Source organism: Leifsonia sp. Root227, assembly GCF_001428745.1.
In the GTDB taxonomy this organism is placed as follows: domain Bacteria; phylum Actinomycetota; class Actinomycetes; order Actinomycetales; family Microbacteriaceae; genus Leifsonia.
Map to the genome: position 1 here is coordinate 1 of NZ_LMIO01000001.1, position 56,624 is coordinate 56,624.

The 56,624-nt window shown below is 69.1% G+C and carries 52 protein-coding genes (1 of these 52 running past the window's edge); 33 read left to right on the forward strand and 19 right to left on the reverse strand.

The genetic code is table 11. The annotated features are described in order from the left end of the window. Nucleotides 1-378 precede the first annotated feature (378 nt). Genes ASE16_RS00005 through ASE16_RS00015 form a run of 3 tightly spaced genes read left to right on the forward strand, consistent with a single transcriptional unit; the run spans nt 379 to nt 3,327 of the window. The gene (locus ASE16_RS00005) at nt 379-1,428 is read left to right on the forward strand and encodes a hypothetical protein (protein WP_157479945.1); all 1,050 of its coding nucleotides are present in this window, start codon (nt 379-381) and stop codon (nt 1,426-1,428) included. Then, a complete protein-coding gene (locus ASE16_RS00010; protein ID WP_055888941.1) occupies nt 1,326-2,330 on the forward strand; it encodes a hypothetical protein in 1,005 nt (334 codons plus the stop codon). Before ASE16_RS00005 ends, ASE16_RS00010 begins: the two co-directional genes overlap by 103 nt. After that, nucleotides 2,305-3,327 carry an HAD-IIA family hydrolase gene (locus ASE16_RS00015; RefSeq protein ID WP_055888944.1) on the forward strand — a complete coding sequence of 341 codons (1,023 nt, stop codon included), beginning with the start codon at nt 2,305-2,307 and terminating at the stop codon, nt 3,325-3,327. Before ASE16_RS00010 ends, ASE16_RS00015 begins: the two co-directional genes overlap by 26 nt. 4 nt (nt 3,328-3,331) lie before the next feature. Here ASE16_RS00015 and ASE16_RS00020 read toward each other — a convergent pair whose 3' ends face one another. Further along, nucleotides 3,332-4,324, reverse strand: a complete 993-nt coding sequence (locus ASE16_RS00020; RefSeq protein WP_055888947.1) for an o-succinylbenzoate synthase — start codon at nt 4,322-4,324, stop codon at nt 3,332-3,334. A gap of 56 nt (nt 4,325-4,380) precedes the next feature. On the opposite strand from ASE16_RS00020, the gene ASE16_RS00025 reads away from it, so the two are divergent. From ASE16_RS00025 to ASE16_RS00035, 3 genes are all read left to right on the forward strand, one after another. After that, nucleotides 4,381-5,292, forward strand: a complete 912-nt coding sequence (locus ASE16_RS00025; protein ID WP_055888951.1) for a 1,4-dihydroxy-2-naphthoyl-CoA synthase — start codon at nt 4,381-4,383, stop codon at nt 5,290-5,292. 134 nt (nt 5,293-5,426) lie between these two features. Continuing rightward, nucleotides 5,427-6,602 carry an AMP-binding protein gene (locus tag ASE16_RS00030; protein ID WP_414843021.1) on the forward strand — a complete coding sequence of 392 codons (1,176 nt, stop codon included), beginning with the start codon at nt 5,427-5,429 and terminating at the stop codon, nt 6,600-6,602. A 26-nt stretch (nt 6,603-6,628) separates the two neighbouring features. Further along, the gene (locus ASE16_RS00035; protein ID WP_055888955.1) at nt 6,629-7,606 is read left to right on the forward strand and encodes a 1,4-dihydroxy-2-naphthoate polyprenyltransferase; all 978 of its coding nucleotides are present in this window, start codon (nt 6,629-6,631) and stop codon (nt 7,604-7,606) included. Between the two features lie 57 nt (nt 7,607-7,663). Here ASE16_RS00035 and ASE16_RS00040 read toward each other — a convergent pair whose 3' ends face one another. Then, a complete protein-coding gene (locus ASE16_RS00040) occupies nt 7,664-8,002 on the reverse strand; it encodes a DUF4229 domain-containing protein (protein ID WP_235500073.1) in 339 nt (112 codons plus the stop codon). 42 nt (nt 8,003-8,044) lie between these two features. Here ASE16_RS00040 and ASE16_RS00045 point away from each other — a divergent pair, with 42 nt between their 5' ends. From ASE16_RS00045 to ASE16_RS00060, 4 genes are all read left to right on the forward strand, one after another. Next, complete coding sequence (locus ASE16_RS00045; protein WP_055888961.1) at nt 8,045-8,401, forward strand: PLD nuclease N-terminal domain-containing protein; 357 nt, start codon at nt 8,045-8,047, stop codon at nt 8,399-8,401. Further along, nucleotides 8,394-10,154, forward strand: coding sequence for a 2-succinyl-5-enolpyruvyl-6-hydroxy-3-cyclohexene-1-carboxylic-acid synthase (gene menD / locus ASE16_RS00050; protein WP_055888964.1), 1,761 nt, complete (start codon nt 8,394-8,396; stop codon nt 10,152-10,154). The genes ASE16_RS00045 and menD overlap by 8 nt, the downstream gene beginning before the upstream one ends. Nucleotides 10,155-10,279: 125 nt before the next feature. After that, nucleotides 10,280-12,250, forward strand: coding sequence for a potassium transporter Kup (locus ASE16_RS00055; protein ID WP_055888968.1), 1,971 nt, complete (start codon nt 10,280-10,282; stop codon nt 12,248-12,250). A gap of 158 nt (nt 12,251-12,408) precedes the next feature. Beyond that, a complete protein-coding gene (locus ASE16_RS00060; protein WP_082581097.1) occupies nt 12,409-12,954 on the forward strand; it encodes a thioesterase family protein in 546 nt (181 codons plus the stop codon). Between the two features lie 81 nt (nt 12,955-13,035). Here the strand turns inward: ASE16_RS00060 and ASE16_RS00065 are convergent, their stop codons facing one another. Further along, complete coding sequence (locus tag ASE16_RS00065) at nt 13,036-14,418, reverse strand: FAD-binding oxidoreductase (protein WP_055888976.1); 1,383 nt, start codon at nt 14,416-14,418, stop codon at nt 13,036-13,038. Nucleotides 14,419-14,497: 79 nt separating this feature from the next. Between ASE16_RS00065 and ASE16_RS00070 the strand changes: the two genes are divergently transcribed. Then, nucleotides 14,498-15,466, forward strand: a complete 969-nt coding sequence (locus ASE16_RS00070) for a DNA-3-methyladenine glycosylase family protein (RefSeq protein WP_055888981.1) — start codon at nt 14,498-14,500, stop codon at nt 15,464-15,466. Between the two features lie 36 nt (nt 15,467-15,502). On the opposite strand, the gene ASE16_RS00075 is transcribed toward ASE16_RS00070, so the two are convergent. The 3 genes from ASE16_RS00075 to ASE16_RS00085 all read right to left on the reverse strand — a co-directional run bounded on the left by ASE16_RS00075 (nt 15,503) and on the right by ASE16_RS00085 (nt 18,786). Then, a complete protein-coding gene (locus tag ASE16_RS00075) occupies nt 15,503-16,069 on the reverse strand; it encodes an SRPBCC domain-containing protein (RefSeq protein ID WP_055888984.1) in 567 nt (188 codons plus the stop codon). Nucleotides 16,070-16,158: 89 nt separating this feature from the next. Next, nucleotides 16,159-17,820 (reverse strand): phytoene desaturase family protein, encoded by a 1,662-nt coding sequence (locus ASE16_RS00080; protein WP_055888988.1) that lies wholly within the window; start codon nt 17,818-17,820, stop codon nt 16,159-16,161. A gap of 72 nt (nt 17,821-17,892) precedes the next feature. Then, nucleotides 17,893-18,786: a LysR family transcriptional regulator gene (locus ASE16_RS00085; protein ID WP_055888991.1), complete on the reverse strand. Its 894-nt coding sequence runs from the start codon at nt 18,784-18,786 to the stop codon at nt 17,893-17,895. 157 nt (nt 18,787-18,943) lie between these two features. Here ASE16_RS00085 and ASE16_RS00090 point away from each other — a divergent pair, with 157 nt between their 5' ends. Next, nucleotides 18,944-22,585, forward strand: a complete 3,642-nt coding sequence (locus tag ASE16_RS00090) for a proline dehydrogenase family protein (RefSeq protein ID WP_055891306.1) — start codon at nt 18,944-18,946, stop codon at nt 22,583-22,585. 29 nt (nt 22,586-22,614) lie between these two features. Then, entirely contained in the window at nt 22,615-23,442 is an 828-nt protein-coding gene (locus ASE16_RS00095) for an aldo/keto reductase (protein WP_055888995.1), read from the forward strand. A 14-nt stretch (nt 23,443-23,456) separates the two neighbouring features. On the opposite strand, the gene ASE16_RS00100 is transcribed toward ASE16_RS00095, so the two are convergent. The 5 genes from ASE16_RS00100 to ASE16_RS00120 all read right to left on the reverse strand — a co-directional run bounded on the left by ASE16_RS00100 (nt 23,457) and on the right by ASE16_RS00120 (nt 27,243). Then, nucleotides 23,457-23,849 (reverse strand): GntR family transcriptional regulator, encoded by a 393-nt coding sequence (locus tag ASE16_RS00100; RefSeq protein ID WP_082581098.1) that lies wholly within the window; start codon nt 23,847-23,849, stop codon nt 23,457-23,459. Continuing rightward, nucleotides 23,846-25,462 (reverse strand): sensor histidine kinase, encoded by a 1,617-nt coding sequence (locus tag ASE16_RS00105; protein ID WP_055888999.1) that lies wholly within the window; start codon nt 25,460-25,462, stop codon nt 23,846-23,848. The genes ASE16_RS00100 and ASE16_RS00105 overlap by 4 nt, the downstream gene beginning before the upstream one ends. 66 nt (nt 25,463-25,528) lie before the next feature. Further along, the gene (locus tag ASE16_RS00110; RefSeq protein WP_055889002.1) at nt 25,529-26,221 is read right to left on the reverse strand and encodes a response regulator transcription factor; all 693 of its coding nucleotides are present in this window, start codon (nt 26,219-26,221) and stop codon (nt 25,529-25,531) included. A 95-nt stretch (nt 26,222-26,316) separates the two neighbouring features. Then, complete coding sequence (locus tag ASE16_RS00115; RefSeq protein WP_055889004.1) at nt 26,317-26,739, reverse strand: SRPBCC family protein; 423 nt, start codon at nt 26,737-26,739, stop codon at nt 26,317-26,319. Between the two features lie 66 nt (nt 26,740-26,805). Then, the gene (locus ASE16_RS00120; protein ID WP_055891313.1) at nt 26,806-27,243 is read right to left on the reverse strand and encodes an Lrp/AsnC family transcriptional regulator; all 438 of its coding nucleotides are present in this window, start codon (nt 27,241-27,243) and stop codon (nt 26,806-26,808) included. Between the two features lie 186 nt (nt 27,244-27,429). Here ASE16_RS00120 and ddaH point away from each other — a divergent pair, with 186 nt between their 5' ends. From ddaH to ASE16_RS00145, 5 genes are all read left to right on the forward strand, one after another. Next, nucleotides 27,430-28,290, forward strand: coding sequence for a dimethylargininase (gene ddaH, locus ASE16_RS00125; RefSeq protein ID WP_055889008.1), 861 nt, complete (start codon nt 27,430-27,432; stop codon nt 28,288-28,290). 11 nt (nt 28,291-28,301) lie between these two features. Next, the gene (rocD, locus tag ASE16_RS00130) at nt 28,302-29,597 is read left to right on the forward strand and encodes an ornithine--oxo-acid transaminase (RefSeq protein WP_082581099.1); all 1,296 of its coding nucleotides are present in this window, start codon (nt 28,302-28,304) and stop codon (nt 29,595-29,597) included. Between the two features lie 91 nt (nt 29,598-29,688). Further along, the gene (locus ASE16_RS00135) at nt 29,689-31,176 is read left to right on the forward strand and encodes a peptide MFS transporter (protein ID WP_414843019.1); all 1,488 of its coding nucleotides are present in this window, start codon (nt 29,689-29,691) and stop codon (nt 31,174-31,176) included. A 70-nt stretch (nt 31,177-31,246) separates the two neighbouring features. Then, on the forward strand, nt 31,247-31,894 hold the full coding sequence (locus ASE16_RS00140) for an MOSC domain-containing protein (RefSeq protein WP_055889014.1): 648 nt from the start codon (nt 31,247-31,249) through the stop codon (nt 31,892-31,894). 17 nt (nt 31,895-31,911) lie between these two features. Continuing rightward, nucleotides 31,912-32,163, forward strand: coding sequence for a hypothetical protein (locus ASE16_RS00145; RefSeq protein ID WP_157479949.1), 252 nt, complete (start codon nt 31,912-31,914; stop codon nt 32,161-32,163). Nucleotides 32,164-32,189: 26 nt separating this feature from the next. Here ASE16_RS00145 and ASE16_RS00150 read toward each other — a convergent pair whose 3' ends face one another. Continuing rightward, nucleotides 32,190-32,726: a GNAT family N-acetyltransferase gene (locus tag ASE16_RS00150; RefSeq protein ID WP_055889022.1), complete on the reverse strand. Its 537-nt coding sequence runs from the start codon at nt 32,724-32,726 to the stop codon at nt 32,190-32,192. Between the two features lie 98 nt (nt 32,727-32,824). Between ASE16_RS00150 and ASE16_RS00155 the strand changes: the two genes are divergently transcribed. Continuing rightward, on the forward strand, nt 32,825-33,706 hold the full coding sequence (locus ASE16_RS00155) for a LysR family transcriptional regulator (RefSeq protein ID WP_055889027.1): 882 nt from the start codon (nt 32,825-32,827) through the stop codon (nt 33,704-33,706). A 122-nt stretch (nt 33,707-33,828) separates the two neighbouring features. Beyond that, complete coding sequence (locus ASE16_RS00160) at nt 33,829-35,457, forward strand: beta-N-acetylhexosaminidase (RefSeq protein WP_200949514.1); 1,629 nt, start codon at nt 33,829-33,831, stop codon at nt 35,455-35,457. Nucleotides 35,458-35,537: 80 nt separating this feature from the next. Here ASE16_RS00160 and ASE16_RS00165 read toward each other — a convergent pair whose 3' ends face one another. Both ASE16_RS00165 and ASE16_RS00170 read right to left on the reverse strand, forming a co-directional pair. Next, nucleotides 35,538-36,398, reverse strand: coding sequence for an aldo/keto reductase (locus tag ASE16_RS00165; RefSeq protein WP_055889031.1), 861 nt, complete (start codon nt 36,396-36,398; stop codon nt 35,538-35,540). After that, complete coding sequence (locus tag ASE16_RS00170) at nt 36,395-37,366, reverse strand: aldo/keto reductase (RefSeq protein ID WP_055889034.1); 972 nt, start codon at nt 37,364-37,366, stop codon at nt 36,395-36,397. Before ASE16_RS00170 ends, ASE16_RS00165 begins: the two co-directional genes overlap by 4 nt. A 114-nt stretch (nt 37,367-37,480) precedes the next feature. On the opposite strand from ASE16_RS00170, the gene ASE16_RS00175 reads away from it, so the two are divergent. Beyond that, on the forward strand, nt 37,481-38,110 hold the full coding sequence (locus tag ASE16_RS00175) for an MBL fold metallo-hydrolase (protein ID WP_055889038.1): 630 nt from the start codon (nt 37,481-37,483) through the stop codon (nt 38,108-38,110). Between the two features lie 71 nt (nt 38,111-38,181). Here the strand turns inward: ASE16_RS00175 and ASE16_RS00180 are convergent, their stop codons facing one another. The 3 genes from ASE16_RS00180 to ASE16_RS00190 are packed head-to-tail and all read right to left on the reverse strand — an operon-like array spanning nt 38,182 to nt 40,174. Further along, on the reverse strand, nt 38,182-38,436 hold the full coding sequence (locus tag ASE16_RS00180; protein ID WP_055889041.1) for a glutaredoxin family protein: 255 nt from the start codon (nt 38,434-38,436) through the stop codon (nt 38,182-38,184). Next, on the reverse strand, nt 38,433-39,113 hold the full coding sequence (locus ASE16_RS00185; protein ID WP_235500085.1) for a nucleoside/nucleotide kinase family protein: 681 nt from the start codon (nt 39,111-39,113) through the stop codon (nt 38,433-38,435). The genes ASE16_RS00180 and ASE16_RS00185 overlap by 4 nt, the downstream gene beginning before the upstream one ends. A gap of 47 nt (nt 39,114-39,160) precedes the next feature. Further along, nucleotides 39,161-40,174 (reverse strand): LacI family DNA-binding transcriptional regulator, encoded by a 1,014-nt coding sequence (locus ASE16_RS00190; RefSeq protein ID WP_055889047.1) that lies wholly within the window; start codon nt 40,172-40,174, stop codon nt 39,161-39,163. A gap of 264 nt (nt 40,175-40,438) precedes the next feature. On the opposite strand from ASE16_RS00190, the gene ASE16_RS00195 reads away from it, so the two are divergent. Genes ASE16_RS00195 through ASE16_RS00230 form a run of 8 tightly spaced genes read left to right on the forward strand, consistent with a single transcriptional unit; the run spans nt 40,439 to nt 50,281 of the window. Beyond that, entirely contained in the window at nt 40,439-41,965 is a 1,527-nt protein-coding gene (locus ASE16_RS00195; RefSeq protein ID WP_055889050.1) for a sugar ABC transporter ATP-binding protein, read from the forward strand. Next, the gene (locus tag ASE16_RS00200; RefSeq protein WP_055889055.1) at nt 41,962-42,996 is read left to right on the forward strand and encodes an ABC transporter permease; all 1,035 of its coding nucleotides are present in this window, start codon (nt 41,962-41,964) and stop codon (nt 42,994-42,996) included. The genes ASE16_RS00195 and ASE16_RS00200 overlap by 4 nt, the downstream gene beginning before the upstream one ends. 5 nt (nt 42,997-43,001) lie before the next feature. Then, the gene (locus tag ASE16_RS00205; RefSeq protein ID WP_055891318.1) at nt 43,002-44,072 is read left to right on the forward strand and encodes an ABC transporter permease; all 1,071 of its coding nucleotides are present in this window, start codon (nt 43,002-43,004) and stop codon (nt 44,070-44,072) included. 11 nt (nt 44,073-44,083) lie between these two features. After that, nucleotides 44,084-45,130 (forward strand): rhamnose ABC transporter substrate-binding protein, encoded by a 1,047-nt coding sequence (rhaS, locus tag ASE16_RS00210; RefSeq protein WP_055889058.1) that lies wholly within the window; start codon nt 44,084-44,086, stop codon nt 45,128-45,130. A gap of 60 nt (nt 45,131-45,190) precedes the next feature. Beyond that, entirely contained in the window at nt 45,191-45,565 is a 375-nt protein-coding gene (locus ASE16_RS00215; protein ID WP_055889062.1) for an L-rhamnose mutarotase, read from the forward strand. A gap of 11 nt (nt 45,566-45,576) precedes the next feature. Continuing rightward, nucleotides 45,577-46,740, forward strand: coding sequence for an L-rhamnose isomerase (gene rhaI / locus ASE16_RS00220; protein WP_055889066.1), 1,164 nt, complete (start codon nt 45,577-45,579; stop codon nt 46,738-46,740). Next, the gene (locus ASE16_RS00225) at nt 46,740-48,776 is read left to right on the forward strand and encodes a bifunctional aldolase/short-chain dehydrogenase (protein ID WP_200949515.1); all 2,037 of its coding nucleotides are present in this window, start codon (nt 46,740-46,742) and stop codon (nt 48,774-48,776) included. The genes rhaI and ASE16_RS00225 overlap by 1 nt, the downstream gene beginning before the upstream one ends. Beyond that, complete coding sequence (locus ASE16_RS00230; protein WP_055889072.1) at nt 48,773-50,281, forward strand: rhamnulokinase; 1,509 nt, start codon at nt 48,773-48,775, stop codon at nt 50,279-50,281. Before ASE16_RS00225 ends, ASE16_RS00230 begins: the two co-directional genes overlap by 4 nt. Before the next feature lie 81 nt (nt 50,282-50,362). Here the strand turns inward: ASE16_RS00230 and ASE16_RS00235 are convergent, their stop codons facing one another. Both ASE16_RS00235 and ASE16_RS00240 read right to left on the reverse strand, forming a co-directional pair. Continuing rightward, nucleotides 50,363-51,661 carry an MFS transporter gene (locus ASE16_RS00235; protein WP_055891320.1) on the reverse strand — a complete coding sequence of 433 codons (1,299 nt, stop codon included), beginning with the start codon at nt 51,659-51,661 and terminating at the stop codon, nt 50,363-50,365. A 5-nt stretch (nt 51,662-51,666) separates the two neighbouring features. After that, the gene (locus tag ASE16_RS00240) at nt 51,667-52,098 is read right to left on the reverse strand and encodes a MarR family winged helix-turn-helix transcriptional regulator (RefSeq protein ID WP_055889075.1); all 432 of its coding nucleotides are present in this window, start codon (nt 52,096-52,098) and stop codon (nt 51,667-51,669) included. Nucleotides 52,099-52,170: 72 nt separating this feature from the next. Between ASE16_RS00240 and ASE16_RS00245 the strand changes: the two genes are divergently transcribed. From ASE16_RS00245 to ASE16_RS00260, 4 genes are all read left to right on the forward strand, one after another. Next, a complete protein-coding gene (locus ASE16_RS00245) occupies nt 52,171-53,019 on the forward strand; it encodes an alpha/beta fold hydrolase (protein ID WP_055889078.1) in 849 nt (282 codons plus the stop codon). Nucleotides 53,020-53,061: 42 nt separating this feature from the next. Beyond that, on the forward strand, nt 53,062-54,111 hold the full coding sequence (locus tag ASE16_RS00250; RefSeq protein WP_055889080.1) for a biotin/lipoate A/B protein ligase family protein: 1,050 nt from the start codon (nt 53,062-53,064) through the stop codon (nt 54,109-54,111). Between the two features lie 197 nt (nt 54,112-54,308). Beyond that, the gene (locus ASE16_RS00255; RefSeq protein WP_055889083.1) at nt 54,309-56,528 is read left to right on the forward strand and encodes an HtaA domain-containing protein; all 2,220 of its coding nucleotides are present in this window, start codon (nt 54,309-54,311) and stop codon (nt 56,526-56,528) included. Next, a protein-coding gene (locus ASE16_RS00260) for a heme/hemin ABC transporter substrate-binding protein (RefSeq protein WP_235500102.1) crosses the window boundary here: on the forward strand, nt 56,525-56,624 show its 5' end (the start). 1,064 nt of this gene lie beyond the right edge of the window; the window shows 100 of its 1,164 coding nt (coding positions 1-100); its start codon is at nt 56,525-56,527; its stop codon lies beyond the right edge, outside the window. The genes ASE16_RS00255 and ASE16_RS00260 overlap by 4 nt, the downstream gene beginning before the upstream one ends.

The window sequence follows — 56,624 nt, forward strand, 5'->3', positions numbered from 1 at the left end:
CGGCAGGATGCCGCGCGAGACCTCAATCTAGCTAAGACTCTCTGCGCCGATGGTACTGCAGGGGGGACCCTGTGGGAGAGTAGGACACCGCCGGACTTCTTTTCACGAAATGGCCACCCACCGGGTGGCCATTTCGCATTTAACAACCAACATCACAACACAACAGGGCGTCGGGAACGACGTAGGCTGGGCAACGTTCCCGCCACCCAACAGGAGAAGTCGTGAGCGATACACCGGCAGACGACCAGCGAGACGCGCGCAGCGCCGACGATCGAGGCGGCGCTTCCGGTGCACGCTCCGGTGGGTCGCGAGGCGACGGACCGCGCCGATCGGACAACGGGAGCGGGCGTCCGAATCAGGGCGGCCGCGGAGGCTCCGATGGTTACCGCGGTTCCAGTTCGCGGGACGGACAGCGATCGAGCGGCGGATACCGCAGCGACCGCGCACCGCGTGACGGTGGCCGAGACGGTGAGCGTTCTGGTGGGTACCGTGGCCGAGACGGTGAGCGCTCTGGTGGGTACCGTGGCAACGGGGCTCCGCGCGACGGGGCACAGCGCGATGGGTATCGGGGCAACCGCGACTCTGCGCCGCGCGACGGATTTCGCGGTCGGGACGGCGGCTCCAGCGGTGCTGACCGCGGCGGCAGGGATGCCGGTCCGCGTGATGGGTACCGGGGTGACCGGGCTTCGCGTGATGGCGCTCCGCGTGATGGGTATCGGGGCGATCGGGCTTCGCGTGATGGCGCTCCGCGTGATGGGTATCGGGGTGACCGTGCTCCTCGTGATGGCGGCTCGCGTGATGGCTATCGTGGTGATCGTGCTCCGCGTGATGGTGCGCCGCGTGACGGGTACCGCGGTGAGCGCGCACCCCGTGACGGCGAACGTTCCGGAGGTTACCGCGGCAACGGTGGTACCGGGGCTCCCCGCACTGGTGGTTCTCGCGACGGTTACCGTGGTGATCGTGCTCCGCGTGATGGTGCGCCGCGCGACGGTTACCGTGGTGATCGTGCTCCGCGTGATGGTGCTCCGCGTGACGGGTACCGCGGTGATCGTGCTCCGCGTGATGGTGCTCCGCGCGATGGCTACCGGGGCGCGAGCTCGCGGGACGGGCAGCGCAGTGGCGCGCCGTCGGGTGGTCGTGGGGGCGCATCCCGTGGCTATGACAGGGACGGTGGCGGACGCGGCGCCGGACGTGACGGACGCGATGGACGTGACGGAGGACGCGATGGGGGCCGCGGCGACAAGCTGTGGACCAGGGACGGGCGTCCGGCGCGCGGCGACCGCGACGCCAGGGACTACGAGCGCGAGCTCACCGAAGAAGAGCGCATGGCGCGAGAGCTGCGGTCGGTTCGTCCACGGCACGACGACCCGGAGATCCCCGAGAGCGTGCAGGCGCGCGACCTCGACAAGGGGGCTCGTGTCGAGCTGAAGACGCTCAGCAAGGACAACGCCGACTGGGTGGCACGTCACCTGGTGATGGCAGCTCAGCTAATCGAGGAAGACCCGGAGCTCGCCCACAAGCACGCGCTCTCCGCCGCCCGTAGGGCAGGGCGCATCGCGGTCGTTCGCGAGACGCTCGCGATCACCGCGTACGGTACAGGCGACTTCGCCCTCGCTCTGCGGGAACTGCGCACCTATCGGCGCATCTCCGGTTCCAACGACCAGCTTCCGCTGATGGTGGACAGCGAGCGCGGGGTCGGCCGTCCGGATCGGGCGCTCGAACTCGGGCGGAGCGTCGACCGGTCGACGCTGCCGAACGACGTGCAGGTGTCGCTGGCCATCGCGATGTCCGGAGCGCGTCTCGACCTCGAGCAGCCGGAAGCGGCCCTGGCCGAGCTCGAGATTCCCCAGCTCGACCCGAACAGGGCGTTCAGCTGGAGTCCCGACCTGTTCCACGCGTACGCGGATGTGCTCGGCGAACTCGGGCGCACGGAAGACTCCGAGGCGTGGCGCGAGCGCGCCACCCGTGCGGAGGAAGCGATCGGCGACGCACTGTCGATGGATGAGCACGAGACCGTCGACGTCGTCGAGGAAGAGTACGAGTTCGACATCGACGGGGAGGACAGCATCGCGATCGGCGACGCTGGTTCCGTGGATGAGGATGCGGACATCGTGCTCGAGCTCGAAGACGACGTGGAGCTCGACGACGCCGAGGCTGACGAGGTCGCTGATGCCGGCGACGACGTTGACGACGCTGACGACGCTGACGACGACTCTGATGACGACGGCGACGCTGACGACGCCGAGGCCCTCGACGACCAGCACAAGGACACCGACCAGGACGACGTGGAGGAAGACGCGACCGATGGCCCTGTTTCGCCGGAGCGCTAAGGCCGTGACCCCCCTCGACGGAGTCGATCTGGTGCTGGCCGACCTCGACGGAGTCGTGTACAAAGGCCCTGACGCGATTCCCCACGCCGTAGACAGCCTCAACCTGGCCGCTGAAACCGTGCGAGTCGGTTACATCACCAACAACGCATCCCGCACAGACGCATCCGTCGCCGGGCACCTCACCGATCTCGGCTTGCACGTGCAGCCGGCGGATGTGGTGACCTCGCCGCAGGCGGCCGTGCGGCTGCTCGCCCAGCACGTGCCGCCCGGGGCGACCATCCTGGTCATCGGCGGCGACGGCCTGGTCGACGAGGTGCAGAAGGGCGGGTTCGCCGTCACGCGTTCCGCCGACGACGATCCGGCCGCCGTGATCCAGGGCTTCGCACCCGAAGTCGGCTGGACGCAACTCGCCGAGGCGGCGTTCGCGCTGCAGGGCAGGTCGGACGAGGAGCGGCCGTGGGTCGCTACGAACACCGACTGGACCATTCCGGTCGCTCGCGGGATCGCACCGGGCAACGGCACGCTCGTCTCCGCCGTGCACACGGCAGCCGGACGCCTCCCGATCGTGGCGGGCAAGCCGGAGGTCGCCATCTTCGAAGAGGCGGTCACGCGCTTCGGTGCGTCCAAAGCATTGTTCATCGGAGACCGGCTCGACACCGACATCCTCGGCGCCAACCGCGCCGGGATCGACTCTGTGCTCGTGCTGACGGGGGTCGACCGCGCCAAGCAGCTGATCGCGGCGGACGCGAACTCGCGACCGACGTACATCCTCGGCGACCTGCGCGGACTGAGCGAGCCGTACCCGGCCACCGGCTTCAGCAAGGACGGACGCACCGCCACCGTGGGGGACGCATCCGTGTCGATCGACGGCAACGACGTGCGCATCCTGAGTGAGGGCGACGACGAGCTGAACCTGCTGCGCGCTGCGTGCGCAGTCATCTGGGGCTCCGGTCGTGCGATCTACGGGCTCGAGGTTCCGGAGCGACTGTACAGCTGAGCCGTCAGAGCGCCGTCGCCCGCTCCACGAGGCGGTAGCAGCGGCGGATGCGGTCGAGCCACCAGTCGCGACGGTCGCCGTCGGCCGCGAGCGCGTCGAGACGCGCGGAGGAGACGGACGGGCGCAGCACGGGGATGCTCCCGTCGACCGGGCGGAGCGGTTCGTCGGTGACGTCGTTGACGAACATTGCGGCAGTGCCCAGCCCGCAGTCGAAGTCGAGCCGGGGGACAGCGGCCGCAAGGTGCGCGCCCATCGCGATGCCGACGGAGGTGTCGATCGCGCTGGAGACGACGACAGGGAGGCCGGCCTCCGCGACGATGCGCAGAGCCGAGTGGATGCCGCCGAGCGGTTGCGCCTTGACGATCAGCAGGTCGGCAGCGTCCGCGCGGGCGACGGCGAGAGGATCGCTGGCCTTGCGCACGCTCTCGTCTGCGGCGATCGGAACATCCATGTATGCGGTGCGGCGGCGGATCTCGGCCAACTCCTCGATGGAGGCGCACGGCTGCTCCACATACTCGAGATCGAAGGGTGCGAGAGCGTGGATGGCGTGCTCGGCCTCATCGACGTTCCAGAACGTGTTCGCGTCGATGCGGATGCGTCCCTCCGGGCCGAGGTGGTCGCGGACGGCGCGCACGCGTGCGATGTCGTCAGCGAGCGTCTGCCCCGGCTCGGCGACCTTCACCTTTGCCGTGCGCGCGCCGGGGTAGCGGTCGAGGATCGCCGCGACCGCGTCTGCTGCGACGGCGGGAACGGTCGCGTTGACCGGGATGCGGTCGCGGAGCGGGGTGGGGACGGCGCGCCAGCCGAAGTCGATGGCGGCGTGCAGCCAGCGGGCGGATTCCGCGTCGTCGTACTCGACGAACGGGGAGAACTCGGTCCAGCCCTCCTGGCCCTCGAACAGCACCGCCTCGCGGACCGTGATGCCGCGGAATTTCGAGGTCATCGGCAGCGCGACGACACGGGCGGTTTTCAACAGGTCGGCGAGCTCGGGCAACATTCCACAAGTGTCGCACGACCGGTCCGCGCCGCGACCGTGAACCGTAGGCTGGTGGCATGGCAAAAGCAGTCTCAGAGATCTTCGACACGAGCGCGTGGAGCGAGGTCGCCGGCTTCGAGGAGCTGACCGACATCACGTACCACCACGATGTCGCCAGGCGCGTGGCGCGCGTGGCGTTCAACAGGCCGGAGGTGCGCAACGCGTTCCGGCCGCACACGGTCGACGAACTCTATGCGGCGCTGGAGGATGCACGCACCAACCCGCGGATCGGCGTCGTGCTGCTGACGGGCAATGGTCCGAGCCCGAAAGACGGCGGGTGGGCGTTCTGTTCGGGAGGCGACCAGCGCATCCGGGGACGCGACGGGTACAAGTACGCGGAGGGTGAGACGGCGTCAGGCATCGACGCTGCGCGCAGCGGGCGACTGCACATCCTCGAGGTGCAACGACTCATCCGGTTCATGCCGAAGGTCGTGATCGCGGTCGTCCCCGGCTGGGCGGCCGGCGGCGGCCACTCCCTGCACGTGGTCTGCGACCTGAGCATCGCGAGTGCTGAGCACGGGCGGTTCAAGCAGACCGATGCGGACGTCGGCTCGTTCGACGCCGGGTACGGCAGCGCATACTTCGCCAGGCAGATCGGGCAGAAGAACGCTCGGGAGGTGTTCTTCCTGGCCAGGGAGTACTCGGCACAGCGAGCATACGAAATGGGCGCGGTGAACGCAGTCGTGCCGCATGCCGAGCTGGAGACCACGGCGCTGGAATGGGCGAACGAGATCCTGACCAAGTCGCCGACAGCCATTCGGATGCTGAAATTCGCGTTCAACGCGGTGGACGACGGGCTGGTCGGGCAGCAGGTGTTCGCCGGAGAGGCGACGCGACTGGCGTACGGCACGGACGAAGCGGTCGAGGGGCGCGACTCGTTCCTGGAGAAGCGGGAGCCGGACTGGTCGCCGTTCCCCTGGCAGTTCTGAGCGGGCGTGGCGCGGATGACGACGGCTATCGGGAGGAAGCGGTGACGCGGGCGCTGCGGGTGGTGGATTCCGGGCGCCCGGCGGAGGTGTATGAAGCGCTGCGGGAAGCGCTCGGCGGTGGCGGTGGCGCTGTAGTGCCGCGCGACGGTGGCACGGGGCCCGGTGTCGGCGCTGGCGTCGATGTCGCGTCTGGCGTCGATGTTGCGTCTGGCGTCGATGTCGCGTCTGGCGTCGATGTCGCGTCTGGCGTCGATGTGGCGTCTGGGGCGTGGCCGGGTCAGGACGAGCGGGTGGCGCAGAACGTCGCGCTGGTGATCGAGACGTCGGGATCGACGGGAGTGCCGAAACGCGTGGCGTTGTCGGCGGACGCCCTGCTTGCGAGTGCCGCCGCGTCGGCGGGGGCAATGGGCGGACAGGGACAGTGGATGCTCGCGCTGCCCGCCCACTATGTGGCGGGGGCGCAGGTGCTTGTGCGGTCGATCGCCGCGGAGACGGAGCCGGTGTACTACGGCGACGGGCACTTCGATCCGACGCGGTTCGCGGAGGCGGCCGGCCGGCTGGAGCACGACCTGCGGTTCGTCTCCGTGGTTCCGGTGCAGCTGGCGAGGCTGGTCGCGGCGTCCGAGTCCGGTGACAGGGCGGTGGGCGACGCGCTGCGACGGTTCGACGGCATCCTCGTCGGTGGGCAGGCGCTCACGCCTGAACTGCGGGAGCGTGCGCTGGCGGCGGGCGCGCGCATCCTGAGCACATACGGGTCGAGCGAGACGGCGGGCGGGTGCGTGTACGACGGGCGACCGATCGGGACGACGAACGTTCGGGCGGTCGACGGACTGCTCGAGATCGCCGGGCCGGTGCTCGCGGAGGGCTACTTGGGCGATCAGGAGCGGACAGCGGCGATGTTCCACGAGGCGGACGGACAGCGATGGTATCGCACGGGCGACCTCGGGCGCGTGGACAGCGAAGGCACGGTGAGCGTGCTCGGCCGGGCCGACAACGTCATCATCTCGGGCGGGGAGAAGGTGCTGCTCGACGCGGTCGAGGGCGCGGTGCGGGCGCTGGACGGATTCGGCGGGGCGGTGGTGGTGGCCGTGGACGATGAGGAATGGGGCCAGGTGCCCGTCGTGGTCGTCGAACGCAATAGTTCCGCGTCGTCGACCACGCTCGCCGCGGTGCGCGCGCATGTCGCCGAGAGGGCAGGCCGGGCGGCAGCCCCCGCCGCCATCGTGCAGGTGGATGCGCTGCCGCACCTCAGCAGCGGCAAGCCGGACCGGGTGGCGGCGCGGCAGGTCGCGGCGGACGAAACGGCATAGCCGTTGTTGTTACGATTCGCACTGTGATGAGTCAGAACAAGCCACGAATGCAACGGATGACGCCCGCTCAGCGCCGCAACGGCGGCAGGCCTGGACGTCCCGGGGCAGCGAAGGTCAAGGTCAAGCCGGCAACCGCATCCGACTGGATCGCCGGCGCACGACTGCGCACCCTGCCGCTGGCGATCGCTCCGGTCATCATCGGCGTCGGCGCTGCCAAGGTGGCGGACGGAGCCGGGATCTGGCACCCGGTGCGCGCGCTGCTGTGCCTCGCCGTGGCGGTTTTCCTGCAGATCGGCGTCAACTACGCGAACGACTACTCAGACGGAATCCGCGGGACGGACCAGTTCCGGGTCGGGCCGAGCAGGCTGACCGGGTCCGGCAGGGCCGCGCCGAAGCGGGTCCTCACCGTCGCGCTCGTGTTCTTCGCGCTCGGCGCGGTCGCCGGGCTGGTGCTCGTGCTGCTCACCCAGCATTGGTGGGTGCTCATCGTCGGGGCCGCGGCCATCGTCGCCGCCTGGTTCTACACGGGAGGCAAGCGGCCGTACGGGTACTTCGGGCTCGGCGAAGTGTTCGTGTTCCTGTTCTTCGGGCTGGTCGCCACGGCCGGGACCACATACATGCTGGCGGGCATCGTCAACCAGGAGGCCTGGTTCGGCGCCGTCATCGCAGGGCTCATCGCGTGCGCGGTGCTGATGGTGAACAACATCCGTGACATCGGGCCGGACAAGCAGGCGGGCAAGCGGACGCTCGCCGTGCTGCTCGGGAACGTCGCATCCCGGATCGTCTTCTGCGTGCTGCTCCTGGTGCCGTTCGGCATCCTGGCCGTTCTGGCCCTGCTCTACCCGTTCGCCTGGTTCGGGATGTTCGCGCTGCTGGCCGCTCTGCCCGCCTGCGTCATCACGCTGTTCGCCAAGACGCCGCGCGAACTGGTCACTGCGCTGCAGCTGACCAGCTTCACCGGGCTGCTGGTGGCGCTGGCGCTCGGTGCCGCATACGCGTTCTGATCGGAGAACGGATCAGCGGCGTAACGAATAGCCGGAGACGCTGAGGCCTGAGCCGACTCAGGAGGCTTTGTCGGTGTGCTCGGTGTGCACCGGGTGCTCGGCGTGCTCTGGGTGCTCGGTGTGCTCCGGGCGCTCGGCGGCGTCGACGACCGCATCTTCCGCGTCGTCGTCGACGGTCGTGGCCGGCTTGTCGCGGTGGCGGGCGGCGTACAGGTCCGTCGACACGGCGTTGCGCGGCTTGCTGAGGAAGATGTAGGAAAGGCAGAGCCCGATGAGCGCCGCCGCGATGACCGCGATCCACCAGTCGATGCGCAACACCAGCAGGATCGCGAGCGGGATCGCGAACAACAGGAGGCGGAGCACAGAATAAGTGACCCAGGAGGGAATGCGTTTCACCCTCCCAGCTTAGAGACACTCTCTGAGAGTTACGATTGACGCATGGTTCGCCTCTGGATAGTCCTCGGCGTCGCTGCCGCGGTTTTTTACATCTATTCCGTGGCAGACTGCGCCTTCTTCGACCGTTCCAGGGTGCGCGGCCTTCCCAAGCCCGTGTGGCTTCTCGTCATCATCCTGTTCCCGGTCATCGGCGGGGTGCTCTGGTTCCTCATCGGACGCGGTCGACGCAAGAACGGCATCGGCCGGCGCACAGTCGCCCCGGACGACGACCCCGAATTCCTGAAGCGCCTCCGCGTCGACCACGACCAGGAAGAGCGCATCCGGCAACTGGAGAAGGAACTCGCCGAACTCGATGACAACGGACCAGACAACGACCAAACCGGCCGCCGGGATGGGTGAACAAGCCGCACAGCCCGCTCCTACGGGAAACCCAGCCACCGACTACTCCATCGCACTCCTCACCGCGCTCGTGCGCGCGGGGGTGCACGACCTGATCGTCAGCCCTGGCTCGCGCTCGCAGGCACTCGCCCTCGTCGCCGCCGAGCTGGAACGCTCCGGCTCGGCCCGGCTCCACGTGCGCATCGACGAGCGGGTCTCCGGATTCCTCGCGCTCGGCCTCGCACGCGAAGGTGGCGCGCCCGCCGTGGTCATCACCACCAGCGGCACGGCCACCGCCAACCTGCACCCCGCCGTGCTCGAAGCGCACGAGTCCGGCATCCCGATGATCGTCCTCACCGCCGACCGCCCGGATGAGCTCCGCGGCATCCGCGCCAATCAGACCACCCACCAGGACGGCCTCTACGGCGTCGCCGTGCGTTCCACTCGCGATGTCGCGGCGCCGACCGGCGCAGACGGCGAACAGAGTGAGGCGACGGCGCTCGCGCTCGCCGCCGTGCGCGCGGCCGTCGGAGCGGACACAGGGGACCCTGGCCCCGTCCACCTCAACATCGCTTTCCGCGAGCCGCTGTCCGTCGCCGTCCCGGAGCTCGGACGCATCGAGGCAGGCGAACGGCCGGCGACAGCGGGTCCGGAAGCACTCGGACGGGAGACGATCGAACTCGCAGACGGCAAGCGCACCGTGGTGATCGCGGGAGCGGACGCCGGACCGGAGGCTGAGGAGTTCGCCCGCGCATCCGGAGCACCGTTGCTGGCTGAGGTGTCGAGCGGGTCCCGGTTCGGGCCGAACCTGGTCGTCGCATACCGGGAGCTGCTGCACGAGGACGACTTCGGCGGACGTGTCGAGCGTGCCATCGTCTTCGGACACCCGACGCTCAGCCGGGAGGTGCCCGTCCTGCTCACCAGGGAGGACGTGGAGGTCGTCGTCGTCGCGCCCAGAGGCGCGCAGGCGTACAACCCCGGGCACCGGGCGCGGATCGTCGGAGGGGTGCTCCCGCCCGCATCCATCGACCTGCGGTCCCCGGACGTGCGCGCGTGGGTGGGCAGCTGGGTGTTCGGCAGCCGCCGCCTCATCGAGCAGGCGGAACTCGCGGCAGACCCTGCAGCCACGGCCCCGGACGTCGACAAGGCTCGTTCGTACGACCCGGCCGATGCTCTCGCCTTCGCCAGGGCGGAGCTCGCCGCCGTGCGCGCCCCGATCACGCGACCGTTGCTCGCCGAGGCGCTGTGGCGGTACACCTGGCCGCACGACCGTCTGCTGTTCGGCGCCTCCCGGCTGGTGCGGGATGCGGACAGGATCGTGTCAGGGAAGAAGCTCAGGGTGCACGCGAACCGCGGCCTCGCCGGAATCGACGGCACGATCGCCACGGCCATCGGCATCGCACTGGAGAGTCAGGCCGCCGCGGAGGCGGCAGGTGCGCCGACCGGCGTGACGCGGCTGCTGCTCGGAGACATCGCGATGCTGCACGACGTCGGTTCGCTGCTGTTCGGCGAAGGGGAGCGTCGGCCGCACCTGCAGGTGATCGTCGGAAACGACGGAGGGGGAACGATCTTCGACGGGCTGGAGGTGGCGACGAGCGCGCCTGCCAGCGCGTTCGACCGGGTGCTTTACACGCCGCAGAGGGTCGAGCTCGCGGTGCTCGCGCAGGCATACGGATGGGCGCACCGCGTCGTTCGCACGAAGGGCGAACTCGACCAGGCGCTGTCCGCTCCACCTGCGGGCGTGAGCATCGTCGAGGTTCCGCTCGGGCGCTGACCGGCGCTGCATCCCGCCAACTCGCCGTGTAGTTGCGCGGGTCGGGCCGCGCCGTGCCCGCAGAGGGGTAACGTGACGAAAATGCAAGGTAGCTGGTTTCGGCGCTCACGGCGTCGTGGAGCCGAATGACTCGGTCAGTCACGCCTCGGCAGGGTAAAGCCGCCGCCGGACGCGCGAATCGACCTGCTCCGGCCCGTGCCCACGGTCACCACCGGGGGCCGCTGGTCGCGGTCGCGGTCGCCGCCCTTGGGGTCGTCTTCGGTGACATCGGGACGAGCCCGCTCTACGCGCTGAAGACGGTGTTCCTCCTCGACGGCGGCGCCGTGCGCGCCAACGAGAGCGACGTCTTCGGCGTCATCTCGCTGATGTTCTGGAGCATCACGATCGTGGTCTCGATCAAGTACCTCGGCATCCTGATGCGCGCCGACAACGACGGCGAGGGCGGCGTGATGGCGCTGGCAGCACTCGCGCAGCGCCTCTACGCGAAGCGCGCGGGCAAGGCCGGGATTCTGCTGGTGATCGGCATCGTCGGCGTCTCGCTGTTCTACGGAGACTCGATCATCACGCCCGCGATCAGCGTCCTGTCGGCCGTCGAAGGCCTGCACGTCACGATCCCGGCGATCTCGCACCTCGTCATCCCGATCGCGGCCGTGATCCTGGTCGGCCTGTTCGTCGTGCAGCGTTTCGGAACGGGGAAGGTCGGCGTGCTGTTCGGCCCGATCATGGTGCTCTGGTTCGTCGTGCTCGCCGTGGCAGGACTCGGAATGGTGATCCAGTATCCGTCCGTGCTGCTCGGGCTGTCGCCCAGCTACGCGGTGGTCTTCATCATCGCGCATCCCTCGATCTCGTTCATCGCGCTTGGCGCGGTGGTCCTCGTGATCACCGGCGCTGAGGCTCTGTACGCCGACATGGGGCACTTCGGCCGCTCGCCGATCCGCCGGGCCTGGTTCTTTCTGGTGTTCCCAGCGCTCACGATCAACTATCTCGGTCAGGCCGCGCTGATCCTGCACCACCCGGCGGCGAAGGCCAACCCGTTCTTCCTGCTGATCCCGGACTGGGGGCGGCTCCCCGTCGTCATCCTGGCGACGGCGGCGACCGTGATCGCCAGCCAGGCGGTCATCTCCGGAGCGTTCTCGCTCTCCAGGCAGGCCGTGCAACTGGGCTTGCTGCCGCCGCTCACCGTGCGCCAGACCTCGAAACGCGAGGGCGGCCAGATCTACATGCCCGCCATCAACGCTCTCCTGTTCGTCGGCGTGATGGCCGTGATGCTCTCCTTCGGCTCCTCCGATCGGCTGTCCACCGCATACGGGATCTCTGTCACAGGGGCGCTGGTCGTCGACACCCTCCTGCTCGTACTGGTCGCCCGCCCGCTCTGGGGCTGGGGGCCGTGGAAGATGGCTGCGGCCGCCATCGTCTTCGGCGGCCTCGAACTGGCCTTCCTCGCAGGAAACCTCTCCAAGATCGTGAACGGCGGCTGGGTTCCCCTGCTCATCGCTGCGGCCGTCATCCTCGTCATGACCACGTGGCGCCGTGGACGACTGCTGGTGAAGGAGGACAGGCAGGTCAAGGAGGGCTCTCTCGCCGAGTTCATCGAGGACGTGCGCAAGAAGAACCTCCCGCGCGTTCCAGGGATCGCGATCTTCCCGCACCCGAACAAGGACAGCACTCCGCTCGCCTTGCGGGCGAATGTGGAGCACAACCACGTGCTGCACGAGAACGTGATCATCGTGTCGGTGAGCACGGCGCAGGTTCCGCACGTGCCGCGCATGGAGGCGTTCTCGTATGACGAACTCGGCTACACCGACGACGGCATCGAGCACCTGACCATCCGCTTCGGCTTCTCGGACGAACCGGACATCCCGCGGGCGTTGCGTGCCGCGTGCTACGCGGGAGTGCTGCCGCTCCACGCGCGCGACTTCAAAGACGCCTCGTACTTCATCTCCCGCGGGGCGATCCGGACCACCCGGACGACGAAGATGGTCAGGTGGCGCCGGTCGCTGTTCATCGCGCTCGCCCATAATGCCGCTGATCCCGCCGCGCGCTTCGGTCTCCCAGCGCTGCGCACCGTCACGATGGGGAGCGACGTCGAGATCTGACGCCAGCCAGGCAGGCAGGAAGGCAAGCGGGGCGGTCGATGCTCGGCAGGCTCTCGCGGATCGCACAACCGGCGGCCCGGACGGTGCGGCGCCGTTTGGAGGCCGTCGACAACGGAAGTGAGAGATCGTTGGCGGCTGGCTAGCATGACCGGGTGCACATGATCTTTCGGACGATGCTTCACTTCCTGATCTCGCGCTTCGGGCCGCGGCTGGGGCACTGGGATGTGGCGCGCACGAGATTCCGGGTGCTGCCCACCGATCTCGACATCCTGAAGCACATGAACAACGGCGTGTACCTGTCGATCGCCGACATCGGGCGGTTCGACCTGCTCAGCCGGAACGGCGTGTGGGCGATCTTCAAGAAGCGCGGGTGGTATCCGGTGGTCGCGTCGGAGACGATCTCGTTCCGGAAGTCGCTGGAACTGTGGCAGCCGTTCGTGGTCGAGTCGCGCATCCTGGGCTTCGACGAGCGGGCCGTGTATGTGGAGCAGCGGTTCACGGTGGACGGCGAGATCTACACGCAGGCGTTCATCCGCGGCCGCTTCCTCAAACGGGGCGGCGGCATCGTGACCAATGAGGAGCTGCTGGATGCGGTGGGCGTCGCACCCTCCGACGTCTCGGTTCCCGAGTGGCTGCTGCAGTGGGGCGCGGATGCCGCCCTGCCGTCCACCAAGGCGGCCGCGCCGAGCGTCTGGGCGGAGTAGGACAGCATCGAGTCCGAACTTGTTCACGTTCAGGATCGGCGTGTCGCCTGAACAAGTCCGGACTCGATTGCTGGGGGATGGCTAGCGCGGGACGGGAGCCGGGCCGAACGCGAAGACGCCGTCGGGGTCCCAGGTGGCGCGGACCGCGGCCAGGCGGTCGAAGATCGCCGGCGGCCAGGTGTGCTCGAACGCCTCTGGGTCGCTGAGACCGGCTGACCAGTTGACGTTCGTGATCTCGGAGATGCGGTCGGCGAGCACGTCGGCCACGGCGGCAGCGCGAGCCGGCGCGAGTTCGGCGAACGTCGACGGGTCGGCCGCGAGCGTCGACACCGTGTACCTGCTGTCGCGGCCTCCGACGGACGAGCCCTCCGGGACGTCGCGCGCCGTCGCGCCGCCGAGCTGACGGATCTCGAGTGCGAGGAACGGCGACCCGGTTCCCGGTCCGGCCACGTCGAGCAGGGCTTCGCTCGTCTGCCTGTCGAACGAGTCGAGCATCAGACCGCGGATCCAGCTCGGCGCGCCCTGCTCAGGGTCGTTGTGGATGGTCGCGACGGCCGTGGTGGGCATCTCGCCGACCATGTCGAGGTACACCGGCGCCGCCGCGCGCATCGGAGCGAACAGCCGCTCGCCATCGGCCGCGTCGCCGGGGAACGCGAAGCGCACACTGAGCAGCGAACGGCCGCGCAGTGGAGGCGGCGGCCCCTCCATGTCCGGGATCTGCAGGAAGACGACCGACGTGGTCGCCTCCTCCGACAGCTGCGCCGACCAGTCCGCCCATGCTCCGAACGCGTCTGCGATGGCGTCGCCTTCGAAGAACACGCTTCCGGCGTACAGCGTGCGCAGCGGCACGAGTTCGAGCGTCATCTCGGTGACCACGCCCAGCCCGCCCTTGCCCCCGCGCAGCGCCCAGAACAGGTCGGGGTTGGTGTCGGCGTCCGCCGTGACGACCTCGCCGTCCGCGGTGACGACGCGGAACCCGCGCGCCCAGTCCGATGTGAAGCCGTGGCTTCTCGCCAGCGGGCCGACACCGCCGCCGAGCGAGTACCCGACCGCTCCGACGCTGGTGGACGAACCGGTGACCGGCATGAGGCCGAACTCGGCGGTCGCGACGATGACCGGCGCCCAGCGCACGCCGGCGCCGAGGGTGGCGAGCCGCGCATCCTGGTCGATGGCGATGGTGTCGAGCGCCTGCGTTGCGATGATCATGCCGCCGACGATGGGCGTCTCCGAGCCGTGGCCGGTCGCCTGAATCCGCACGGGGATGCCCTGGTCGCGAGCGAAGCGGAGAGCTTCCGCGACATCGTTCTCGTCTGTGACGGCGACCACGATGTCCGGATCGTGGACGATGACCGGGTTGAAGCAGGCGACCTCGGCCGCGAGCCCCTCCTCCCCCCGGAGGTAGACAGTTCCTGCGATGGCGTCGCGCAGGCGCGCGACGGCATCGTCGTTGATTTCGATTCCCATGGGGAGAATGTAGAGGAGACGGCCGACACTGGGAATCACAGCCGGTATGGTGTCAGGGCTCTGACGTACCATTCCCTGCATGAGCACCGTCCTTCCCGCAGCGCCGGCCCCGGCTGGCGGCGCGGTCGAGACGGTCTACCGTCCAGCATCGCCCGTGGATGTGCGGAGCACGCTCTCCGTGCTCGGCCGCGGCCCGCACGACCCGACCACCAGGTGGGATGCGGGAGGCGTGTGGCGCACGTTCCGCACGCCGGCGGGCGCGGCGACCCTGCGCATCCGCTATCCGGGGGCGGACGGCAGCGTCCGCGCTACGGCGTGGGGGCCAGGAGCCGAGTGGGCGATCGACGCGGTGCCCGCTCTGCTCGGGCGCGACGACGACTGGGACGGGCTCGACGTGAGCGGAACGCCGCTGCTGCACGACAGCCGTCGCCGCAACGCCGGGCTGAAGCTGTCGAGCACCAATCGTCTGCTCGAGGCTCTGCTGCCCGCCGTGATCGAGCAGCGGGTGACCAGCCTGGAGGCCTACCGTTCGTGGGCGCGGCTGCTGCGCTGGTTCGGCGAGCAGGCACCAGGGCCAGCACCCGAGGGGATGCGCGTGGTGCCGACCGTCGCACAGTGGCGCGGCATCCCGTCGTGGGACTGGCATCGCGCCGGCGTCGACCCTGGCAGGGCGCGCACCGCGCAGGCGGCGCTCGCCGTCGCGGCGTCGCTCGAGCGCGCTGTCGAGCGCGCGGCCGGACAGCCGGACCCTCGGGATGCGGCAGCCAGGGCGCTGCAGACGATCCCCGGCATCGGGCCGTGGACCGCGGCGGAGACGCTGCAGCGGGCCACGGGCGACCCGGACATCGTGAGCGTCGGCGACTACCACCTGGCGCACTACGTCGGCGAGGCGCTCACCGGTCAGCGCGTCGACGACGACGGGATGCTCGAACTGCTGTCGCCGTGGGCAGGGCACCGGCAACGGGTCATCCGGCTGATCCTCGCCAGCGGGCACAGGTTCGAGCGGCGCGGGCCGCGCATCACGCTGCAGGACCACCGCTGGCACTGAGCAGGCGGTGACCGCATCCACGTGGCCGTCGCTGCGTCAGCCGGTGGTGCCGTTGGCCCTGCCGACCGCGTGCAGTGTGGCGTTCTCCGCCTTGATGTCCTGGTTGAGCTCGCGGCACAGGTTCTCGTAGTGCTCGAGGAACAGCGGGTAGTAGTCGCTCCAGGCCGGCATCGGCTTGCCGCTGCGCGCGGCGATCAGGCGGTCGAAGTAATAGTCCCAGCCGACGCCGATCACGGCTTCGTCCGTCAGAGAGCGGAGGCGTTGGCCGAGCGTCACCGTCGTGTGCCCGCTGGCCTCCGTGAGGTGGACGTAAACGCGCCGCGAGGTTCCGGACGGCCCGATGTCCGCGGCGAACCGGTGCGGCGAGTCGCACTCCAGAATGGTGACATTCTCCCACTCCGCCTCGTTGCCCTCCGCGTTCATCCGGAAGCGGGCGGCGCCGGTGGATGGGGTTCCCGTAAGCTCGCCGATCCACTCGGCGAGGCGCGGCGATCGTGAGAAATAGGACCAGACGTCCTCGATCGGCGCCTTGAAGATCCTGTCCAGGACCACGTAGACCCCGTCGTCTTTGCGTACGAGTCGACCCGTTGGTTGCGGCATCATGGTGCACCTCCCGCTAAACCATCACACTAGCCACGTTGCGCGGTTTCCGGCAGTGGATGCGGTGTGAGTCCTCACACGGTCTGCCCGGCTCAGCCCTCCAGCACCGCCATCGCCGCGTTGTGCCCTCCGAGCCCGCTGACCGCGCCTCCGCGCCGCGCCCCGGACCCGCACAGCAGGATGCGCGGGTGCTCGGTCGCCACGCCCCACCGCTGCGCAGGGGTGTCGAGCGGGTCGTCGTCCTCGGCGAACGGCCAGGAGAGCGGGCCGTGGAAGATGTTGCCGCCCGGCATGTTGAGGGCGTGCTCGATGTCGCGGGTGGTCTTCGTCTCGATGCAGGGATTTCCGTCCGCGTCGGTGAGCAAGAGGCTCTCGATCGGCTCGGCCAGGACGGAGTTCAGGGATGCGATGACCGCATCCTGGAGTCGTTGCCTGGTGGCGTCGTTGTTGTCGTCGGTGAGCCAGCGGTCGGGGGTGTGCAGGCCGAACACCGTGATGGTCTGGGCTCCGGATGCGGCGAGCTCCGGGTCCAGGATGCTCGGGTCGGTGAGCGAGTGGCAGTAGATCTCGCACGGAATGAGGTCCGGCATGACGCCGCGGACCGCCCCGGCGAAGGCGTCTTCGAGCTGCGTGTATGTCTCGTTGATGTGGAAGGTGCCGCCGAAGGCCGCAGCGGGGTCGACGGCTTCGTCGCGCAGCCGGGGGAGGCGTTCGAGCAGGAGGTTGACCTTGACCTGCGCTCCCTCGGCGCGGGGTCGGGACGGGGTGGCGTCACTCGGGGTCTCGCCGTCGCCCTGTCCGACGAGCAGCTGGTCGAGCACATCCGGTGCGACGTTGACGAGCACGTGCCTGCCGACCACGCGGCGGTCGTGGCCATGGCGGTCGTACCCGACGACGCCCTCCGGGCTGATCGAGGTGACCTCCGCATCCGTCACGATGCGGGCGCCGGCCTCACGGGCGGCCCTGGCGAGCTCGCCTGTCACCGTCCCCATGCCGCCGACCGGGACGTCCCACTGACCGGTGCCCTGACCGATGACGTGATAGAGGAAGCAGCGGTTCTGGGCGAGGGAGGCGTCGGAGACGCTGGCGAAGGTGCCGATCAGGGCATCCGTCGCCACCACGCCGCGGACGAGGTCGTTGGAGATGCGCGACTCGATGAGCTCGCCGATCGGGCGCTCGAAGATCGACGACCAGAGCTCGTCGTCGCCGACGAGTGCCTTGGCCTCGCTGCGGGTCAGGAGCGGTTCGGTGACCGTGGGCCACAGGGACTGCGCGAGGGCACCGGTCGTCTCGTAGAAGTCGTGGAACGCGAGGGCGTCGTCCGCGGCTCCGATGCGGGCGAACGAGGAGGACGTGGCGTCCGCATCCGTATTGTCGATGAGGAGCGCGGCTCCGGACTCGTCGCCGGGGACGGGCGTGTACGAGGAGTACCGGCGACGCGCCAGCCGGATGCGCAGCCCGAGGTCATCGACGATGCGCTGCGGGAGCAGGCTCACCAGGTAGGAGTACCGCGACAGCCAGGCGTCGACACCGGAGAACGCCTGCGCGCTGACCGCAGCGCCTCCCACGGATTCGAGACGTTCGAGCAGGATGACGCTCTTTCCGGCGCGTGCGAGATACGCGGCGGCGGTGAGGCCGTTGTGGCCGCCGCCGACGATCACCACATCGTGAGTCGGTGCCGGGGTCGTTGCTGGGGCCGGTGCCGGGGTCGCAGCCTGCTCGAGTTCAGGGGAGGAAGCGGAAGTGGCGGTCATGCGTCAGAGCCTATGCGGAGCGACGATCGTGCATCAACGCGATGGCAGCCGACGCGTCAGGACGGCACCGCGTCAGGACGGCACAGCTCGTGCGAGCGCGTCGCGGCACGCGACCACGCCTGGGCGCTCGGCAGAGGAGCGCCTCGCCGACGTGAAAACGGTGCGGTGCGGCGATCCAGGCAGGTCGATCAGGCGAACGCTCGGCGTCTCGCCTGCCCAGACGAGGTCGGGCAGGATGCCGACTGCGTTGCCGGAACGGATCAGGCGGATGTGCGCGATCAAGTCGGCGGTCTCGTAGCGGACGTCCGGCTCGAACCCGGCGGCACGGCACAGCTGGACAGCCCAGGTGCGCGCGGCCGTGCCCTGGGGCTCCATCACCCAGGGGAGGGTGGCGGCGCCGGCCAGGCTCGTGGTCGTCACCCGCGCATCCGCGCTGGAGCTGCTCGCCAGATGGATGGCGTCCGAGGCGAGCTGGACCCTGTCGAGGTCGGTGCGGAGCCCGCGCGTGCTGGCTGGGTACTGCTCAGCGATCACCAGGTCGAAGTCGCGCGCAGAGACCTCGAACAGGCCCTGCTCCGGCTCTCGCTCCGTGACTTCGACGCGAAGCTCCGGGTATTCGGCGGCGAGCGTGGAGAGCGCGCGCGGGATGATGGCGTGCGCCGCGGACTGGAAGACCGCGATCCGCACCACGCCGGCGACTGTGGTGCTGGATGCGGTCAGCTCGGCCTCCGCCCTGTCGAGCATGTCGAGGATGTCGCCGGTGTGCCTGACCAGGATCTCGGCCTGGGCGGTGAGCTGCACGCGGCGGCCGACCTTCTCGAGCAGGACGACGCCGGACTCCTTCTCCAGCGCCGAGAGTTGCTGGGAGACGGAAGACGGAGAGTACGACAGCGCCTCCGCGACGCCGGTGACGGTGCCGCGCACCTTGAGTTCGCGCAGGAGGCGAAGTTTGCGCACGTCGAGCATCCGTTGCCTTCATTCGGTCAGAGCGAACGATATCGTTCGCAAACATTCGCTTTTCCTGATGATACTGAGGCTGCACACTGTTTCCACAGGGGTCGGTTCTGCACAGATTTCGCGGGCCTCAGCGATCCCCCGAGCAGCGAGGAATACAGTCGTGGACATGGTCAATCACACGGATGGCAACGAGACGCGCCCGTCGCAGATCGCGGACGAGGCGGTCGAACTCGTGCGCACCTGGCTCGCTCAGAGCTCCGCGACCGCCGAGGGTGCCTCTGCTGCGCAAGACCCGGCGGCCGAGCGTCTCGCCGGCGTGCTGAAAGACCCGCACGGACTCGACTTCGCTGTCGGATTCGTGGATGGCGTCGCCCGCCCGCAGGACCTGTTCGTGGCCGGCTACAACCTGCAGAAGGTGGCCAAGCGCATCCCGTCGTTCCTGCCCTGGTACATGCGGTTCGCCATCTGGCTGGGCGGCGTGTTCGGGCCGGTGCTCCCGTGGATCGTCATTCCGATCGCGCGCCGCGTGCTGCGCGGGATGGTCGGCCACCTGGTCGTCGACGCCACCCCGCAGAAGCTCGGACCGGCCATCGCCCACCTGCGCACGCCCAACGATCCGCACGGACACGGAGCGCGGCTGAACCTCAACCTGCTCGGGGAGGCCGTGCTCGGAGAGAAGGAGGCGGCGCGGCGCCTGGAAGGCACGAGAGAGCTGCTCGCGCGCGACGACGTCGACTACGTCTCGATCAAGGTGTCCTCGATCGCGTCGCAGCTCTCGATGTGGTCGTTCGACGAGACGGTCGAGCGCGTGGTGGAACGGCTGACGCCGCTGTACCAGCTGGCCGCGTCGTCTCCGAAGCCGAAGTTCATCAACCTCGACATGGAGGAGTACCGCGACCTCAACCTGACGATGGCGGTCTTCACCGGCATCCTGAGCAAGCCGGAGTTCGCGAAGCTCGAGGCGGGGATCGTGCTGCAGGCCTACCTGCCGGACGCCCTGGATGCGCTGCAGACCCTCACGGAGTGGTCCAGCACCCGGCGGGTCGCGGGCGGCGCCCCGATCAAGGTGCGCGTGGTCAAGGGCGCGAACCTGGCGATGGAGCGGGTGGATGCGGCCATCCACGATTGGCCGCTCGCCACCTACGGCAGCAAGCAGGCCACCGACACCAACTACAAGCGCGTGCTCGATTGGGCGCTCACACCGGAGTACACGGACGCGGTGAAGATCGGCGTCGCAGGGCACAACCTGTTCGACGTGGCGTACGCCTGGCTGCTGGCCTCGCGTCGCGGGGTGACGGACAGCATCGACTTCGAGATGCTGCTCGGGATGGCGACGGCCCAGGCGGAGGCGGTCAAGAAGACGGTCGGCAGCCTGCTGCTCTACACGCCGGTCGTCAACCCCGCAGAGTTCGACGTGGCGATCTCGTACCTGATCCGCAGGCTTGAAGAGAACGCGAGCCAGGAGAACTTCATGTCCGCGGTGTTCGAGCTCGACTCGGATGCCGGCCTGTTCGAGCGGGAGAAGCAACGGTTCCTCGCCTCGATCGCCGAGCTGGAAGCAGACACGCAGCCGTGGGGTGTCGCGCCGCTGCCCAACCGGCAGCAGGACCGCTCACGGGAGTGGGACGAGGCGAGCGCAGAGGCGTTCACCCGGCCGGCCGCGCCGGAGCCTGCCGCTGATGGCGACGAAGGGCTGACGAGCGTCGTGCTCGGGCTGCGCCGCGGGTCGAGCGGCGACGGGGTCGTCGGAGAGCCGATGACCGTCGACGTGATGCGCGGCTTCCACAACGCCGCAGACACGGACCCGTCACTCGCGGCGAACCGGAGCTGGGGCAGGAAGATCCTCGCCAGGTCGGCCGCGTCGGAGCTGGGAGTCGAGACCATCGCGTCTGCCGCGCTCACCGACGCCGGTCAGCTCGATGCGCTCCTCCAGACCGTGAGGATCAACGGCGAGGCGTGGGGTGCGCGCAGCGGCTTCGACCGCGCTGCCGTGCTCGACCGTGCCGGGATCGCACTCGCCGCGAACCGCGACAGGCTCATCGAGGTGATGGCATCCGAGACGGGCAAGACCATCGCGGAGGCCGACCCAGAGGTCAGCGAGGCGATCGACTTCGCCCACTACTACGCCAGCAGAGCGCGAGAATTGGATGCGGTCCAGGGCGCCCGCTTCGTGCCGTCGAAGATCACCGTCGTCACGCCTCCATGGAACTTCCCCGTGGCCATCCCCGCCGGCTCCGTCCTCTCCGCGCTCGCCGCGGGTAGCGGGGTCGTCATCAAGCCGGCTCCTCAGGCCAAGCGCTCCGGCGCTGTGATGGTCGAGGCGCTCTGGGAGGCGGGCATCCCGCGCGAACTGCTGGCTCTCGTCGACGTGGCGGAGAACGACCTCGGACAGGCGCTCGTCTCGGACCCGCGCGTGGACAGGGTGATCCTGACCGGCGCGTACGAGACGGCCAAGCTGTTCCGGTCGTGGCGTCCCGACCTGCCGCTGCTGGCCGAGACGAGCGGCAAGAACGCCATCATCGTGACGCCGAGCGCCGACTACGACCTGGCCGTCTCGGACATCGTGAAGAGCGCATTCGGCCACGCCGGCCAGAAGTGCTCGGCCGCGAGCCTCGTCATCCTGGTCGGTTCCGTCGCCACCTCTGATCGGTTCCGCAACCAGCTCATCGACGCGGCCACGAGTATGCGCGTCGGATACCCGCAGGACCCGACGAGTCAGATGGGGCCGCTGATCGAGCCGGCATCCGGCAAGCTGCTGCACGCGCTCACCACGCTCGGCGCATCCGAGGAGTGGCTGGTGAAGCCGAAGCAGCTGGACGGCACGGGCAGGCTGTGGTCGCCCGGCATCCGTGCGGGAGTGCAGGCAGGCTCGTACTTCCACCTCACCGAGTTCTTCGGTCCTGTGCTCGGGATCATGACGGCGAAGAACCTGGACGAAGCGATCCGCTATCAGAACGCTATCGAATACGGGCTCACCGCCGGACTGCACTCGCTTGACTCCGAGGAGCTGGCGCTCTGGCTCGAGTCGGTGGAAGCGGGAAACCTCTACGTCAACCGCGGGATCACGGGCGCCATCGTGCAGCGTCAGCCGTTCGGAGGGTGGAAGCGCTCGTCCGTCGGCGCCGGCACGAAGGCCGGTGGACCGAACTATCTGATCGGGCTCGGATCGTGGGTGCCGGACGCTGGCAGCTCCAGCGCCAGCCTGCACCTGCGCGGGCTCGACAAGCGGGTGTCCGACCTCATCGAGTCCGGTCAGTCGTCGATGGACTACGCGGCGTTCGACGTCGTGCGACGGTCGGCGCTCAGCGACGCCATCGCCGCGGCGACGGAATACCACGCCGTCAAAGACGTGTCCGCCATCGGGGTGGAGCGTAACCTGTTCCGCTACCGGCCGGTGCCGGTGACCATCCGGCTCTCCGAGGGGGCGGGGCTTCCCGAGCTGCTGCGGGTGATGGCGGCGGGGACCGTCGCGAACTCGCCGTTCGCGGTGAGCACGGCGGTCAAGCTGCCGCGGGCGATGCACCAGCTCCTGCGCGAACGCGAGCTCGAGGTGGTCGTGGAGTCGGACGGGCACTGGCTGTCGCGCATCCGGTCGCACGCGGCACGGCCCCACCGCATCCGGCTCATCGGGGGAGACGCGTCCGAGCTGGCAGCCGCACTCGGGGGGACCCCGGACGTGGCTGTGTACGCCAACCAGGTCACGCCGTCCGGGCGCATCGAGGTGCTGCCCTTCCTCCACGAGCAGGCGATCTCGATCACCAACCACCGGTTCGGAAATCCGACGCAGCTTTCCGACACAGTCATCTGATCGGAGACGGGCCCGCGTAGCCTGAAAACATGACGACACCCAGCCTTCCCCTCAACTCAGGAACGTCCATCCCGCAGCTCGGTCTCGGCACCTGGCCACTCGACGACCGCGAGGTCGAGCGCGCGATCGTCGAAGCGGCGGCCATCGGATACCGCCACATCGACACGGCGGTGAAGTACGGCAACGAGGTCGGCGTCGGAGCCGGGGTGAAGAACAGCGGCGTCGCCAGGGAGGCGCTGTTCGTCACCACGAAGCTCGACGGCACGTACCAGGGAGACGACCGCGCTGTCGACGGGCTGGACGGCTCGCTTGCCAGGCTGGGGCTCGACTACGTCGACCTGCTGCTCATCCACTGGCCGCTGCCCGCTCGGGACGAGTACGTGTCCACCTGGGAGACCTTCATCCGGCTGCGGGAGGCGGGCAAGGCGCGCGCGATCGGCGTCTCCAACTTCAAGCCCGCGCACATCGAAAAGCTGATCGCGGAGACCGGCGTGACCCCGGCGGTGAACCAGATCCAGCTCAGCCCGGCTATTCAGCGACGTGAGCAGCGCGCATACGACACCGAGCACGGGATCGTCACGGAGTCGTGGAGCCCGCTCGGCGCCGGAGGCGAGCTTCTGCGCTCGCCGGTGCTGGCCGAGATCGCAGAGAAGCACGAGAAGACGCCGGGGCAGGTCGTGCTCCGCTGGCACATCCAGAACGGGCTCGTCGTCATCCCGAAATCCAGCAACGCCCAGCGGCTCGCGGAGAACTTCGACGTGTTCGGGTTCGAGCTGGACGCAGCGGACCTGGCCGCGATCGACACGCTCGACGAAGGACCGGACGCCGGAGTGGACTCGGACCGCAGCGGGCACTGACAACGGCGCCGGTGTCAGGCGCGGAGGCGCGACTCCAGGGCGGCGCGGGCGAGGGTCAGGGCCGCGTCCACTGTCAGGCCCAGATCTGCGGCGCGGTCGGCGAAGGCCGCTGCTGCTGCGGCGGCCTCGCGCTGGACGGCGTCCGAGGCCGCGACGAACGTGCCGGCGCGGCCGCGCGTCTCCAGGACGCCGACGTGCTCCAGCTCGCGATAGGCGCGCGCGATCGTGTTGGGAGCGAGTCCGAGCGCATCGGCCAGGGCGCGGACAGGCGGGAGGCGTGTTCCGACGGCGGCGTCGCCCGACGCCACGGCGGAGAGGATGTGCGACTTCAACTGCTCGAACGGCGGCGTGGTCGCGGACGGGTCGATCGCGCCGGCGAGAAAGCCCGGCGTGCTGGAGTCGGTCACGGCTGGTCCGCCTTCCCTGGGATCGGTGCGCTGTCGACGAGCGGAAGCACCACGGTGACGACGAGACCGCCGCCCGGCGCGTTCGCCAAGACGACGCTACCGCCTGCGGACCCGGCCAGCGCTCCGACGATCGCGAGACCGAGCCCGCCGCCGGAATGCGCCGTGCGGGCGCCGTCCGCCCGAGTGAACCTGTCGAGCGCCACGGGGATGAACGCGTCCGGCATTCCCGGGCCGCTGTCCCTCACGGTCAGGATGACCTCGGCGTCGGTGGCCGTGAGCTCGGCGGTGACCGTCGCATCCCGGAGTTCGAGGTCGTCGGGCGCGCCTGCGTCTGAGTCTGCGTCTGAGTCTGAGTCTGAGTCTGAGTCTGAGTCTGAGTCTGTGTCTGCGTTTGTCTCGGTGTCAACGCTGGTCTCCGTGCTCGTGCCGGCTCCTGCGCCCGGCGTTCCTGCGCCCGCCGTTCCCGTGCCCGGCGCGCCCTCAGTCGCAGTCGCCGCTGCCGCGATCGCCGTGATCGCGTTGCCGATGAGGTTGTCCAGGATGCGGCCGAAATCGGTGGGCGAGAGACCGACCAGGCGCTCGCCAGATGGCATCTTGCGCGGGTTGTAGTCGAAGTCGATCGAGATCGGCGGAGTGCTCTCCTCCGGGCTCGCGGCCAGGAGGCGAGCGCGGTCGATGGCGTCGGCCAGCTCGTCGGTCAGCGTTCGCCAGTCCGTGCGGCCGCTCGCCGGGCCGGCCTCGATACGGGACAGCTCCAGCAGGTTGTTCGCGAGCTGGCCGAGCCGGAGGGCGGTGCTGCGAGACGAACGGATGTCCGCGAGCAGCGCGTTCGCGTCGCCGGCGTCCAGTTCCGCGAGTTCGAGCTGGCCGCGGAGGACGGCCAGCGGCGTGCGCAGCTCGTGACTCGCATCCGACACCATCTGCCGTTCGCGCTCCGCCGACGCCCGCAGCCGCCGGATCAGGTCGTTGAGGGTCCCGGCGAGCTCCGCGAGTTCGTCGCGCGCCGGATTGACGGTCAGCAGTCCCGTCGACTGCACGTCGGCGATGCGCTCCGCCTGCTCGCGCATCCTGCTCACCGGGCGCAGGGCGGCGCGGGTCAGCAGCCACGACGCGGCTCCGAACCCGATCACCAGCAGCACCGCACCGATCGCGAGAGCACCGGTCAGCCGGTCCAGGATGAGGTCCGTCGTCTCGTTGTTGCGCGCGGCGATCACGTGCATCACACCGTTCGGCGTCACCACCTCGCGCACCAGCACGAGGTACTGGTCGTCGCCGACCTTCACGCTCGTGGCCTGGTCGCCCAGCTTCAGCAGACTGCTGATGTCCTCCTCCAGCGAGCCAGGCAGAGTGGATGCGAGCACCGAGCCGGACGCATCCACGATCGCGAGCTCCTGGCCGCCGCCCGGCAGATCGAACGGTCCGTCCGGGTTGTTGCCCAGAGCGGCGGCCGGCGCCGCCACGTCGTTGTCGAGCAGCGTCACCGTGGCGTTGTGCAGGATCGCCGCGACGCCGAAGCGCACCACCTCGACGGCGACCAGGCCGAACAGGGTGGCGACGATCAGACTGCCGATCGTGATGCGGGCGGTGATCGACAGGCGCCGGAGACGGTTCACGGTCGCGTCACGCGGGTTCCGCGCATCCCGGGCAGCAGGGAGGAACGTCGGCGACCGCTGGGTGACTCACGAGGTCGCGACCTCGGCGTTCTTGGCGTCCAGCCGGTAGCCGCGGCCACGCTCGGTGACGATGGCGAGCCCGGCGCCCGCCAGCTCCAGCTTCTTGCGCAGGTACGACACGTACTGGTCGATGACGTTCGTGCCGATGTTCTCCGTGGTTCCCCACACCGTCTCCAGGATGTCGGAGCGGGCGAGCGTCTTGTCCGGGTTCGTGGCGAACAGGCGCAGCAGCGTGAACTCGCGGCGGCTCAGCGGCATCTCGTGGCCGGAGACGAGGGCGCGGTGCTCGTGCGAGTCGATGGTGAGACGGCCGACCGTGACCTGGGGGCGCATCCCGGACGGCTCGCGGCGCAGCAGAGCCCGGACGCGCGCGGCCAGCTCGGCGAACGCGAACGGCTTGGTGAGGTAGTCGTCCGCACCGGAGTCGAGGCCGTGGACGCGGTCCTCGATCGCGTCGCGCGCGGTGAGCAGCAGGATGGGCATCGGGTTGGCCGCCTCGCGGATGTGGCGGCACAGTTCGAAGCCACTCATCCCCGGCAGCATGACGTCGATCGCGGCGGCGGAGTACGTGTCCGTGCGCAGCGCGATGAGCGCGTCGACGCCGTTGGTGACCAGGGTCACGTCGTAGCCTTCGGCCGTGAGGCCGCGCTCGACGAGGCCTCCCATGTCGGGATCGTCTTCGACAACGAGGAGCTTCATGGCAACATCGTGCCACCGATTCCCGTGGCCGCGCTCGGATCGGCTTTGATCCGGCAGGGCGTTTCCTGTAGGTTCTCGCAGATCATCCTGGGTTTTCAGGCATCGACCGTGCTGCGCAGGCCCTCCAGCGTCGTGGCCCAGTTGCTGCTCATCCGGTCGGCTTCTGCACGGTCGGCGCATCCGCTCTGGGTGACGGTGACGCGGGTGCCGCCGTCCTCCTGGCGGAGCACGTACGCGACGTCCTGGTAGCTCTCCGGCACGTCCGGCTTGCCGCTGAGCGGGCTGTAGTAGCTGCTCACCAGGCGCTCGCCTGGCACGAACTCGAGGATCGTGCCGTGATCCTCGTATGGTTTCCCCTCCCACTCGCCGCGGTAGACGATGGGGCTGCCGACCCGCCACTCCGACTCGACGCGGGTGCCGTAGAGGTACCGCGCGATGATCTCCGGGTCGGTGATGGCACGCCAGACGGCGTACGTGTCGGCGTCGACGAGGATGGAGGCCTCTGCTATCTCTGTCATCTCACCATCCTGCGCGCGATCGGCGGCGCAGGCTTGAAGAAATGCGACGGGCGGCGCCGGCCTTGCTCAGGCGTTGCCGCGGCTGATGAGGCGGGAGAGCACGATGGCGGAGCGGGTGTGGTCGACGTTCGGCGCGAGACGCACCTTCTCCAACGCGGCCTCCAGGCTCGGGATGTCCCGCGACCGGATGTGCACGATCGCGTCGGCGCTGCCCGTGACCGTCCCGGCATCCACCACCTCCGGCACGGCGGACAGGATGCGCAACAGCTCGTCTGGCGCGACCGTCCCGCGGCAGAACAGCTCGACGTACGCCTCCGTGCTCATGCCGTCGATGGCCGGGTCGACCTGGATCGTGAAACCGCGGATGACGCCGTCCGAGACGAGGCGGTCCACCCGGCGCTTCACGGCGGACGCGGACAGGCCGACGACCGAGCCGATGTCCCCGTACCCTGCGCGGGCATTCTGGCGGAGCAGGTCGAGGATGCTGCGATCGAGGTTGTCCACGAGCGCAAGCATACGGTGGATCGTTGCGTCGTCGCCGGGTATTACGCGGAAAAGTTGCGCGGGGTGTGTAACGATTCGCTCTCGCTCGGAGCGAATGCACGGATACTGCGTGAGTGCAGGACGGAACGGCGATTACGTGCGCCAGGACGCATCCATTCGCCGACAATCGTGTGTGACACTATCCCCATGTCGATCACGCACGAAGACGCCGAGCCACGGACAGACCGGCCGGCGCGCACCCCGACGCGCCGCTCGGTGCTCATGTGCAGGCCGGAGCATTTCGTGGTGGTCTACCGGATCAATCCGTGGATGGACCCTGCTCTGCCGACCGACACCTCCCTCGCGGTGCAGCAGTGGGACACCCTGCACCGCACCTACGTCGACCTCGGGTACGACGTGCAGCTCATCGACCCGATCGACGGGCTGCCGGACATGGTCTACGCGGCCAACGGCGGATTCGTGATCGACAACATCGCATACGGCGCGAGCTTCACATACCCGGAACGCCAGCCGGAAGGCCCCGCGTACATGGAGTGGTTCCGCAGCAACGGCTACGAGGTGGCAGAGCCCCAGCACGTGAACGAGGGCGAGGGCGACTTCCTGCTGGTCGGCGAGACCATCCTCGCGGGCTCCGGCTTCCGCAGCACGGGAGAGAGCCATGAGGAGCTGGCCGCCATCTACGGCCGCGAAGTCATCTCGCTGCGGCTGGTCGACCCGAACTTCTACCACCTCGACACCGCGCTCGCCGTGCTCGACGGGACGCCGGGGCAGGAGCACGTCGCCTATCTGCCGTCCGCGTTCGACGACGCCAGCAGGGCCGTCATCGCCGAGCGGTACCCGGATGCGATCGTCGTCAACGACGAGGACGCCTCTGTGCTGGGCCTCAACTCGTTCTCGGACGGGTACAACGTGGTCATCGCATCCCGTGCCGTCGACTTCGAGCGGCAGCTGCGCGCGCACGGCTACAACCCGATCGGCGTCGACCTCTCCGAGCTGCTGCTCGGCGGCGGCGGCGTGAAGTGCTGCACCCTCGAACTGCGACGCTGAAAGGACAGCGCATGACGAACGACACCGACACGGTCGACCGGGCGGGCGCCGACACCGCGGCCCACCGCATCCACCCCAGTACGGCCGCGCCGACCGAGCGGCAGGCCGAGGCGATCGAGCGCGAAGAGGAGCACACGGCGCACAACTACCATCCGCTGCCCGTCGTGGTCGCCGAAGGGGACGGCGCCTGGGTCACGGATGTGGACGGCAGGCGCTACCTTGACTGCCTCGCCGCGTACTCCGCAGTCAACTTCGGCCACTCCAACCCCGTGCTGCTGGACGCGGCACGTGCGCAGCTCGACCGCATCACCCTGACGAGCCGCGCGTTCCACAACGACCAGCTCGGCCCGTTCGTGGAGGCGCTCGCCGCGCTCGCTGGCAAAGACATGGTGCTGCCGATGAACACCGGGGCCGAGGCGGTCGAGTCCGGAATCAAGGTGGCGCGCGCGTGGGGATACCGCGTGAAGGGCGTGCCGGACGGGCGCGCGAACATCATCGTGATGGCCGGGAACTTCCACGGCCGCACCACCACGATCATCAGCTTCTCCGACGACCCGGATGCGCGCGACGGCTTCGGTCCGTACACGCCGGGCTTCCGCACGGTCCCGTACGGCGACGCGGATGCGGTCGCGGCGGCCATCGACGACGACACGGTGGCCGTGCTCGTCGAACCCATCCAGGGAGAGGCGGGCATCGTCGTGCCGCCTGCCGGCTTCCTGCCCGAACTGCGCGCGCTCTGCGACGAGCGACGTGTGCTCCTGATCGCGGACGAGATCCAGTCCGGCCTCGGCCGCACCGGAGCGACGTTCGCGTGCGACCTGGTGGGAGTGGTACCCGACCTCTACCTGCTGGGCAAGGCGCTCGGCGGCGGCATCGTGCCGGTCTCTGCCGTGGTCGGCAACCGTGATGTGCTCGGGGTGCTGAACCCCGGCGAACACGGGTCGACTTTCGGTGGGAACCCGCTCGCTGCCGCCGTCGGGCGGGCGGTGGTCGGGATGCTCGCGACGGGCGAGCCCCAGGAACGCGCCGCCCTGCTCGGCGCGCGGCTGCACACCGGACTCACCCGGCTGATCGGCCACGGCGTGCTCGCGGTGCGCGGGGCCGGGCTCTGGGCGGGGATCGACATCGACCCCGCGCTGGCGACCGGGCGCGAGGTGTGCGAGCTGCTGATGGAGCGGGGACTGCTGGCGAAGGACACGCACGGGTCGACCATCCGGCTGGCTCCGCCGATCGTTGTCGACCCTGCCGACCTGGACTGGGCGGTCGATCAGCTGGAGGCTGTGCTGCGGGAGCTGTCCGGGCGGTAGGGCGTTCCGCCGAGGATGGGCGCGGCTGTGGACAGCCGTAGTTTCCACAGCTTCCGGATTATCGTCGCGCTGGATGCCTCCGAGTGGAAGCATGGGCGCCATGAGTGATCCGAGCACACAGGCAACGGCGCCTGAACGGCGCGACGGCGGCAAGACGTTCTTCGGGCAACCGCGGTCGCTCGCCAACATCTTCGGTGTGGAGATGTGGGAGCGCTTCTCCTTCTACGGGATGCAGGGCATCCTCCTCATCTACCTCTACTACTCCGCGGCAGACGGTGGTCTGGGCATCGACCAGGCGACCGCCGCCGGCATCGTCGGGGCGTACGGCGGGGCGGTGTACCTGTCGACGATCCTCGGCGCGTGGCTGGCCGATCGGATGTTCGGGTCGGAACGCGTGCTGTTCTGGAGCGCCGTCGTCATCATGGCCGGGCACATCTGCCTGGCGATCCTGCCTGGTGTCTCCGGCGTGATCGCCGGTCTGCTCCTGGTCGCGCTCGGCAGCGGCGGGCTGAAGGCGAACGCGACCCGCATCGTCGGCACCCTGTACTCGGAGAAGGACCCGCGGCGCGACGCCGGATTCTCGATCTTCTATCTCGGCATCAACCTCGGCGCGTTCTTCGGTCCGCTGCTCACCGGCCTGCTGCAGACGACGCTCGGGTTCCACTGGGGCTTCGGGCTGGCGGCGGTGGGTATGGCGATCGGCCTCATCCAGTACTCGTTCGGACGCAAGCGTCTTCCGGAGGCGTCGCATGAGATCCCGAACCCGCTGCCCGCATCCCGGCGCCCCCTGGTGATCGGCATCGCCGTCGCCGGAGTGATCGTGGTGGTCGTGCTGGTGTTCACGGGGGTGATCACGGCGCAGAACCTCGCGCTCATCGTGATCGGCCTGGTGATCGTGGCGGCGATCGCCTACTTCGTGGTCATCCTGAGGTCGAAGCTGCTGAGCGCGGACGAGCGCAGCAGAATCCTGGCGTTCATCCCACTGTTCATCACCAACGCGGCGTTCTGGTCGCTCTACCAGCAACAGTTCACGGTGGTCACGATCTACTCGGACAAGCGCCTCGACCGCGACCTCTTCGGCTGGGAGTTCCCGGTCTCCTGGGTGCAGTCGATCAACCCGATCTTCATCATCATCCTGTCCGGTGTCTTCGCCGCGATCTGGACGAAGTGGGGAGCGAAGCAGCCGTCCACCCCTCTCAAGTTCGCGGCGGGCACGGTGGTGATGGGGCTCGCCTTCCTGATGTTCCTGTTCTGGGCCGGCGGAGGTGAGAACAGCACGCCGCTGCTGGCGGTGGTGGGCATCCTGCTGGTGTTCACGATCGCTGAACTGCTGATCTCGCCTGTCGGGCTGTCCGCCTCCACCAAGCTCGCGCCGCACGCGTTCGGCGCGCAGATGGTGGCCTTGTACTTCCTCTCGGTGGCGCTCGGCACCGCGATGGCCGGTCAGCTCGCGAAGCTGTACGCGCTGGCGACGGAGGGCATCTACTTCGGGGTGATCGGCGGGGTCGCGATCGCCATCGGCGTCGTGCTGGCGCTGCTGAGCCCGTGGGTGCTGAAGCTGATGCGCGGGGTGCGGTGATGGCGGGGTTCGTGATGGCCGGGCGCGTGATGGTCGGACGAGTGATGGCAGGGTGAGGCAGACTGGTCGCATGGCTGAGTTGCTGGAGCTGTGCCGCGTCGACAAGCTGATTCCGGATGCGGGGAGCGTGGGGGTGACCGCGATCGACAAGCGGCCCGTCGGCGAGCCGTTGCGGGTGCGGCCGTATGGGCTGTACGGGGACGTGCAGGCCGACCGCAAACATCACGGCGGCCTGAGTAAGGCGCTTTACGCGTACGCGCAGGAGGACGCCGAGTTCTGGGCCGCTGCGCTCGGGCGCGACATCCCGGCCGGGTTGTTCGGGGAGAATCTGCGCACGGCGGGGCTCGACGTCAACGGCGCGGAGATCGGTGAGCGGTGGCGGATCGGCGACGAGCTGGTGGTCGAGGTCACCTGTCCGCGCGAGCCGTGCGCGACCTTCCAGCGGCGGATGGGGGAGCGGCAGTGGGTCAAGCGCTTCACCGAGGCCGGGCTGCCCGGCGCATACCTCGGGATCGTCAAGGCGGGCACCATCGCGGCGGGGGACAGCATCGAGGTGGTGTCGCGGCCAGGGCACGGCGTCACCGTCGCGTCGTGGTTCACGTCGGCCGACGCCAGGCAAGTGGATGCGCTGGAAACCGCTGAACGTGCGGGCTCGGTGGCGATCGTGCCGGAACTCGCGCACGCGATGCGCAAGATCGCGGCGAGGGTGAGCGTGTGAGCGGCGGGGGTAGTGGCGTGGGTAGCGGCGTGGACGAGGTCTGGGCGAGCGAGTCCACCCTGATCGCCTTCGACGGTCGCATCCTGGAGGTGTTCGGCTTGACGGACGCGCAGCGGATGCACATCGCGTTCCGTCCGACGATCACGGTCGGCTCGAAGCTGGTGACGATCAAGCCGACCAGCGGCGCACGCCTCAGCTTCTTCTACGACTCCGCCCGCGCCGACGATATCTCCGCGTTCGCTGCCCGCGTGCACGCCGCGCATCCCTGACCGACCGGGGGCCGCGCCTTGCGACCCTACGCGCGCGGCTGGTAGTCGGCCGCGAGCCGGCCGAGGATCACCTCGTCGAGAAACTCTCCCATGACCCAGGCGGAGGAACGGGTCACTCCCTCGCGCACGAAACCGTTGCGCTCGGCCGCGGCGAGCATCGCTGCGTTATCGGCCAGCGTCTCGATCTGCAGCCGGTTCAGGCCGCGCACGACGAAACCGTAGTGGCTCAGCACCGCGACCACATCGGTGCCGTAGCCGTGGCCGCGCGCGGCGGGAAGGAGGCCGAGGCCGATGTGCGCGAACCGGTTGTGGGTGTCGATGCCCCACAGCGTCGCCACCCCGATCAACGAGCCGCCTGCCAGCTCGACGATCGAGAACCGGACGACGTCGTCCTCTGTCGTGTCCGCCTTGAGTCGCGGGTCGTCCGAGCCAGGGGAGACAGGGCGCCACGGGCTGCCCTCTGCCCGCGAGGAGTTGACTACGTCGTCCCACAACTCGGTCAGCAGGATAGGGACGTCCTCTTCGTGCCTGGCCCTCAGCCCGACGGTGCTGCCTGTAAGCATGAGTCCTTCCTAGCCGATCGGGATGCCCAGCGGTGAACAACACGCAACCATCAGTGGATGCGGTCAAGCCGCCCTCCATTCAGTCGTACCATTGCTGAATGGAACTCCGGCAGCTCGAGCACTTCGTCACCGTGGCGGAGGAGCGACACTTCACCCGCGCGGCAGAACTGTTGCAGATCTCGCAGTCGGGTCTCTCCGCATCCATTCGCTCGCTCGAGCAGGAGCTCGGCACCTCGCTGTTCATCCGCAGCACACGGCGGGTCGAGCTGACGACGGCCGGTCAGGCCCTGCTCGCCGACTCCGTCCGCACGCTCGCCAGCGCCGCCGCTGCCAGGAACGCCGTGGCTGCCGTGCGAGGCCTGGTGCGCGGGCGCCTCACGATCGGAGCGGAGCCGTGCCTCGGCTCGGTCGACCTGCCCGCCGAGCTGGCGTCGTTCCGCACGGCGAACCCCGGCGTCGAGGTGCGGCTGCGCTACTCCGGCTCCGTCGAGCTCGTGGATGCGGTCGCGGGCGGACGCGTGGACGTCGCCCTCGTGGTCGACACCGGCCACACGCCCGCCGGAGTGCAACTGCGGCGGCTGAGCACGCAGCAGATGCTGATGCTCTGCCACCCCGACCACCGGTTCGCGGCCGAGACGAGCATCCCGTTGGAGAGCCTGCGCGGCGAAGCGCTGATCGGCTTCCAGGAGGGCTGGGGTGCGCAGGCACTCGCGCGTCGGGCTTTCGCGGCGGCCGGATTCGACTACCGGGCGGCGATGGAGGTCAACGACGTGCATCCGCTGCTCGACCTGGTCGGATACAACCTCGGCGTCGCCATCGTGCCGACGAGCTTCGCGCGCAAGCGGCCGGACCAGCTGAGGGCCGTGGAGCTGCGCGGCGATGTTCCCGCGTGGAACGTCGCGGTCGCCGTCGCTGAGGAGCCGAGTCCCGCTGCCGGCGCGTTCCTGCGTCAACTTCAGCCGGTGGCGACGGCGGCGTAGCGCGCCCTGCCGACCTCGCGCCCTGGCGCCCTGGCGCCCTCGCGCCCGCACGCCCTCGTCGGCCGCCCTGCCGCCACGCGCCCGCCCGCCCACCGGCACCTGCCACCGTTAGGCTGGCGTCCGTGAGCGCTGCAGACCGACTCCTTCCCCGCCCGCTACACGTCGAGGACCGCTCGGGAGAGTTCGTGCTCGACGCCACGACGAGCATCGCCGCTGACGAGGCCGCCGCGGAGCAGGCGGCGTTGCTGCGTGCCGCGCTGAGCGCATCCACGGGGTGGGGGTTCGACGGTCGAGGAGGCCGGGAGATCGCCCTCTCCGTCGACCCATCGCTCGCGGCCGAGGGTTACCGGCTGTCCGTCGCGGCGGAGGGCGTCCGCATCGCAGGGGGCAGCGCATCCGGGGTGGGCAACGGTGTGCAGGCGTTTCTGCAACTGCTGCCGCCGCAGGTCTACCGGCGTGCCACCGTGCCCTGGGTGCGCTGGGTCGCCCCCGCTTGCGAGGTCGCAGACGAGCCGGCCTTCCGCTGGCGCGGCGTCATGCTCGACGTGGCCAGGCACTTCCTGCCGAAGCACGACGTGCTCCGGTTCGTGGACCTGATGGCGATGCACCGCCTCAACGTGCTGCACCTGCACCTCACGGACGACCAGGGCTGGCGCATCCAGATCAACCGGTATCCGCGGCTCACCGAGGTGGGGGCGTGGCGGCGCGAGTCGCAGGTCGGCTACGGGGCGGATGCGCCGGGGGACGGCCGCCCGCACGGCGGTTACTACACGCAGGACGACCTGCGCGAGATCGTGGCGTACGCCTCGGCGCGCGGCATCACGATCGTGCCGGAGATCGAATCGCCGGGGCACGTGCAGGCGGCCATCGCCGCATACCCGGAGCTGGGCGTGACGGGCGAGCCGCTGGAGGTCGGGACGCGGTGGGGGATCATCCCGAACGTGCTCAACGCGGAGGACAGCACGGTCGCGTTCTTCCGATATGTGCTCGACGAAGTGCTCGAGGTGTTCCCGTCCGCGTTCATCGGCGTGGGCGGCGACGAGTGCGTCAAAGACCAGTGGCGGGCGGATGCGCGGACGCAGGAGCGGATGCGCGAGCTCGGCGTGGGGAGCGAGGACGAGCTGCAGAGCTGGTTCGTGCGGCAGCTCGACGAGCACCTCACCGCGCGCGGGCGACGACTGTTCGGCTGGGACGAGATTCTGGAGGGCGGGCTCGCTCCCGGTGCGACCGTCGCGTCGTGGCGCGGATCGACAGGGGCGGTCGCTGCGGCGCGCGCAGGGCACGACGTGGTGCTGTGCCCGGACGAGACCGTATACCTCAACTACCGCCAGTCCGAGCATCCAGAGGAGCCCATCCCATTGGTGGTGGTGATCACCGTGCGCGACGTGTACGCGTTCGACCCAGTGCCGGCCGGGCTCACCGAGAGCGAGCGGGCGCACGTGCTGGGAGGCCAGGCCAACCTCTGGACCGAGTACATCGACTCGCCGCGGACGCTCGATTACTTCGCGTTCCCGCGGCTGTGCGCGCTCGCCGAAGCGCTGTGGACGGCGGGCGACCGCGACTACGACGCGTTCGCGTCCCGGCTGGATGCGCACCTCGCGCGGCTCGACGCGCTCGGAGTCGAGTACCGTCGCGCCGACGGCCCGCTGCCCTGGCAGACCAGGCCGGGCATCCCCGGCCGTATCGACACGCGTGCCGCCCGCGCGGCCACCGTCGCCGCCCTCACCGCAAACATCGCCCCCACCCCCTGACCGAAACAATCGAGCCCGGAGTTGTTCAGTGGCGACACCGGCGTGTCGCCTGAACAACTCCGGGCTCGATTGTTTCGGGGTCAGGCGGCGTCGAGGGCGGCGAGCTCGTCGGGGGTGAGGACGAGGTCGACGGCCGTCGCGGAGTCGCGGATGGACTCCGGGCGGGATGCCCCGGGGATCGGGATGACGTGCGGGCTCTTGGCGAGGTGCCAGGCGAGCGCCACCACCTGCGGGCTCACGCCACGCGCATCCGCGACCTGCTGGAACGGCGCGAACCGGTCGCCGAGCCCGGCCGCGGAGGTGATGCCGCCGAGCGGGCTCCACGGCAGGAACGCGATGCCGAGCTGGTCGGCCAGCTCCAGCTCCGGTTCGCTCGACCGGAAGGCCGGCGAGAACTGGTTCTGCACGGACGCGAGCCGGCCGCCCAGGATCTCCTGCGCCTGACGGATCTGCTCCTGGTCGGCGTTCGAGATCCCGGCGAGGCGGATCACTCCCTCATCGAGGAGGTCGCGGATCGCACCGACCGAATCCTCGTACGGCACGTCGGGGTCGGGGCGGTGGAACTGGTACAGCCCGATCGCGTCTCCGCCGAGCCGTGCCAGCGACGCCTTGGCCGCCTCTTTGAGGTATTCGGGGCGTCCGTCGACATACCAGCTGCCGTCGCCGGGGCGGAGGTGACCGCCCTTCGTGGCGATGAGCACATTGGATGCGTCCCCGCCCCAACTGCGCACGGCTTCGGCGATCAGCGACTCGTTGTGGCCGACCTCCCCGGCGTGCAGGTGGTAGGCGTCGGCGGTGTCGAAGAAGGTGATGCCCTCATCCAGTGCGGCGTGGATGGTCGCGATGGAGCGGGCCTCGTCCGGTCGGCCCTCGATCGACATGGGCATTCCGCCCAGGCCGATCGCGCTCACCTGGACGTCGGCGATGCTGCGTGTCTTCACCAGGCGTAGTCCTCCGGTGCGGTCTTGTGGCCGGGGAAGATCTCGTCCAGTCGGGCGAGAGCCGCCTCGTCGAGAGTGACGTCGAGGGCGCGGACGGCCGCATCCAGTTGCTCGCTGGTGCGCGGACCGATGATCGGCGCGGTCACGGCCGGCTGGGCGAGCAGCCAGGCCAGTGCGATGTCACCGGGCTCGTGGCCGAGTTCCTCGGCGAACGCCTCGTAGGCCTCCACCGCATCCCTGTGCTTCTCGAGGGTTTCCGCAGCGCGCCCTTCGAGACGGCGCTTGCCCTCGTTCTGCTTGCGCAGCACGCCGCCGAGCAGGCCGCCGTGCAGTGGCGACCACGCGATGACGCCGACGCCGTTCGCCTGCGCGGCGGGCAGCACCTCCAGCTCGACCTGGCGGGTGAGCAGGTTGTAGATCGACTGCTCGCTGACCAGCCCGGTGTAGTTGCGCTTGCGCGCCTCTGCCTGTGCGGTGGCGATGTGCCACCCGGCGAAGTTGCTCGATCCCGCGTACAGGATCTTGCCCTGCGCGACGGCGACCTCCATGGCCTGCCAGATCTCATCCCACGGGGTTTCCCTGTCCACGTGGTGGAACTGGTAGATGTCGATGTGGTCGGTCTTGAGCCTGCTGAGGCTGGCGTCGAGTGCACGCCGGATGTTCAGCGCCGACAGCTTGCCGTCGTTGGGCCAGTCGCCCATGTCGCCGTACAGCTTGGTGGCGAGGACGGTGCGCTCGCGGCGGCCGTCGCCCTGGGAGAACCAGTCGCCGATGATGGTCTCCGTCGCGCCCTTGCCGCGGTGCTGACCGTAGACGTTGGCCGTGTCGAAGTAGTTGATGCCGTACTCGTGCGCGGCATCCATGATCGCGAACGAGTCTTCCTCGCTGGTCTGCGGCCCGAAATTCATGGTGCCGAGCGCGAGCCGAGAGACTTTCAGGCCGGACCGGCCCAGGTGTGTGTACTCCATACCGTCAGCATCCGCCCGCGCGAGTCAGCTGTCCAACAGGAGATGTGGATGGCATTGTGCAGGCCGGCGAATGAATGGATGCGGCACTCAGGCCGGCGGTGCGAAGCTGAGCGTATGCAGCTCCTCACCGACGGCGTCTACCGCCTGCAGAATGCCACGGGCGCCAACGCCTACCTCGTCGACACCGGCAGCGGTTCGGTGATCGTCGACACGGGAACGCCGGGCGGCGCGACGAAGCTGCTGTCCGAGCTGCGGGATGCGCGCGACCTGCCCCCGGTGACCGACATCGTCCTCACGCACTACGACCCCGATCACGCCGGGGCGGCCGCAGCGCTCCAGCGGGAGACCGGCGCGCGCGTGTGGATGGGGCGCGCGGATGCTGCCGTCCTGCGCGGCGAGGCCCCGGCGCCGACGCGCTTCCGACGTTTCCTCGGCCGCATCTATCCGGGCACGGAGGTGCCGGCCGATCTGCACGAGATCCCGGGGACGGGCGAGACCGAGATCGTGCAGGGGGTCGTCGCGATCCCCGCCCCTGGTCACACGGACGGGCACGTCGTCGTCGAGGCGCGCGGCGTGGTCTTCGCCGGGGATGCGGTGCGCGTTTCGAAGGGCCGCCTGGTGCAGATGCCGTGGTTCCTCATCAGCGACAAGCAGAAGGCGCTGGCGACGGCCGACCTGATCGCATCCCGCCGCCCGCGCCTGGTCTGCCCAGGCCACGGGGCGCCGGGGCGGATCGACGGGTGAGGGGCTGAGGCAGCGCGTCAGCGAGTCAGCAACCCGGCCTCAGCGGCCCACACGTCAGCGGCCCGCACACCTCAGCGGCTGAGCGCGGCCTCGAGCTCCGGGTCGGTCGGCTCGACCAGGTGGGAGCCGTCGGGGAAGACGATGACCGGGATGTTCGTGCGGCCGCTGATCGCCTGGGCGACGTCGGCCTTCTCCGGGGTGGCCACGAGGTCGATGTAGTCGTAGTCGGCACCGAGGCGGTCGAGGAGGGCCTTGGAGCGGATGCAGTCGCGGCACCAGTCGGCGCCGAACACGGTCACTTTGTCATACGTCTGCGCGGAAGTCATGGTTCGAGCCTAAGCGCAGCAGCCTGGGAGCCGTCCATGCGGGAGCCGTCCACGACGCGCGTCGCGTGCATCCGATGGCCTTCGATGAGCGCGGCGTTCGCGCCGTCGACCTCGCGCGCCCACGCCTCCGCCGCCTCTGGAGTGCGGCCGTGGCGGGTGTGCCTGTCGATCAGGCGGCCGAGCCGCACCGACTCCGGAGTGGACACGAACCAGCTCTCCGCCAGCAGGTCGGGGATGCGCGACCACGGCTCGGCATCGGCCAGCAGGTAGTTGCCCTCCACCACCACCAGCCTGGTCTCCGGCGCGATGGCGATGCTGGCGGCGACGGGTTCGTCCACGGTGCGGTCGAAGCCGGGGGCGTACACCGTGTGCTCGCGTTCCGTCGCCACGCGTTCGAGCAGCGCGACGAAACCCCAAGCGTCGAACGTGTCGATCGCGCCCTTGCGGTCGTGGCGACCGAGCGCATCCAGGGTCGCGTTGGCGAGATGGAAGCCGTCCATCGGCAGGGATGCGGCGAACGCCGGGTGGTCGGGCATCCGGGCGTTCGCATGTTCGACAACGGCCAGCGCGAGCGTGGTCTTGCCAGAGCCTGGACTCCCCGCGATACCGACGAGCACGCGTGCGCTCGGGGACGCGAGCGTGAGGTTCACGGCCGCGTCGGCCAGCTCGTCGATCACCGGACCAGTCTCACACACGCGCGGACGCATGCTTCCGGCGAGAGCCGTCAGGTGGAAGCGACCGTGCTCGCTCGAACGACGAGTTCGGGCTGGTAGACGATCTGGCGAGGCTGGATGCCGGGGTCCGCGCTCTCCTCCAGGAGGATCTGCACAGCGGTCTCACCGATCTGGGAGCTGGGCTGGCGGATGGACGAAAGGGGAACGACCGCCGCGCTCGCGAAGTCGATGTCGTCGTAGCCGATCAACGCGATCTCGTCCGGGACGGCGATGGTGCTCTGCATGAACAGTGCTTGAAGGAGCCCGGTGGCCAGGAGATCGTTGGCCGCGAAGATCGCGTCCGGTCGTTCCGACGCTGCTCTGGCCGCGATGTCCAGGCCTGCCGCGCGCCCTTCGAGCACGCTGAGGGCGCGGACGGGGAGAACCTCGAGGGACGCGTCCGGGTACGCCGCGACAGCGCGGCGGGCGCCCTCCAGACGGTCGCTCGCCTGGCGGATCTCGAACGGGCCTCCCACGTACGCGATCCTCCTCCGTCCGATCTCCAGCAGGTGGGCGACGGCAAGCTCGCCGCCGATGACGTCGTCGACCGAGACGGAGCTGAACGATGTGTCGGGGCTCGTGCGGTCCACGAGCACCGACGGGATGCCGTGGTCGCGCAACCGTCGAAGGTGCGGAATCACATCGCCGACAGGGGAGATGAGGACGCCGTTGACGCGCTGCTGCTCGAAAAGGTCGAGGTACGTGGTCTCGCGCTCGACCTTCTCGTCACTGTTTCCGAGGAGCACCGAGAGCGAGGAATGGGCAGCGTGATCCTCGGCGCCTCTGGCGATCGCCGCGAAGAACGGGTTCGCGATGTCCAGGATGATCAGCCCGATCGCGCGACTGTGACCTGCTCGAAGCTGGCGCGCGGCGTCGTTCCGCACGAATCCGAGCTTCTGGATGGCCGTCTGGACGCGCACGACGGTGGCCTCCGCCACGCGCTCCGGGCGGTTCAGCACGTTCGAGACGGTGCCGACGGAGACGCCGGCGAGAGCGGCAACGTCCTTCACGCTCACGCTCGGCATCGCTGTCCTGTTCTGTCGCCCTGACGGAAGTGTACGGCAGGAACGCGGCGCGACGCATCCCGAATTGAATCGTTTCTATGGCTGACGCGGGATTCCGGCGGTGTGCGGCGACGTTCATCGGTTGCTGTCCGGTAACAACCACGGATTCATTGGCCGGAAGTGCTTGACGAATGAAGACGGTCGGCCATAGAGTGCTCACGTTCATTCGATTAAAACGTTTCATTCAGACGTTGCGATCCTCACTGTGGAGGCCAGGTTCCGTCAATGCCGACCAACCCGACTGTCAACGGTCCAGCCGTGCTCGAACTTCGCGATGTCGCCAAGAAGTTCGGATCGGTGGTCGCGCTGACCTCCGCCACTCTCACGGTGCATTCCAACTCCATCCACGCGCTCGTCGGCGAGAACGGGGCGGGCAAGTCGACGCTCGTCAAGATCGTCGCCGGTCTGTACCAGAAGGACTCCGGCGAATTCCTGTTCCGCGGTGAGCCGGTGGACTTCACCTCCACCGCCGCGGCCAAAGCCGCCGGCATCGCCGTCATCTACCAGGAACCGACGCTTTTCCCCGACCTCTCTGTGGTCGAGAACATCTTCATGGGCCGCCAGCCCACGGATCGGCTCGGAAGGATCGACCGCAAGGCGATGCGGGCTGAAGCGCGCGAGATCTTCGCCAGGCTGGCCGTGCGCATCGACCCGGACCGCATCGCGGAGGGGCTGTCCATCGCCGACCAGCAGATCATCGAGATCGCCAAGGCCATCTCGCTCGACGCGCGCCTGCTCATCATGGACGAGCCGACGGCAGCCCTCTCCGGCGTCGAGGTCGAGCGGCTGTTCGCGGTCGCGCGCAGCCTGCGCGATGAGGGACGGGGGCTCGTGTTCATCTCGCACCGCTTCGACGAGGTCTTCTCGCTCTGCGACACCATCACCGTGATGCGGGACGGGAGGTACATATCCACCGACGCGACCGCCGACGTCGAAGAGGACGAGATCGTGCGGCGAATGGTCGGCCGCGATGTGACCGACCTGTTCCCGAAGCAGGAGACGACGGTCGGTGATGAACTGCTCCGGGTGGATGCGCTCACATCCGTCGGCGTCTTCTCTGACGTCTCCTTCACCGTCAGAGCAGGGGAGATCGTCGCCCTGGCAGGACTCGTCGGAGCAGGCAGAAGCGAGATCGCGCGAGCCGTCTTCGGCGTCGACGGCTATCAGAGCGGCACGGTCACCCTCGCGGGCAAACCGGTGCCCAAGCGCCGGCCGGCCGCGGCGATGGCGGCCGGCCTCGCGCTCGTCCCCGAGGACCGCCGCAAGCAGGGGCTCGTGCTGGACTCGTCCGTCGCGAGGAACACCACCCTCGCCATCCGCTCGAAGCTCGCGAAGTGGGGCTTCCTCCGGAACGCGAGCGAGAACCGTGCGGCGCGGGAATGGGCGCAGCGACTCCAGGTCAAGACCTCAGCACTCGACACGCTGGCGGGGACGCTCAGCGGCGGTAACCAGCAGAAGGTCGTTCTCGGCAAGTGGCTGGCCACCAACCCCCGTGTCCTCATCATCGACGAGCCGACTCGCGGCATCGACGTCGGAACGAAAGCGGAAGTGCACAGGCTCACCTCGGAGCTCGCCGGCCGCGGAATGGGAATCCTCATGATCTCGTCCGAGCTTCCGGAGGTGCTCGGCATGGCCGACCGCGTGCTGGTCGTGCGCGAAGGCCGCATCACTGCCGAACTCTCCCGCGCGGAAGCCACGGCAGAGAACGTCATGTACGCCGCCACCCACGCCGCAGAGGAGGTCACCCGATGACCGCCCTTCAGACCCGTGAGCCCGGCTCGTCCGCGGTCACGCGCGGGGTCAGGGCATTCTTCGGCGCTCGCGAGACGGGCATCCTCCTCGCCCTGCTCGTGGTGATCGCGGTGACGACGATCATCAACCCCACCTTCCTGTTCAGCCCTGACGGCTGGCGCGATCTGCTCCTGACGCCGTCCATCCTGGTGATCGTTGCCGTGGGGCAGGCGATGGTCATCATCACCAGGAGCGTCGACCTGTCGGTCGGCTCCGTCGTCGGCCTCACGGCCTACCTCACAGGGCGGCTGTTCATCGACTTCCCCGGCATTCCGATCATCCTGGTCTTCGTCATCGGCCTCGCGGCAGGTGCGCTGCTCGGCCTGGTCAACGGCGCTCTCGTCGCGTTCGGCAAGGTGCCCGCCCTTGTGATCACCCTCGGAACCCTGTACGCATACCGCGGCATCAACGTGCTCTGGACCGGCAGCAACCGGATCAACGCGAGCGACCTGCCGTCCGGCTTCCTCAGCCTCGGCACGAACTCGTTCCTGAGCATCCCGTACCTGACGATCCTCGCCCTCGTGGTCGTGCTCGTCGCCGGCTGGTACCTGCGCAACAAGCGCGGTGGACGCGAGCTGTACGCGATCGGCTCCGACCCCGCGGCCGCAGAGCTCTACGGCCTCAAAGTGACACAGCGCATCCTGATCGCTTTCGTGCTCTGCGGCGCGCTCGCCGGGCTCGCCGGTGTGCTCTTCGCTGCCAGGTACGGCACCACGAACTCGCAGACCGGAACCGGGCTCGAACTGCAAGCCGTCGGCGCCGCCGTGATCGGCGGTGTCGCGATCTTCGGCGGGAGCGGAACCGTCTACGGTGCGGCGATCGGCGCCGTGCTGCTCCTCACCATCAACCGCGCGCTCCCCATCCTCGGCATCCAGGACTTCTGGCAGCAGGCAGTGGTCGGCGTCCTCATCATCGGAGCGATCGTGCTCGACAGGGTTCTCGCCCTTCGATTGTCCAGACGGCTCGTGGCACAACGGGAGGTCGACCAGTGACCAGCATCGGCCTCACCCCCAGCAATCGGGATGCGCAGACACGCGCCGACCGGATCATCGCGGACTACGCCAGGCCGCTCTGGCAGCGCTGGCTGCTCTCCCGCGAAACGGCTGTCATCGTCGCCCTGATCGTGGTGGCCATCGTGGCCAGCATCGTGGTGCCCAACTTCGGCACGACCACGACGCTCGGCTTCCTCCTTCTCGACGCCACGCCCATCCTGCTGATCGCCCTGCCGATGACCCTCGTCATCGTGAGCGGCGAGATCGACCTGTCTGTCGCGAGCACGCTCGGCCTCAGCAGCGTCATGCTCGGTGTCCTCACCAAGGCGGGGTGGCCGATCGAGGTCGCGATGGTCGTCTGCATCGTCGTGGGGATCGTGGCGGGGATGGTCAACGGCTTCCTCGTCACCGTGGTGGGACTGCCCTCCCTGGCGGTCACCATCGGAACCCTCGCGCTGTTCAGGGGCATTGCGGTCGGGATGCTCGGCACCACAGCGATAACGGAGTTCCCGTTCGAGTGGCAGAACCTGGTGCAGATGCGATTCGGGACGAGCGGCATCCCCGTGGTGATGGTGCTCGTGGTGGCCCTGATCATCGTGTTCTCGCTGGTGCTCCACTTCACGCCGTTCGGCAGGGGACTGTTCGCCCTCGGCCTGAGCAAGGACGCTGCTGCGTTCTCCGGGGTGGACGTCGATCGCACGAAGTTCATCGCGTTCATGCTCACCGGTGCGGTGTCGGCGCTCGCGGGCATCTACTGGACGCTCCGCTACGGCAGCGCAAGAGGCGACAACGCGATCGGACTCGAACTCTCGGTGATCGCCGCAGTGCTTCTCGGCGGTGTGTCGATCTTCGGCGGCAAAGGGGCGATGCACGGCGTCGTCGCCGGTGTGTTGCTGATCGGTGTGCTGCAGAGCGCTCTGCGCCTCGCCAACGTCAGTTCGGACGCCATCAACATCATCACCGGCGCCCTGCTGGTCATCTCGGTTCTCTCCCCGCGCATCCTCGGCTGGTTCTCGGCGCGCCGCGCCGCTTCCCGTCGATCGCGCAGCACACCTGCACTCACACAACCCCAATGAAAGGAACAAGGATGTTGCCTCACACAACCAAGAGTCGAGGTCTCCGTCGTGCGCTCAGCATCGGAGCAGGCGTCGTGGCCATCGCGCTGCTGGCGACGGGATGCTCAAGCGGCGGTAGCAACGGAGGCTCCACCTCCGGGGACAAGAACTACAAGATCACCTTCCTGCCCAAGAACCTCGGCAACCCGTACTTCGACACCTCGGACAAGGGCGGTCAGACGGCCATCAAGTCGTTCGGCGGCACATACAACCAGGTGGGACCGTCGACGGCGACCGCCGACGCCCAGGTCAGCTACATCAACACGCTCACGCAGCAGGGCGTCGGGGCGATCGTGCTCTCCGCCAACGACCCGACCGCTCTGGGCAGCGCGTTGACGCAGGCGAAGTCATCCAACGTCAAGGTGGTCACGTTCGACTCCGACACCGATCCGAAGTACCGCGACGTGTTCGTCAACCAGGCGACCGCCGAGGGCATCGCGAAGGTGCAGGTCGACACGATCACCAAGGAGATCGGCGACAGCGGCGAGATCGCCATCCTGTCCGCCGCCGCCAACGCGACCAACCAGAACGCGTGGATCGAGTTGATGAAGAAGGACCTGGCGGCCGACCACCCCAACGTCAAGCTCGTCGACACGGTCTACGGGAACGACGACGACCAGACCTCCTTCGACAAGACGGCCGCGCTGCTGCAGACGCACCCGAACCTGAAAGGCATCGTCTCGCCGACCACCGTCGGCATCGCGGCGGCAGCACGCTACCTGTCGACCTCGGCGTTCAAGGGCAAGGTCAAGCTGACCGGCCTCGGCACGCCGAACCAGATGCGTGAGTTCGTGAAGGACGGAACAGTCGACGAGTTCGCACTGTGGAACCCGGAAGATCTGGGCTACCTGGCCGCGTTCACCGCGAAGGCGCTGATCGACGGCACGATCACCGGCAAGAAGGGCGACTCCTTCACCGCCGGCAAGCTCGGGAAGTTCACCGTCGGCGACAACGGCACCGTCCTCCTCGGTGACCCGTACGTCTTCAACAAGGACAACATCGACAAGTTCAACTTCTGATCATGACCGGGCCGGTGGTCGTCCACCGGCCCGGTTCCACCCCCATCCGAAGGACGTCTCATGCAACGCGCATGTTTCCGGCTACACCTGCGCCAGGACAGGATCGACGCATACCGGGAGCGTCACGCCGCCGTCTGGCCGGAGATGCTCCAGGCGCTCAAGCAGGCCGGCTGGGATAACTACTCGCTGTTCATCGCTCCGGACGGAACGCTCATCGGCTACGTCGAAGCGAGCGACTCCATCGACCAGGCCCAGGCTCGCATGGCACTGACCGACGTGAACACCCGTTGGCAGGAGCAGATGGGCGAGTTCTTCACCGAACTCGACGGGGCTTCCCCTGACGAGGGCTTCGAGCTCCTCGACGAAATCTTCCACCTCGAGGACCAGCTGGCGTCCTCGGCAGGTGACGAACCGACATCAGCACCAGCACGATAGGCGGACGAACAATGACCTCCCTCTCCACAATCGCTCCGATCCTGCAGCAGCAGGCGATCGAGCTGCCCTCGTGGGCGTTCGGCAACTCCGGCACCCGGTTCAAGGTGTTCGGGTCGCCTGGCACGCCGCGCGACCCGTTCGAGAAGATCGCGGACGCCGCGCAGGTGCACAAGCACACCGGCCTCGCGCCGAAGGTCGCGCTGCACATCCCGTGGGATGTGGTGGACTCGTACGCCGACCTGCGCAAGCACGCGGAGGATCACGGGGTCGGGCTGGGCACGGTCAACTCGAACACCTTCCAGGACGACGCGTACAAGCTGGGGTCGGTGACCCACAGCGACCCGGCGATCAGGCAGAAGGCGATCGACCACCATTTCCGCTGCATCGACGTGATGGACGAGACCGGTTCGCGCGACCTCAAGATCTGGCTGGCGGACGGCACCAACTATCCGGGCCAGGACGACATCAGGGCCAGGCAGGACAGGCTGGCGGAGTCGCTCGCGGCGATCTACGCGCGGCTCGGCGACGACCAGCGGATGGTGCTCGAGTACAAGTTCTTCGAGCCGGCGTTCTATCACACGGACGTTCCCGACTGGGGGACCAGCTACGCGCACACGGTGGCGCTCGGCGAGAAGGCGTACGTCTGCCTCGACACCGGCCACCACGCGCCCGGCACGAACATCGAGTTCATCGTCGCCCAGCTCCTCCGCCTCGGCAAGCTCGGCTCGTTCGACTTCAACTCGCGGTTCTACGCGGACGACGACCTGATCGTCGGCGCCGCCGATCCGTTCCAGCTGTTCCGGATCATCGCGGAGGTGGTGCGCGGCGGCGGGCTCAACAACCCGGATGTGGCGTTCATGCTCGACCAGTGCCACAACATCGAGAAGAAGATCCCCGGGCAGATCCGGTCGGTGCTCAACGTGCAGGAGATGACGGCGCGCGCGCTGCTGATCGACAGGGAGGCGCTCTCCGCCGCCCAGGCCGCGGGCGACGTCCTCGGCGCCAACGGCATCCTGATGGACGCCTTCTACACGGACGTGCGCCCAGCGCTCGCCGAGTGGCGAGAGTCCCGCGGGCTCCCCGCCGACCCGATGGCCGCGTACGCCGCGTCCGGATATCAGGAGAAGATCGAGGCCGACCGCGTCGGCGGGACGCAGGCGGGATGGGGCGCCTGATGACGAACGAGGCAGCAGCAGAACTCATCGCACGGTCGAACCGGCTCGGCGCCGACCCGAGGAACACCAACTACGCAGGCGGCAATACGTCAGCCAAGGGCACGGAGACCGACCCTGTCACCGGCGAGCCGGTGGAGCTGCTCTGGGTGAAGGGGTCAGGCGGCGATCTCGGCACGCTGACCGAGGCCGGGCTGGCGGTGCTGCGGCTGGACAGGCTGCGCGCCCTGACCGGCGTGTACCCAGGAGTCGACCGCGAGGACGAGATGGTCGCGGCGTTCGACTACACACTGCACGGCAAGGGCGGTGCCGCGCCGTCGATCGACACGGCCATGCACGGGCTGGTTGATGCGGCTCACGTCGACCACCTGCATCCGGACTCCGGCATCGCGTTCGCGACGGCCGCTGACGGCGAGCGGCTGACGGCCGAGGCGTTCGGCGGTCGCGTGGTGTGGGTGCCCTGGCGGCGGCCCGGCTTCCAGCTCGGCCTCGACATCGCGGCGGTGAAGGAGGCCAACCCGGATGCGATCGGCTGCATCCTTGGCGGGCATGGCATCACCGCGTGGGGCGACACCAGCGACGACGCAGAGGCGAACTCGTTGTGGATCATCGAGACAGCAGCGGCCTACATCGCAGCGCACGGGCGGCCGGAGCCGTTCGGAACCGGGTTGGACGGTTACGCGCCGCTTCCCGAGGCCGAGCGGCGCGCGAAGGCGGCGGCGCTCGCCCCGCACCTGCGGGCGCTCGCGTCGACGGATCGCGTGCAGGTGGGTCACTTCAGCGACGCGGACGAGGTGCTCGACTTCCTGGCTATGGCCGAGCATCCACGGTTGGCCGCCCTCGGCACGTCCTGCCCAGACCACTTCCTGCGCACGAAGGTGAAGCCGCTGGTGCTCGACCTGCCCGCCGACGCGTCCATCGAGGATTCGGTGGCGAGGCTGGAGGAGCTGCACGCGGCGTACCGCGCCGACTACCAGGCGTACTACGACCGCTACGCGACGGACGATTCGCCGGCCATCCGCGGCGCGGACCCCGCGATCGTGCTCATCCCCGGCGTCGGGATGTTCAGCTACGGCGCGAACAAGCAGACGGCGAGAGTGGCGGGCGAGTTCTACATCAACGCGATCAACGTCATGCGCGGCGCCGAGGCCCTGTCGACATACGCGCCGATCGACGAGTCGGAGAAGTTCCGCATCGAATACTGGGCGCTGGAGGAGGCGAAGCTCCAGCGGATGCCGAAGCCCAAGCCGCTCGCGGGGCGGGTGGCGCTCGTGACCGGCGCAGCGTCCGGGATCGGCAAGGCCATCGCCACCAGGCTCGCGGCCGAGGGTGCGTGCGTCGTCATCGCCGACCTCGACCTCGCGAAGGCGCAGGACGCCGCTGCGTCCATCGGCGGCACGGACGTGGCCGTCGGCGTGCAGGCGGACGTCACAGACGAGCGGGCGGTGCAGTCGGCCGTGGATGCCTCCCTGCTGGCGTTCGGCGGCCTCGACCTGGTGGTCAACAACGCAGGGCTGTCGCTGTCGAAATCGCTCCTGGAGACGACCGTGGCCGACTGGGACCTGCAGCACGACGTGATGGCGAAGGGCTCGTTCCTGGTCTCGCGCGCCGCGGCGAGGGTGCTGATCGATCAGAAGCTCGGGGGAGACATCGTCTACATCTCGTCGAAGAACTCGATCTTCGCCGGTCCGAACAACATCGCGTACTCAGCGACCAAGGCCGACCAGGCGCACCAGGTGCGGCTGCTCGCGGCGGAGCTCGGCGAGCACGGCGTGCGGGTCAACGGGATCAACCCGGACGGCGTCGTGCGCGGGTCCGGGATCTTCGCCGGCGGCTGGGGCGCGAAGCGCGCCGCGGTCTACGGGGTTCCGGAGGAGGAGCTCGGCCAGTACTACGCGCAGCGCACGCTGCTCAAGCGCGAGGTGCTGCCGGAACACGTCGCGAACGCGGTGTTCGTGCTGTGCTCGTCCGACCTCGACCACACGACAGGCCTGCACATCCCGGTCGACGCCGGCGTCGCGGCGGCGTTCTTGCGATGAGCGCGAGTGCGACGGGCGCGGTCGCCGCGGTCGACCTCGGGGCGACCAGCGGGCGCGTGATGATCGGGAGGGTCGGGCCGGACACGCTCGACCTGACGGAGGCCGTACGGTTCCCGAACACGCCCGTCACGCTGTGGGAGGGCGACCGCCCCGGTCTGCACTGGGACATCGCGGAGCTGTACCGCAACGTCGTCGACGGGCTGGGGAATGCGCTGCGCGCCGAGCCGGGGATCGTGAGCGTCGGGGTGGATGCGTGGGCCGTCGATTACGGGCTGCTGCGCGGCGGGGTGCTCCAGGGCATCCCGTACCACTACCGCGACGAGCGGGCAGCGGCCGGGACGCCGCTGGTGCACGAGCGGGTGCCCGCCGGCGAGCTGTACCGGCAGAACGGCCTGCAGTACCTGCCGTTCAACTCGCTCTACCAGCTCGCGGTCGACAACGCGGCCGGGCGACTCGACGGCGTCGACACGATGCTGCTCATCCCCGATCTGATCGCGTACTGGCTGAGCGGAGAGCGCGTCGCGGAGCGCACGAACGCATCCACGACGGGGTTGCTCGGCGTCGACGGGACGTGGAACGCGCCGCTGATCGACGCACTGGAGCTGCCGCGCGGCCTGTTCCGCCCTGTGGTGGATTCGGGGACCGTGATCGGGCCGCTGCTGCCGAGTGTGCGTGGCGAGCTGCGCATCCCGAGCGGGGTGGCCGATGTCGCTGAACGGGCCGGAAGCGGGATTCCCGGTGGGCCGGTGGTGACCGCGGTCGGCTCGCACGACACGGCGTCTGCGGTGGTGGCCGTGCCCCTGCGCTCGGAGAACGCGGCGTACATCTCCTGCGGAACCTGGGGGCTGGTCGGCCTCGAGCTGGACCGGCCGGTGCTGAGCGAGGCCGCTCGAGAGGCCAACTTCACCAACGAGGGCGGCGTGGATGGGCGGGTCAGGTTTCTGCACAACGTGATGGGGCTGTGGTTGCTGAGCGAGTGCATCCGGAGCTGGCGTGCTGCGGGGATCGACGCCGACCTGGTGGACCTGCTGGAACGAGCGGGGTCGCTGACGACGCCGGTGCCGGTGTTCGACGCGAACGACCAGCGCTTCCTGGCTCCTGGCGACATGCCGTCGCGGATCGCGTCCTGGTGCGCGGAGCGCGGGGTGGCGGCGCCGGACGGTCCTGCCGAGTACGTGCGGAGCATCGTGGAGAGCCTCGCCGAGGCGTTCGCGACGGCCGTGCGGACGGCGTCTGCGCTGTCCGGGCGGCCCGTGGACACCGTGCACATCGTGGGAGGGGGTGCGCGCAACCGGCTGCTCTGCCAGCTGGTCGCCGACCGCTGCGGCGTGCCGGTGCTCGCCGGGCCCGTCGAGGCGACGGCCATCGGCAACGTGCTGGTGCAGGCGCGGGCGCACGGCCTGGTGCACGGTGACCTGGAGGCGCTTCGCGCCCTGGTCCTCGCCACCCACCCGCCGATCGAGTACCTCCCTGCGGCCTCGGCGACGCTCTCGCGACTCCAGTAACTGTCGCACACCGCCCGGGATGCGCAGCAGTTGCGGGTGTCTCGTTGTGCGGCCGGCTCCGCGGCTCTGGAAAACCTCTGGTCAGGAGGCGCGAGCGGCAGTCGCCTCGGTGTCTGCGAGGTCTTCGCGGGCGGTCTCGCGCGGCGAGAGCGTGAAGCGCGGGCGCCAGGACGTGAAGCGGAGGCGCAGGCTGCGGTACTTGACCAGGTAGAAGACGCCCACGATCGCCGCGGCGAAGCCGGATGCGGCACCCACCCCCATCGCCCAGCGCGGGCCGAACGTGTCGGCCACCCAGCCGACGATCGGGGCACCCACGGGGGTCCCGCCCATGAAGATCGCCATGTAGATGGCCATCACGCGCCCGCGGAGCTGCGGGTCCGTCGTCATCTGGACGACGCCGTTCGCGGTGGTCATCAGGGTCTGCGACGAGACGCCGATCACGATGAGCGCGAGTGCGAAGAGCCAGAAGTCCGGCATCACGGCGGCCAGCGCGCAGCCGAAGCCGAAGAACGCTGCGCCGGCGAAGAGGAGCGCGACGCGCGGCCGCTCGCGGCGGGCGGAGAGCAGCGCGCCGACCACGGAGCCGATCGCCACGATCGACGAGAGCAGGCCGTACTCGCCTGCGCCGGCGTGGAAGACCGACACCGACATCGTGGAGATGAAGATCGGGAAGTTGAGGCCGAACGTGCCGATCAGGAACACCATCACGAGGATCACCATGATGTCGGGGCGCCGCCGCACGTACCGGAAGCCCTCGGCCAGACCGCCGCGCTGCCGCTTCGCCCGCTCCGACCTGTACAGTTTCTCGATCCGCAGGAACTTGAGCGAGAGCAGTACGGCGCCGAACGTGGCCGCGTTGATCAGGAACACCCAGCCGGCCCCGACCACGGCGACCAGCAGGCCGGCCACAGCGGGACCGAGCAGGCGCGCCATGTTAAACGACGCCGAGTTGAGCGCGACGGCGTTCGACAGGTTCGGTCCGGCCACCAGCTCGGAGACGAACGTCTGCCGCGCGGGGGCATCGAACGCCGCGACGCAGCCGAGGAGCAGCGCGAACACGTACACGTGCCAGAGCTGCACGACACCGGTGACGGTCAGGATGCCCAGCCCGAGCCCCAGCGCGCCCATCGCCCCCTGCGTGGCCATGAGCAGCTTGCGGCGGTCCAGGTGGTCGGCCGCCCATCCCGTCACGGGCAGGAGCAGCAGCTGCGGCCCGAACTGCAGCGCCATCACGAAGCCGACAGCCGCCGCGTTGTTGTGGGTGAGCTGGGTGAGGACGATCCAGTCCTGCGCCGTGCGCTGCATCCAGGTGCCGACATTGGAGACGATCGCTCCCGCCGCCCAGATGCGGTAGTTCACCCCGGAGAGCGAACGGAACATCGCACTCACGAGTCGGCCAGCTCTCGGAGGATGGCCGCCGCATCCACCAGGGTCGCCCGCTGCTCGGGGGTGAGGGTGCGCAGCCGCTTGTGCAGCCAGGCGTCGCGCCGTCTCCTGGTCTCGGCGACGAGGGCGAGGCCCTGCTCGGTCGGCACGACGACCACCTTGCGGCCGTCGTCGGCGTCCGGAGTGCGGCGAACGTACCCGGCCTCTTCCAGGCAGTTGATCGTGCGGTTCATCGACGGCGGCTTGACGCGTTCGTGCTCGCTGAGCCGCCCGATGGTGCTGGGGCCTTCTCGCACCAGGAACGCCAGAGTGGAGGTCTGGGTGTCGCTGAGCTCGTCGTCCGCCTTCTCCGCCCTGAGCCGACGGGAGAGCCGCGCCACCGCGATGCGGACGGCGGTGCTGAGGTCGTGGGTGGAGAGTCTTTGAGCCATATATCGTTAGCCTAACAAATTAGTCTTGCTAAATAAATCCCGTTCGCCGCCGGCGTGCGCCAGAATGACGACGTGCCCAGCTACGAAGATGCTCACGGCGTCGAGATCACCTACGACGTGTACCAGGTCGAGACCCCGCGGGCGGTGGTGCAGGTCGCGCACGGCGTCGGCGAGCACGCTGGTCGCTACCGGCTGCTGGCCGAGCATCTCAACGCGAACGGCTTCACCGTGTACGCCGACGACCACCGCGGCCACGGGCGGACAGGCATGGCCCAGTGGCAAGGGGACGCCACCCGGCTCGGCAGGCTCGGGGTCGGCGGCCTGCGGGCGACAGTGGATGCGCTGCACGACTTCTCGCGGCTCATCCGCGAAGAGAACCCCGACCTCCCGCTGGTCTTCTTCGGTCACAGCTGGGGGTCGCTGATGGGCCAGATGATCCTCAACACGCACAGCAGCGACTACGACGCCGCCGTGCTCTCCGGCACCGCGTACCGGGTGCTCGGCTCGATGAACAGCGGCGACCTGAACAAGCGGCACGCCCATCTCGGCACGACGGGCGCAGAGTGGCTGAGCCGCGACCCGGCCGTCGCGCAGGCGTTCGTCGACGATCCGCTCACCACGCTCACCCCGATCGCGAAGCTGTTCGGTCTGGCGGACGCCTCCAGGCTGCTCGGCCGTCCCTCCCGCTCGTTCGCACGCGACCTGCCGCTGCTCATCCAGGTGGGAGGGGACGACCCGCTCGGCGGAGAGGCCAGTGCCCGCAAGCTGGAGAAGGCGTACCGGGAGCGGTCGGGGCTCACCGACGTGACCACGATCGTCTATCCAGGCGCGCGCCACGAGATCTACAACGAGACCAACAAGGCCGAGGTCATGGCCGACCTGACCGCCTGGCTGGATGCGCGCATCCCGTCGCGGGAGTAGCCGGTCGATCCGGAGAGCCGCCTGGCGATCTAGGCTGTAGCCATGCACGGTGAATACAAGGTTCCTGGTGGCAAGCTCGTCGTCGTCGACCTGGAGGTGATCGACGGCAGGCTCGCGAACTTCCGCCTCGCCGGCGACTTCTTCCTCGAACCGGACACGGCGCTGGAGGCGATCGACCGCTCGGTGAACGGTCTCCCGGCCGAGTCGGATGCCGCGACCATCGCCGCCGCTGTCCGCGGCGCGCTGCCGGAGGGCGCGACGCTGCTCGGCTTCTCGCCGGAAGCGGTCGCCGTCGCCGTGCGCCGCTCGCTCGCCCGCGCGACGAGCTGGCGCGACTACGACTGGCAGATCGTGCACTCCAAGGCTGTGCCTCCTGTGATGCAGATGGCGCTCGACGAGGTGCTCGCCACCGAGGTCGGAGAGGGGCGTCGCGGCCCGACGCTGCGGATCTGGGAGTGGGACGAGCCTGCGGTGGTCATCGGCAGCTTCCAGTCGGTGAAGAACGAAGTGGATGCGGAGAACGCCGAGAAGTACGGCTTCGACGTGGTGCGGCGAATCTCCGGCGGCGGCGCGATGTTCATGGAGGCCGGCTCGGTCGTCACGTACTCGATCTACGCCCCGGCCGATCTGGTGCAGGGGATGAGCTTCGCCGACAGCTACGCCTTCCTCGACGAGTGGGCGATCGTCGCCCTGAAGTCGCTCGGCATCGACGCGTTCTACCAGCCGCTCAACGACATCACGAGCCCGAAGGGCAAGATCGGCGGCGCCGCGCAGAAGCGTCTCGGCTCCGGCGCTGTGCTTCACCACGTGACCATGAGCTACGACATGGACGGTCAGAAGATGACCGAGGTGCTGCGCATCGGCCGCGAGAAGATCAGCGACAAGGGCATCACCAGCGCGGCGAAGCGCGTCGACCCGCTGCGCAGCCAGACCGGCATGACCCGCGCCGAGATCATCGACCGCATGAAGCAGACCTTCACCCAGCTGTACGGCGCGACTCCCGGCGACATCACGCCGGAGGAGTACGCCGCCGCCGAGAAGCTCGTCGCCGAGAAGTTCGGCACCACGGAGTGGCTCTACCGCGTCCCGTAGACCGCGCCCCTCGCATCCCGTCGAGCCCAGCCTTCTTCATCGTTCAACGCAATTGCGGTGAAAAAGCCTGGGCTCGATTGCGTCTGAGGCGAGAGTGTTGTTAGGTTAGGCAAAGCTTAGTTAGCTGAGCCTTACCTAACCACACCAGTCCAGAATCCAGCGGAACGACCGTGCGTCGCTCCGCTCACAGGAGCGCCATGAGATCGTTGAGTTCCCCGTCCACAGCTGCGCACGCACCGGCGAAGAGACGCGGCGCGCGTCTGCTCGCGGCGCTGGTCGCGACCGCCCTGGCGACGCTCGGCGTCACTGCCGTCGCCGCCCCGGCGCACGCGGCAGGCCCGACCGTGTCCGCTCAGGAGATCCCCGCCGCCGGCGGCACGATCACCCTCACCGGCAGCGGCTTCACCCCCAGCACCCAGGGCATCTACCTGGGTGTCGGCCCGACGGGACTCCCCGGCTTCTACCTCGGCGCCAGCAGCCTCATCACCAGCGAGACCATCTGGATCGCACCGGGCAACGTCGACGGCACCAGTCCCTCCGGCCGCACGGCGCCGATGAACGCCGACGGCACGTTCTCCGTGACCGTCACGGTCCCTGCGGCAAGCGCATCCACCCCGACGTATGCGGTCTACACGTCCAAGGGTCACGGCCAGGGGATGAGCGACACCAGCCAGAACTCGATCACCCCGCTCGTCTATGCGCCCGTTCCTCCCGCGACCACCGCTCTCGCGCTGGCGACGAGCCCGGCGAGCGTCACGGACGGCTCGGCGGTCACCCTCACGGCGACGGTCAGCCCGGCCGCCGCGGGAACGGTCACCTTCCGCGAAGGGTCGGCAACGCTCGGCACGGGAACGGTCTCCGGCTCGACCGCGACGTTCAGCACCAGCGGCCTCGCCGTCGGCGCGCACTCGATCACCGCGTCGTTCGCCCCGGCGGACAGCACCGCCTTCGCTGCGTCCACCTCGCCGGCCGTCACCGTCACGGTGACCGCTGTCGGCGCCCCGACCCCCGCCTCCGTCACCGTCTCCCCGGCGACAGGGCTCGACCCGTCCGGCGCGTCCATCACGGTCACCGGTGAGAACTTCGCCCCGACGGGCGGCGCCGTTCCCGGCGTGTACGTGGGCGTCGGCCCGAAGTCGGCAGCAGGTGAGCCGTCGTGGAACCTCACCGCCTCGCTCTTCCAGGGTGTCGCCTGGGTGCGCACCATCGGCGCCGACGGCGCGTTCACCAGCTCCCTGACCGGCATCGCCCAGGTCTTCACCTCGAACGGCCGCCAGGTCGACTGCTCCACCGAGGAGTGCGGCGTCTACACCTTCGCCGCGCACGGCTCCGCCGACCGCACACAGGACACGTACACGCCCATCGCGTTCGCCGTCCCCGCCGTGACCCCTGTCGCCACCACCCTCTCGATCACCACCTCGTCTGCCAGCTCGACCGCGGGCTCCGGGGTGGATGTGACGGTCACCGTCTCCCCGAAGGCGGACGGCACCGTGAGCATCCTGGACGGCAGCACCGTCGTCGCACGCAACCTCGTGCTGCGCGACGGAAAGGCGACCACCCGCATCTCCACCCTCCAGCAGGGCGCGCGCTCGCTGACGGCCACCTTCACGCCGGCCGATCCGTCCGCGTTCGCCGCATCGACGGCCGCACCGGTCACCCACACCGTGACAGCGTCTCCGATCGTGACCGTCCCGACCGCTCCGGATCCCGTGGTCGTCGCGACGCCGGTCGCCCCGGCCGAGCCGGTCTGCGTCGCCCGCTCCATCAGCGACGCGACGCTGAGCTGGGGGCTCAAGTCGAGCTTCCGCAACTACATCTCCGGCGGGATCGCGAAGGGCTCGTGGAACCTCTCCGGCGTGACGTACGCCGACGGGAAGTACGGCTGGAGCAACGGCTCCGGCAGCTACAACACGGCTGACGACAAGGGCATCGCACGCTTCCCCGGCAGCGTCGCGTTCACCGGTCACAACGGCGTCCTCAACCTGGTGCTCTCCAACGTCGCGGTGAAGGTGACGGGTCCGAACACGGCCACCATCGTCGCCGACGTCCACTCGACCGACATGGGCGGCGCGGCCAGCGACCACTCCGGCATCGCGTTCGCCTCCGTCGCGCTGAGCGGCGGCGCGTCCGGCTCGCGGGTCACGGCGACGGATGCTCCTGTCACCCTCACCGCGGCGGGCGCCACCGCGTTCGCCGGCTTCTACGAGGCGGGCACGGCACTCGACCCCGTGTCGTTCAGCCTGCCGCTCGGGGCCAGCGTGCCCTGTGACAGTGCGACAGCGTCCACCCTCGCCACCACCGGCGGGGGAGACGCCGGCGGCTGGCCGCTGCTCGGAGGCCTGATGGTGCTCGTCGGCGTCGCGGCTGTCGTCGCGGTCCGGCGTCGCGCATCCAGCCAGGCGGTGGCACAGGCGTGACCTCTCGCACGGAAGCACTCGTGGGCGGGGCCGTCGGCTCCGCCCACGAGTGTCGGCGGCCGCCCCGTTCCGCCCGGCTGCTGCGACTCGCGGCCG

Coding starts and splice junctions, on each gene's coding strand:
- ASE16_RS00005 (WP_157479945.1), top strand. CDS start 379: ATGGTTACCGCGGTTCCAGTTCGCGGGACGGACAGCGATCGAGCGGCG.
- ASE16_RS00010 (WP_055888941.1), top strand. CDS start 1,326: ATGGCGCGAGAGCTGCGGTCGGTTCGTCCACGGCACGACGACCCGGAG.
- ASE16_RS00015 (WP_055888944.1), top strand. CDS start 2,305: ATGGCCCTGTTTCGCCGGAGCGCTAAGGCCGTGACCCCCCTCGACGGA.
- ASE16_RS00020 (WP_055888947.1), bottom strand. CDS start 4,324: ATGTTGCCCGAGCTCGCCGACCTGTTGAAAACCGCCCGTGTCGTCGCG.
- ASE16_RS00025 (WP_055888951.1), top strand. CDS start 4,381: ATGGCAAAAGCAGTCTCAGAGATCTTCGACACGAGCGCGTGGAGCGAG.
- ASE16_RS00035 (WP_055888955.1), top strand. CDS start 6,629: ATGAGTCAGAACAAGCCACGAATGCAACGGATGACGCCCGCTCAGCGC.
- ASE16_RS00045 (WP_055888961.1), top strand. CDS start 8,045: ATGGTTCGCCTCTGGATAGTCCTCGGCGTCGCTGCCGCGGTTTTTTAC.
- menD (WP_055888964.1), top strand. CDS start 8,394: ATGGGTGAACAAGCCGCACAGCCCGCTCCTACGGGAAACCCAGCCACC.
- ASE16_RS00055 (WP_055888968.1), top strand. CDS start 10,280: ATGACTCGGTCAGTCACGCCTCGGCAGGGTAAAGCCGCCGCCGGACGC.
- ASE16_RS00060 (WP_082581097.1), top strand. CDS start 12,409: ATGATCTTTCGGACGATGCTTCACTTCCTGATCTCGCGCTTCGGGCCG.
- ASE16_RS00065 (WP_055888976.1), bottom strand. CDS start 14,418: ATGGGAATCGAAATCAACGACGATGCCGTCGCGCGCCTGCGCGACGCC.
- ASE16_RS00070 (WP_055888981.1), top strand. CDS start 14,498: ATGAGCACCGTCCTTCCCGCAGCGCCGGCCCCGGCTGGCGGCGCGGTC.
- ASE16_RS00075 (WP_055888984.1), bottom strand. CDS start 16,069: ATGATGCCGCAACCAACGGGTCGACTCGTACGCAAAGACGACGGGGTC.
- ASE16_RS00080 (WP_055888988.1), bottom strand. CDS start 17,820: ATGACCGCCACTTCCGCTTCCTCCCCTGAACTCGAGCAGGCTGCGACC.
- ASE16_RS00085 (WP_055888991.1), bottom strand. CDS start 18,786: ATGCTCGACGTGCGCAAACTTCGCCTCCTGCGCGAACTCAAGGTGCGC.
- ASE16_RS00090 (WP_055891306.1), top strand. CDS start 18,944: ATGGTCAATCACACGGATGGCAACGAGACGCGCCCGTCGCAGATCGCG.
- ASE16_RS00095 (WP_055888995.1), top strand. CDS start 22,615: ATGACGACACCCAGCCTTCCCCTCAACTCAGGAACGTCCATCCCGCAG.
- ASE16_RS00110 (WP_055889002.1), bottom strand. CDS start 26,221: ATGAAGCTCCTCGTTGTCGAAGACGATCCCGACATGGGAGGCCTCGTC.
- ASE16_RS00115 (WP_055889004.1), bottom strand. CDS start 26,739: ATGACAGAGATAGCAGAGGCCTCCATCCTCGTCGACGCCGACACGTAC.
- ddaH (WP_055889008.1), top strand. CDS start 27,430: ATGTCGATCACGCACGAAGACGCCGAGCCACGGACAGACCGGCCGGCG.
- rocD (WP_082581099.1), top strand. CDS start 28,302: ATGACGAACGACACCGACACGGTCGACCGGGCGGGCGCCGACACCGCG.
- ASE16_RS00135 (WP_414843019.1), top strand. CDS start 29,689: ATGGGCGCCATGAGTGATCCGAGCACACAGGCAACGGCGCCTGAACGG.
- ASE16_RS00140 (WP_055889014.1), top strand. CDS start 31,247: ATGGCTGAGTTGCTGGAGCTGTGCCGCGTCGACAAGCTGATTCCGGAT.
- ASE16_RS00150 (WP_055889022.1), bottom strand. CDS start 32,726: ATGCTTACAGGCAGCACCGTCGGGCTGAGGGCCAGGCACGAAGAGGAC.
- ASE16_RS00155 (WP_055889027.1), top strand. CDS start 32,825: ATGGAACTCCGGCAGCTCGAGCACTTCGTCACCGTGGCGGAGGAGCGA.
- ASE16_RS00170 (WP_055889034.1), bottom strand. CDS start 37,366: ATGGAGTACACACACCTGGGCCGGTCCGGCCTGAAAGTCTCTCGGCTC.
- ASE16_RS00175 (WP_055889038.1), top strand. CDS start 37,481: ATGCAGCTCCTCACCGACGGCGTCTACCGCCTGCAGAATGCCACGGGC.
- ASE16_RS00180 (WP_055889041.1), bottom strand. CDS start 38,436: ATGACTTCCGCGCAGACGTATGACAAAGTGACCGTGTTCGGCGCCGAC.
- ASE16_RS00190 (WP_055889047.1), bottom strand. CDS start 40,174: ATGCCGAGCGTGAGCGTGAAGGACGTTGCCGCTCTCGCCGGCGTCTCC.
- ASE16_RS00195 (WP_055889050.1), top strand. CDS start 40,439: ATGCCGACCAACCCGACTGTCAACGGTCCAGCCGTGCTCGAACTTCGC.
- ASE16_RS00200 (WP_055889055.1), top strand. CDS start 41,962: ATGACCGCCCTTCAGACCCGTGAGCCCGGCTCGTCCGCGGTCACGCGC.
- rhaS (WP_055889058.1), top strand. CDS start 44,084: ATGTTGCCTCACACAACCAAGAGTCGAGGTCTCCGTCGTGCGCTCAGC.
- ASE16_RS00215 (WP_055889062.1), top strand. CDS start 45,191: ATGCAACGCGCATGTTTCCGGCTACACCTGCGCCAGGACAGGATCGAC.
- rhaI (WP_055889066.1), top strand. CDS start 45,577: ATGACCTCCCTCTCCACAATCGCTCCGATCCTGCAGCAGCAGGCGATC.
- ASE16_RS00225 (WP_200949515.1), top strand. CDS start 46,740: ATGACGAACGAGGCAGCAGCAGAACTCATCGCACGGTCGAACCGGCTC.
- ASE16_RS00230 (WP_055889072.1), top strand. CDS start 48,773: ATGAGCGCGAGTGCGACGGGCGCGGTCGCCGCGGTCGACCTCGGGGCG.
- ASE16_RS00235 (WP_055891320.1), bottom strand. CDS start 51,661: ATGTTCCGTTCGCTCTCCGGGGTGAACTACCGCATCTGGGCGGCGGGA.
- ASE16_RS00240 (WP_055889075.1), bottom strand. CDS start 52,098: ATGGCTCAAAGACTCTCCACCCACGACCTCAGCACCGCCGTCCGCATC.
- ASE16_RS00250 (WP_055889080.1), top strand. CDS start 53,062: ATGCACGGTGAATACAAGGTTCCTGGTGGCAAGCTCGTCGTCGTCGAC.
- ASE16_RS00255 (WP_055889083.1), top strand. CDS start 54,309: ATGAGATCGTTGAGTTCCCCGTCCACAGCTGCGCACGCACCGGCGAAG.